The 56,052-nt window shown below is 67.8% G+C and carries 55 protein-coding genes and 2 pseudogenes (1 of these 57 only partly in view); 23 read left to right on the top strand and 34 right to left on the bottom strand.

Features of this window, described 5'->3' with window-relative positions; genetic code table 11:
- Positions 1–25, bottom strand: partial view of a TetR/AcrR family transcriptional regulator gene (locus A5624_RS06215; protein ID WP_232002213.1) — the start only. 653 nt of this gene lie to the left of the window's left edge; only the first 25 of its 678 coding nucleotides appear in the window; it begins with the start codon at positions 23–25; the stop codon falls past the left edge of the window.
- 106 nt (positions 26–131) lie between these two features.
- Positions 132–926 carry an enoyl-CoA hydratase/isomerase family protein gene (locus A5624_RS06210; RefSeq protein WP_197507942.1) on the bottom strand — a complete coding sequence of 265 codons (795 nt, stop codon included), beginning with the start codon at positions 924–926 and terminating at the stop codon, positions 132–134.
- Positions 927–970: 44 nt separating this feature from the next.
- Between A5624_RS06210 and A5624_RS06205 the strand changes: the two genes are divergently transcribed.
- Positions 971–2,122 carry an LLM class flavin-dependent oxidoreductase gene (locus A5624_RS06205; RefSeq protein ID WP_066863176.1) on the top strand — a complete coding sequence of 384 codons (1,152 nt, stop codon included), beginning with the start codon at positions 971–973 and terminating at the stop codon, positions 2,120–2,122.
- Here the strand turns inward: A5624_RS06205 and A5624_RS06200 are convergent.
- From A5624_RS06200 to A5624_RS06190, 3 genes are all read right to left on the bottom strand, one after another.
- Positions 2,119–2,790: a UbiX family flavin prenyltransferase gene (locus tag A5624_RS06200; protein WP_066863173.1), complete on the bottom strand. Its 672-nt coding sequence runs from the start codon at positions 2,788–2,790 to the stop codon at positions 2,119–2,121. The genes A5624_RS06205 and A5624_RS06200 overlap by 4 nt on opposite strands.
- Complete coding sequence (locus A5624_RS06195; protein WP_066863170.1) at positions 2,790–4,274, bottom strand: UbiD family decarboxylase; 1,485 nt, start codon at positions 4,272–4,274, stop codon at positions 2,790–2,792. Before A5624_RS06195 ends, A5624_RS06200 begins: the two co-directional genes overlap by 1 nt.
- A gap of 78 nt (positions 4,275–4,352) precedes the next feature.
- The gene (locus A5624_RS06190; RefSeq protein ID WP_156748864.1) at positions 4,353–5,051 is read right to left on the bottom strand and encodes a cutinase family protein; all 699 of its coding nucleotides are present in this window, start codon (positions 5,049–5,051) and stop codon (positions 4,353–4,355) included.
- 119 nt (positions 5,052–5,170) lie between these two features.
- Between A5624_RS06190 and A5624_RS06185 the strand changes: the two genes are divergently transcribed.
- The gene (locus tag A5624_RS06185) at positions 5,171–5,833 is read left to right on the top strand and encodes a class I SAM-dependent methyltransferase (RefSeq protein WP_066863167.1); all 663 of its coding nucleotides are present in this window, start codon (positions 5,171–5,173) and stop codon (positions 5,831–5,833) included.
- Between the two features lie 12 nt (positions 5,834–5,845).
- Here the strand turns inward: A5624_RS06185 and A5624_RS06180 are convergent, their stop codons facing one another.
- The 3 genes from A5624_RS06180 to A5624_RS06170 are packed head-to-tail and all read right to left on the bottom strand — an operon-like array spanning position 5,846 to position 8,911.
- Positions 5,846–6,922 (bottom strand): prenyltransferase, encoded by a 1,077-nt coding sequence (locus tag A5624_RS06180; protein ID WP_066863165.1) that lies wholly within the window; start codon positions 6,920–6,922, stop codon positions 5,846–5,848.
- Positions 6,909–7,667, bottom strand: a complete 759-nt coding sequence (locus A5624_RS06175) for a class I SAM-dependent methyltransferase (protein WP_066863162.1) — start codon at positions 7,665–7,667, stop codon at positions 6,909–6,911. The genes A5624_RS06180 and A5624_RS06175 overlap by 14 nt, the downstream gene beginning before the upstream one ends.
- On the bottom strand, positions 7,661–8,911 hold the full coding sequence (locus tag A5624_RS06170; protein ID WP_066863159.1) for a glycosyltransferase family 4 protein: 1,251 nt from the start codon (positions 8,909–8,911) through the stop codon (positions 7,661–7,663). Before A5624_RS06170 ends, A5624_RS06175 begins: the two co-directional genes overlap by 7 nt.
- A 321-nt stretch (positions 8,912–9,232) precedes the next feature.
- Here A5624_RS06170 and A5624_RS06165 point away from each other — a divergent pair, with 321 nt between their 5' ends.
- Positions 9,233–10,051: a DUF1906 domain-containing protein gene (locus A5624_RS06165; RefSeq protein WP_066863156.1), complete on the top strand. Its 819-nt coding sequence runs from the start codon at positions 9,233–9,235 to the stop codon at positions 10,049–10,051.
- A gap of 182 nt (positions 10,052–10,233) precedes the next feature.
- Here the strand turns inward: A5624_RS06165 and katG are convergent, their stop codons facing one another.
- The 3 genes from katG to A5624_RS06150 form a co-directional block, all read right to left on the bottom strand.
- Positions 10,234–12,474 (bottom strand): catalase/peroxidase HPI, encoded by a 2,241-nt coding sequence (gene katG / locus A5624_RS06160; RefSeq protein WP_066863153.1) that lies wholly within the window; start codon positions 12,472–12,474, stop codon positions 10,234–10,236.
- 50 nt (positions 12,475–12,524) lie between these two features.
- On the bottom strand, positions 12,525–12,965 hold the full coding sequence (locus A5624_RS06155; RefSeq protein WP_156748862.1) for a Fur family transcriptional regulator: 441 nt from the start codon (positions 12,963–12,965) through the stop codon (positions 12,525–12,527).
- Between the two features lie 95 nt (positions 12,966–13,060).
- Complete coding sequence (locus A5624_RS06150) at positions 13,061–14,347, bottom strand: Ig-like domain-containing protein (RefSeq protein WP_066863143.1); 1,287 nt, start codon at positions 14,345–14,347, stop codon at positions 13,061–13,063.
- 155 nt (positions 14,348–14,502) lie between these two features.
- On the opposite strand from A5624_RS06150, the gene A5624_RS06145 reads away from it, so the two are divergent.
- Both A5624_RS06145 and A5624_RS06140 read left to right on the top strand, forming a co-directional pair.
- Positions 14,503–15,312, top strand: a complete 810-nt coding sequence (locus A5624_RS06145; RefSeq protein WP_066863140.1) for a hypothetical protein — start codon at positions 14,503–14,505, stop codon at positions 15,310–15,312.
- A gap of 63 nt (positions 15,313–15,375) precedes the next feature.
- Positions 15,376–16,866 carry an FAD-dependent oxidoreductase gene (locus A5624_RS06140; RefSeq protein WP_066863137.1) on the top strand — a complete coding sequence of 497 codons (1,491 nt, stop codon included), beginning with the start codon at positions 15,376–15,378 and terminating at the stop codon, positions 16,864–16,866.
- Positions 16,867–16,879: 13 nt separating this feature from the next.
- On the opposite strand, the gene A5624_RS06135 is transcribed toward A5624_RS06140, so the two are convergent.
- Both A5624_RS06135 and A5624_RS06130 read right to left on the bottom strand, forming a co-directional pair.
- Complete coding sequence (locus A5624_RS06135) at positions 16,880–17,923, bottom strand: bifunctional 2-polyprenyl-6-hydroxyphenol methylase/3-demethylubiquinol 3-O-methyltransferase UbiG (protein ID WP_066863134.1); 1,044 nt, start codon at positions 17,921–17,923, stop codon at positions 16,880–16,882.
- Between the two features lie 59 nt (positions 17,924–17,982).
- Positions 17,983–19,149 (bottom strand): glycosyltransferase, encoded by a 1,167-nt coding sequence (locus A5624_RS06130; RefSeq protein ID WP_066863131.1) that lies wholly within the window; start codon positions 19,147–19,149, stop codon positions 17,983–17,985.
- Between the two features lie 458 nt (positions 19,150–19,607).
- Between A5624_RS06130 and A5624_RS06125 the strand changes: the two genes are divergently transcribed.
- From A5624_RS06125 to A5624_RS06115, 4 genes are all read left to right on the top strand, one after another.
- Positions 19,608–20,990, top strand: a complete 1,383-nt coding sequence (locus A5624_RS06125) for a PPE domain-containing protein (protein ID WP_066863350.1) — start codon at positions 19,608–19,610, stop codon at positions 20,988–20,990.
- A gap of 101 nt (positions 20,991–21,091) precedes the next feature.
- The gene (locus A5624_RS28930; protein ID WP_232002212.1) at positions 21,092–21,565 is read left to right on the top strand and encodes a hypothetical protein; all 474 of its coding nucleotides are present in this window, start codon (positions 21,092–21,094) and stop codon (positions 21,563–21,565) included.
- Positions 21,562–21,855, top strand: coding sequence for a papain-like cysteine protease family protein (locus tag A5624_RS28925; RefSeq protein WP_232002211.1), 294 nt, complete (start codon positions 21,562–21,564; stop codon positions 21,853–21,855). The genes A5624_RS28930 and A5624_RS28925 overlap by 4 nt, the downstream gene beginning before the upstream one ends.
- Before the next feature lie 60 nt (positions 21,856–21,915).
- On the top strand, positions 21,916–22,761 hold the full coding sequence (locus A5624_RS06115; protein WP_066863127.1) for an MOSC domain-containing protein: 846 nt from the start codon (positions 21,916–21,918) through the stop codon (positions 22,759–22,761).
- 36 nt (positions 22,762–22,797) lie between these two features.
- Here the strand turns inward: A5624_RS06115 and A5624_RS06110 are convergent, their stop codons facing one another.
- The 7 genes from A5624_RS06110 to A5624_RS06080 all read right to left on the bottom strand — a co-directional run bounded on the left by A5624_RS06110 (position 22,798) and on the right by A5624_RS06080 (position 26,460).
- A complete protein-coding gene (locus A5624_RS06110; RefSeq protein ID WP_066863124.1) occupies positions 22,798–23,049 on the bottom strand; it encodes a hypothetical protein in 252 nt (83 codons plus the stop codon).
- A complete protein-coding gene (locus A5624_RS06105; RefSeq protein ID WP_066863121.1) occupies positions 23,046–23,261 on the bottom strand; it encodes a DUF3072 domain-containing protein in 216 nt (71 codons plus the stop codon). The genes A5624_RS06110 and A5624_RS06105 overlap by 4 nt, the downstream gene beginning before the upstream one ends.
- A gap of 64 nt (positions 23,262–23,325) precedes the next feature.
- Positions 23,326–23,574: a DUF6480 family protein gene (locus A5624_RS06100; protein ID WP_066863117.1), complete on the bottom strand. Its 249-nt coding sequence runs from the start codon at positions 23,572–23,574 to the stop codon at positions 23,326–23,328.
- Positions 23,549–24,784, bottom strand: a complete 1,236-nt coding sequence (locus tag A5624_RS06095) for a zinc-dependent alcohol dehydrogenase (protein WP_066863114.1) — start codon at positions 24,782–24,784, stop codon at positions 23,549–23,551. Before A5624_RS06095 ends, A5624_RS06100 begins: the two co-directional genes overlap by 26 nt.
- Before the next feature lie 14 nt (positions 24,785–24,798).
- Positions 24,799–25,287 carry a hypothetical protein gene (locus A5624_RS06090; RefSeq protein WP_066863111.1) on the bottom strand — a complete coding sequence of 163 codons (489 nt, stop codon included), beginning with the start codon at positions 25,285–25,287 and terminating at the stop codon, positions 24,799–24,801.
- Between the two features lie 193 nt (positions 25,288–25,480).
- Positions 25,481–25,735: a hypothetical protein gene (locus tag A5624_RS06085; RefSeq protein ID WP_066863108.1), complete on the bottom strand. Its 255-nt coding sequence runs from the start codon at positions 25,733–25,735 to the stop codon at positions 25,481–25,483.
- 176 nt (positions 25,736–25,911) lie between these two features.
- On the bottom strand, positions 25,912–26,460 hold the full coding sequence (locus A5624_RS06080) for a thioredoxin family protein (RefSeq protein WP_066863105.1): 549 nt from the start codon (positions 26,458–26,460) through the stop codon (positions 25,912–25,914).
- Between the two features lie 218 nt (positions 26,461–26,678).
- On the opposite strand from A5624_RS06080, the gene A5624_RS06075 reads away from it, so the two are divergent.
- Positions 26,679–27,236 (top strand): CsbD family protein, encoded by a 558-nt coding sequence (locus A5624_RS06075; RefSeq protein ID WP_066863103.1) that lies wholly within the window; start codon positions 26,679–26,681, stop codon positions 27,234–27,236.
- 26 nt (positions 27,237–27,262) lie between these two features.
- Complete coding sequence (locus A5624_RS06070; protein ID WP_066863100.1) at positions 27,263–27,937, top strand: IF2 family translation initiation factor; 675 nt, start codon at positions 27,263–27,265, stop codon at positions 27,935–27,937.
- An 8-nt stretch (positions 27,938–27,945) separates the two neighbouring features.
- Here the strand turns inward: A5624_RS06070 and A5624_RS06065 are convergent, their stop codons facing one another.
- Positions 27,946–28,608 (bottom strand): cutinase family protein, encoded by a 663-nt coding sequence (locus tag A5624_RS06065; protein WP_066863095.1) that lies wholly within the window; start codon positions 28,606–28,608, stop codon positions 27,946–27,948.
- Positions 28,609–28,713: 105 nt separating this feature from the next.
- Positions 28,714–29,136: a DUF3253 domain-containing protein gene (locus A5624_RS06060; protein WP_369827444.1), complete on the bottom strand. Its 423-nt coding sequence runs from the start codon at positions 29,134–29,136 to the stop codon at positions 28,714–28,716.
- On the opposite strand from A5624_RS06060, the gene A5624_RS06055 reads away from it, so the two are divergent.
- Positions 29,135–30,247, top strand: coding sequence for a spore photoproduct lyase family protein (locus tag A5624_RS06055; protein WP_066863092.1), 1,113 nt, complete (start codon positions 29,135–29,137; stop codon positions 30,245–30,247). The genes A5624_RS06060 and A5624_RS06055 overlap by 2 nt on opposite strands.
- 3 nt (positions 30,248–30,250) lie before the next feature.
- Here A5624_RS06055 and A5624_RS06050 read toward each other — a convergent pair whose 3' ends face one another.
- The 3 genes from A5624_RS06050 to A5624_RS06040 form a co-directional block, all read right to left on the bottom strand.
- Complete coding sequence (locus A5624_RS06050) at positions 30,251–31,024, bottom strand: enoyl-CoA hydratase/isomerase family protein (protein WP_066863089.1); 774 nt, start codon at positions 31,022–31,024, stop codon at positions 30,251–30,253.
- A gap of 58 nt (positions 31,025–31,082) precedes the next feature.
- Entirely contained in the window at positions 31,083–32,105 is a 1,023-nt protein-coding gene (locus A5624_RS06045; protein WP_066863086.1) for a YihY/virulence factor BrkB family protein, read from the bottom strand.
- Between the two features lie 74 nt (positions 32,106–32,179).
- Entirely contained in the window at positions 32,180–33,163 is a 984-nt protein-coding gene (locus A5624_RS06040) for a GGDEF domain-containing protein (protein ID WP_066863083.1), read from the bottom strand.
- A 192-nt stretch (positions 33,164–33,355) separates the two neighbouring features.
- On the opposite strand from A5624_RS06040, the gene hrpA reads away from it, so the two are divergent.
- From hrpA to A5624_RS06025, 3 genes are all read left to right on the top strand, one after another.
- Complete coding sequence (hrpA, locus tag A5624_RS06035; RefSeq protein ID WP_066863080.1) at positions 33,356–37,315, top strand: ATP-dependent RNA helicase HrpA; 3,960 nt, start codon at positions 33,356–33,358, stop codon at positions 37,313–37,315.
- Positions 37,316–37,469: 154 nt separating this feature from the next.
- The gene (locus A5624_RS06030) at positions 37,470–38,945 is read left to right on the top strand and encodes an FAD-dependent monooxygenase (protein WP_066863078.1); all 1,476 of its coding nucleotides are present in this window, start codon (positions 37,470–37,472) and stop codon (positions 38,943–38,945) included.
- Between the two features lie 95 nt (positions 38,946–39,040).
- On the top strand, positions 39,041–40,018 hold the full coding sequence (locus A5624_RS06025; RefSeq protein ID WP_066863075.1) for a hypothetical protein: 978 nt from the start codon (positions 39,041–39,043) through the stop codon (positions 40,016–40,018).
- Between the two features lie 30 nt (positions 40,019–40,048).
- On the opposite strand, the gene A5624_RS28485 is transcribed toward A5624_RS06025, so the two are convergent.
- Positions 40,049–40,231, bottom strand: coding sequence for a hypothetical protein (locus A5624_RS28485; RefSeq protein ID WP_197497982.1), 183 nt, complete (start codon positions 40,229–40,231; stop codon positions 40,049–40,051).
- Between the two features lie 137 nt (positions 40,232–40,368).
- On the opposite strand from A5624_RS28485, the gene zwf reads away from it, so the two are divergent.
- On the top strand, positions 40,369–41,868 hold the full coding sequence (zwf, locus tag A5624_RS06020; protein ID WP_066863071.1) for a glucose-6-phosphate dehydrogenase: 1,500 nt from the start codon (positions 40,369–40,371) through the stop codon (positions 41,866–41,868).
- A gap of 32 nt (positions 41,869–41,900) precedes the next feature.
- Here the strand turns inward: zwf and A5624_RS06015 are convergent, their stop codons facing one another.
- Positions 41,901–42,824: a class I SAM-dependent methyltransferase gene (locus A5624_RS06015; RefSeq protein ID WP_066863067.1), complete on the bottom strand. Its 924-nt coding sequence runs from the start codon at positions 42,822–42,824 to the stop codon at positions 41,901–41,903.
- Between the two features lie 183 nt (positions 42,825–43,007).
- Between A5624_RS06015 and A5624_RS06010 the strand changes: the two genes are divergently transcribed.
- Positions 43,008–43,889, top strand: coding sequence for a CoA ester lyase (locus A5624_RS06010; protein WP_066863064.1), 882 nt, complete (start codon positions 43,008–43,010; stop codon positions 43,887–43,889).
- A gap of 116 nt (positions 43,890–44,005) precedes the next feature.
- Positions 44,006–45,238, top strand: coding sequence for an osmoprotectant NAGGN system M42 family peptidase (locus A5624_RS06005; RefSeq protein ID WP_066863061.1), 1,233 nt, complete (start codon positions 44,006–44,008; stop codon positions 45,236–45,238).
- 5 nt (positions 45,239–45,243) lie between these two features.
- Here the strand turns inward: A5624_RS06005 and A5624_RS06000 are convergent, their stop codons facing one another.
- The 3 genes from A5624_RS06000 to A5624_RS05990 all read right to left on the bottom strand — a co-directional run bounded on the left by A5624_RS06000 (position 45,244) and on the right by A5624_RS05990 (position 48,291).
- Positions 45,244–46,701 carry an aldehyde dehydrogenase gene (locus A5624_RS06000; RefSeq protein ID WP_066863057.1) on the bottom strand — a complete coding sequence of 486 codons (1,458 nt, stop codon included), beginning with the start codon at positions 46,699–46,701 and terminating at the stop codon, positions 45,244–45,246.
- 86 nt (positions 46,702–46,787) lie between these two features.
- Positions 46,788–47,555 (bottom strand): class I SAM-dependent methyltransferase, encoded by a 768-nt coding sequence (locus tag A5624_RS05995; RefSeq protein WP_066863054.1) that lies wholly within the window; start codon positions 47,553–47,555, stop codon positions 46,788–46,790.
- A gap of 52 nt (positions 47,556–47,607) precedes the next feature.
- Positions 47,608–48,291, bottom strand: coding sequence for a GAP family protein (locus tag A5624_RS05990; protein ID WP_066863051.1), 684 nt, complete (start codon positions 48,289–48,291; stop codon positions 47,608–47,610).
- 294 nt (positions 48,292–48,585) lie between these two features.
- Here A5624_RS05990 and A5624_RS05985 point away from each other — a divergent pair, with 294 nt between their 5' ends.
- Both A5624_RS05985 and A5624_RS05980 read left to right on the top strand, forming a co-directional pair.
- On the top strand, positions 48,586–49,347 hold the full coding sequence (locus A5624_RS05985; RefSeq protein WP_066863049.1) for an SDR family NAD(P)-dependent oxidoreductase: 762 nt from the start codon (positions 48,586–48,588) through the stop codon (positions 49,345–49,347).
- Between the two features lie 30 nt (positions 49,348–49,377).
- Complete coding sequence (locus A5624_RS05980) at positions 49,378–50,058, top strand: class I SAM-dependent methyltransferase (RefSeq protein WP_156748860.1); 681 nt, start codon at positions 49,378–49,380, stop codon at positions 50,056–50,058.
- 1 nt (position 50,059) lies between these two features.
- On the opposite strand, the gene A5624_RS05975 is transcribed toward A5624_RS05980, so the two are convergent.
- The gene (locus tag A5624_RS05975) at positions 50,060–50,713 is read right to left on the bottom strand and encodes a heme oxygenase (biliverdin-producing) (protein WP_066863042.1); all 654 of its coding nucleotides are present in this window, start codon (positions 50,711–50,713) and stop codon (positions 50,060–50,062) included.
- A 240-nt stretch (positions 50,714–50,953) separates the two neighbouring features.
- On the opposite strand from A5624_RS05975, the gene A5624_RS05970 reads away from it, so the two are divergent.
- The gene (locus A5624_RS05970; protein ID WP_082990502.1) at positions 50,954–53,251 is read left to right on the top strand and encodes a SpoIIE family protein phosphatase; all 2,298 of its coding nucleotides are present in this window, start codon (positions 50,954–50,956) and stop codon (positions 53,249–53,251) included.
- Between the two features lie 98 nt (positions 53,252–53,349).
- Complete coding sequence (locus A5624_RS05965; protein ID WP_066863039.1) at positions 53,350–53,793, top strand: nuclear transport factor 2 family protein; 444 nt, start codon at positions 53,350–53,352, stop codon at positions 53,791–53,793.
- A gap of 30 nt (positions 53,794–53,823) precedes the next feature.
- Here A5624_RS05965 and A5624_RS05960 read toward each other — a convergent pair whose 3' ends face one another.
- The 3 genes and pseudogenes from A5624_RS05960 to A5624_RS05950 all read right to left on the bottom strand — a co-directional run.
- Positions 53,824–54,366: an FKBP-type peptidyl-prolyl cis-trans isomerase gene (locus A5624_RS05960; RefSeq protein WP_369807001.1), complete on the bottom strand. Its 543-nt coding sequence runs from the start codon at positions 54,364–54,366 to the stop codon at positions 53,824–53,826.
- A 60-nt stretch (positions 54,367–54,426) separates the two neighbouring features.
- The gene (locus A5624_RS05955) at positions 54,427–54,780 is read right to left on the bottom strand and encodes a DUF732 domain-containing protein (RefSeq protein ID WP_066863034.1); all 354 of its coding nucleotides are present in this window, start codon (positions 54,778–54,780) and stop codon (positions 54,427–54,429) included.
- Between the two features lie 131 nt (positions 54,781–54,911).
- A pseudogene (locus A5624_RS05950) lies at positions 54,912–55,841 on the bottom strand (serine hydrolase domain-containing protein); the annotation flags it as partial.
- On the opposite strand from A5624_RS05950, the pseudogene A5624_RS28050 reads away from it, so the two are divergent.
- Positions 55,838–56,052, top strand: a pseudogene (locus tag A5624_RS28050) (hydrolase); the annotation flags it as partial. The pseudogenes A5624_RS05950 and A5624_RS28050 overlap by 4 nt on opposite strands.

Raw genomic sequence — 56,052 nt, 5'->3', positions numbered from 1 at the left:
TGGTGTGCGGGTGTCGCGTTGTCAAAATACGCCATCCGGGGGACTGACCTGAGGATTAACGCGCTTGTCAACGTGAACGTTGACGTTGACAATTCTCAGGGAGGGTCCTAGCGTCCCTATTGATGCAAGCCTCACGCGCGGCCCAACTTCGCCATCGCGGCGCGGAAGTCGTCATGCTCCATGGCGGCCGCCTCGAGCGCGAGGGAGAACGGCAGGACCGCGCCCGAGGCCATCGCGAGGAGCCGATTCACCGCGGCCTTGGTGCCCTGCACCGCCTGGGGGGCCAGCGTGGCGAGTCGTTGCGCCATCGCCAGCGCCGACGGCACCACATCGGCCGGCGGGACGACGCGGGTGACCAGCCCGAGGCGTTCGGCCTCCGCCGCGGTGAGGACCTCGCCGGTCATCAGCAAGTATTTGGCGCGGTTGAGCCCGACCAGCAGCGGCCAGATCACCGCGGCCCCGTTGCCCGCCGGCAGCGCGGCGTGCACATGCAGGTCACCGAGTTTCGCCCGCTCCGAGACGTAGGAGACGTCGGCCAGGGTGGCCAGCACCGCGCCCAGCCCGATGGCGTGGCCGTTGACGGCGGCGACGAGCGGCTTGGTCAGCCCGACGATGTCGTCGACGATGTGGCGCGCCTCCTCGATCGGGGTCCGTCCCGAACTGGACGCGTACTGCCGATCGCTGGACTCGTCGCCGCCGGCGGAGAAGGTCCGGCCCGCCCCGGTCAGCACGACGGCGCGCACCCGGACGTCGTCTTGGGCCGCCGCGAATACCCGCGACAGCTCCGAATGCATCACGTCGTCGACGGCGTTGGCCTTGTCCGGCCGGTTCAGCGTCAGCACGGCGACGGCGGTCGCGCCGTCCACGGCGACATCGATGGTGCGGTATGCGGCGGGATCGAGCATCGAGGCGCCCCTTGCTGTCATCAGTTGAACATGAACGTTGACGTAGATCATAGGAGCAGGACGGCATGTTGAGGTTCGGAACATTCATCGCGCCCTACCACCCGGTCCGCGAGAGCCCGTTGACCACCTACGAGCGGGACCTCGAGCTCATCGAATGGTGCGACCGGTGGGGCTTCGACGAGGCGTGGGTGGGCGAGCACCACTCGGCGGCATGGGAGAACATCGCCGATCCGGCGATGTTCCTGGCGGCCGCCGGGCAACGGACCCGGCGGATCAAGCTCGGCTCCGGCGTCGTCAGCCTGCCGTATCACCACCCGATGATGGTGGCCGACCGGTTCGTGCAGCTCGACTACCTGACCCACGGCCGGGCCATGTTGGGCGTGGGGCCCGGGGCGCTGATCTCCGACGCCACGATGATGGGCATCGATCCCAGCACGCAGCGCCCGCGGATGAACGAGGCCCTGGGCGTGATCATCCGGCTGCTCGCCGGTGAGGTCGTCACCCATCACAGCGACTGGTTCACCCTGAATGAGGCTCGGCTGCAGCTGCTTCCGGTCAACGGGTCGATGCCGATCGCCGTCGCGTCCAGCACCTCGCCGTCGGGCATGACGGCCGCGGGCACGCACGGCGTGGGGGTGTTATCGCTGGGCGCCGGCCTGATCGGCGGCAAGAAGGACCTGGCGGCGCACTGGGCGCTCGGCGAGAAGGCCGCCGCCGAAAGCGGCAAGCAGCTGCGCCGCGACGAATGGCGCCTGGTGATCCGGGCCCATCTCGCGCCCACCCGCGAACAGGCCAAGTCCGAGGTGATCGAGGGGCGCGAGGCCGAACGCGTCGGATACTTCAAACGGGTCGCCGGGCTGAAGAACGACTACACGCTCGAGCAGGAGATCGAGGAGGACGCCGCCATCGTGGGCACGCCCGACGACATGATCGAGGCGCTGCACCGGTTGCAGAACATCACCGGCGGGTTCGGGGGCTTTTTGGTGCTGGCCGGGGATTGGGCGGACCGCGAGGCCACGCTGCGCAGCTACGAATTGATGGGCCGCCACGTGATTCCCGAATTCCGCGGCCAGCTGGATTCGCTGCGCGCCAGCTACGACATGGTGGTCGCGAAGAAGCGCGACTACGGCGCGCCGGCGATGGCCGCGATCAAGAAGGCCTACGAGGACGCCGGCCAGCAGATGCCCGACGACCTCAACCCCACCAACCTGCGTTAGGCGTGGCCCGTCGGCACTTCCGGTGCTTCCTGCGCTTCCGGCACTTCCGGCGTTTCGTGTTGCATCTCGTGTTGCATCACGGTCCGGCGCAGGTCGTCGTCCCAGCGCGGGAAGACGTCGGTGTGGATGCCGAATTGGTCCAGGGCCCGGCCGACGGAGTGATCGACGATGTCCTCGAGGCTGGTAGGCCGGAAGTAGAAGGCCGGCACCGGCGGGAAGATGGTGCCGCCGGCTTCGCTGATCGTCGCCATGTTGCGCAGGTGGATCAGGTTCAGCGGCGCCTCGCGCACCATGAGCACCAGGCGGCGACGCTCCTTGAGGACGACGTCGGCGGCCCGGGACAGCAGTGAGCTGGACACGCCGTTGGCGATCTCGCCCACGCTGCGCATTGATGCGGGCGCGATCAGCATGCCCCGGGTGAGGAAGGAACCCGACGCCATGGGGGCGCCGACGTCGGTGACGCTGTACACGTGGTCGGCGCGGGCCTCGATCTGCTCCCGGGTGAGATCGGTTTCGTAGGCGCGGGTCAGGTGCCCGGCACGGGTGACGATGAGGTGGGTTTCGATGCCGACGCTGCGCAGCACATCGAGCGCCCGCACGCCGTAGACGATTCCGGTGGCTCCGGTGATGCCCACGATGACGCGGTCGGGTTGGTTCGGCTGGGTCATCACGGATACTCCAAGTCCAGATCGGGGGCATACGGGCGGGGGTCGACATCGCGGAAGTGCGCCCGTTCGAACTGGGCTTGCATGCGAAACGGTGCGGTGGCGTCGAAAATCGTTTTGCACGTGGTGCCCTTGGCCGGCAGCGTCGGGTCGTACTCGGGCTGCTGGGTCGGATCCAGAACATGACCGGCCACCCCGGGAATCGTGATGATGTCGCGGTTGCCCTGCATCCGGGTCTGCATCGCCCACAGCACGTCGTCGCTGTCGAAGATGTCGACGTCGCCGTCGACCAGGATGACGTTCTTCAGTTCCGAATAGACGCCCAACGCCACCAGCGCGGCTTGGCGCGCGCGGCCGTCATCGAAGGCCTTGGTCTTGTTGCACTTGAGGACGGCCAGGAACTTACCGCCGCCGGCGCTGTGGGAGTAGACGTCGGTGACGAAGCCGGGCATGGCGGCGTGCAGGGCGTGGAAAATGCTGGCCTCCGTGGGGATTCCGGCGAGGCTGACGTGCTCCTCGCCGGGGCCCACCAGGGTCTGCAGAATCGGATCGGTGCGGGTGGTCACCGCGGTCACCTTGATCACCGGCAAGGCCGGGTTGGCCGGGCCGTCATAGCCGGGGAACTCCGGCATGGCGTGGCCGGTGTGGGTGTTCTGGTCTTCGGCCTGCCGTTCGCCGGGGATGATGTAGCCCTCGATGACGACCTCGGCCGTGGCGATCGCCTTCTGGTCGACCGTGACGCCCTTGACCAGTTCGACGGGTTTGCCGCGCAAGCCGCCGGCGATGGCGAGCTCGTCGTAGCCGAGCGGGGTGGTGGGCGCCTCGAACGTGGCGCCCAGCGGGATCGCCGGGTCCAGGCCCATGTTGACCGTGATCTCGAACTTGCGTCCGTCGGCCTCGGCGCGTTGCCGGAAGGCGTCGATGTGGCGGCCGGGTGCGAAGAAGATCGTCATCTCGTCACGGCCCTGCACGCACAGCCGGTGGATGGTGACATCGGTGCCCAGTTCGGGGTCGCTGCCCAGCACCAAACCCAGGCAGAAGTACGGCCCCGCGTCCAGGTCGGTGTTGGTGGGCGCGGGCAGCAGGGTACGCAGATCGAAGTCCGGGTGATCGGCGCGATGGACCACCTCTTGGCAGGGCGCATTGTGGCCAGTGAAATCCGCTGGGCCCAAGGCGTTTTCGTAGGCATCGGCCATGCGTTGGGTGAGCCGGTCGGCCGGCGACTCGAGCAGGATGCCGACGCGTTTGCGGCTGGCCATCAACCCGACCAGCACCCGCCAGCCCGGAAAGCCGGTCACGTTGTTGAAGATCATGGCCGGTCCGATGCGCGTCGGTCGTTCGACGGTGCCGCCGGCGCCGATGCGGCGGTAGACGCCGGCGAGTTCGCCGATCGGGTCGATCGGATGGTCGGTCTCGATCAGCTGCTTGTCGTGGCGCGCCAGTCGCGCCAGCGCGGATCTGAGGTCGACGATCTGGTCATCCGGCAATGGCTAGTCCCTCCGCGCGCACCTGGAGTTCCTAATACCCGTCTGTGCCGGGCTAAACGCAAGCGGCGGCCGCCTGACTCAGAGCTTGCTGGCGACGAAGTCGGCGGCCTGATTGGCCATGCCCGCGTCGATGTAGGCCCCGGCGAGGTGCTGCGGCCAGTTTTCCTTCCACGTGTTCGGGTCGGCGGGATTGCAGATGGGATCGGCACCGTGGCACAACTCGATGGTCCGGTCGTTGTAGACGGGACTGAAGTTGGTGATCGGACCCACCCATTGGCTGCCATTGCCGAACAGGGCGACGGCGGCGACGTGCTGATCGATGCCCGGCGGCAGCGGGCTGTCGAAACCGAACGCGCCGATGGGCGCCGCCAGCACGACGTCGGTGACCGCCGCGCCCAGCGAATAGCCGCCCAGCACCAACCTGGTGTCTGGGCAGCTGTTGACCATGTCCTGGATGTGGTGGCTCATGTCGTTGGCGCCCTGGGCGACCTCGGTGTCGGCGGGATATTGCACGGCGTACACGCCCACGGTCCTGTTCACCTTGGACCGCAGGGCGCTGATGAACGCGTTGCCCAGCACACCCGGCCCCGGCGATTCGTTGCGCCCCCGGGCGAACACGACCTGTACCGGCGGGCAGTTCGCGGCCGCGGCCGGTGGCGCCGCCCCCGGGGCCCCGGGCGGCAGCACCGTGGCGGGCAGCAACGCGGCGGCCGCGGCCGTGACCGCGGCGAGTCCGACACCAGCAAATTTGCGGATAAGCAAGGCGCGCACGTCCATGATGGTAAGGCGAAGGCGCTCTGGCCGCCGCACACCCGGTGAACAGAGCTCCGGTGATCGCTGAGCGCGAACAGCGACCACGGTGTCGGCAGCGGCGATCGAGGCGATAGGTTCAGCTGATGAGTCACGTCGACGCGAGTGCGCCCGAGCGCTTGTTCGCGCTGGCCGAGCAGGTACAAGGTTTCATGCCGGCCGACGAGGGGCGCGCGTTGTACGACGCCGCGCTGCGGTATCTCGGCGGCGGTCTGGGCGTCGAGATCGGCACCTACTGCGGCAAATCCACCCTGCTGCTGGGTGCGGCCGCCCAACAAACCGGCAGCGTGCTCTACACGGTCGACCACCACCACGGGTCCGAGGAGCACCAGGCCGGGTGGGAGTATCACGACGCGTCGATGGTGGACGAGGTGACGGGCCTGTTCGACACGCTGCCGACGTTTCGCCGGGCGCTCGACACCGCCCGGTTGGACGATCACGTCGTCGCGATCGTCGGCAAGTCGCCGCTGGTGGCACGGGCGTGGCGGGCGCCGCTGCAGTTCCTGTTCATCGACGGCGGCCACAGCGAAGCCGCCGCGAACCAGGACTTCGACGGCTGGGCCAAGTGGGTCGCCCCCGGTGGGGCGCTGGTCATCCACGACGTATTTCCCGACCCGAAGGACGGCGGGCGCCCGCCCTACTACATCTACTGCCGCGCACTCGATTCCGGACAGTTCCGGGAGGTATCGGCCACCGGATCGTTGCGGCTGCTCGAACGAGTCAGCGGTCAGCCGGGGGAGCGGGTCTAGCCAGCCCGTGGCTTACCGGCCGGGGCCGGTGACCACGCATTCGCAGTCGAAGTCGGTCTGCAAACCCGGTGGCAGCTCGTCGCCGCGAAAGATGCCCGCACCGGCGGTGGTGTTCGACAGGGCGTCCGCCGCCAAGATCACGGCCGCGCCCGTCCAGGTGGTGCGCTCTTCCGGCCACCGTTTGCCGTCGGCGAAAACCAGTCCCGTCCAATAAGATCCGTCGTCCTCGCGCAGATGCTGCATCGCGGCGAACTGACGGTAGGCGTCGGAGTGCTGTCCGATCGCGTCCAGCGCCATCACCAGCTCGCATGTTTCGGCGCCCGTCACCCACGGGCGGTCGCCGACGCACCGGATGCCCAGGCCGTCGACCACGAAGGCATCCCAACGCTGCTTGATGCGCGCGGCCGCCGCCGGGCCACGCAAGGCGCTACCGAGGATGGGGTAGTACCAGTCCATCGAGTAGCGGTCCTTTTCGGTGAACGCCTCGGGATGCGCGGAGATAGCGTGCCCCAGACGGCCGAGCGCCAACTCCCACTCCGGCTGCGGGTCGCCGACCAACGCGGCCAGGGCAAGCGCACAGCGGATGCTGTGGTAGATGCTCGAGCACCCTGTCAGCAGGGCCTCCGGCAACACACCGGCTTCGCTTCGGGCCCAACCGATCTCGCCGTAACCGACCTGCATGTCGATGACGAAGTCGATCGCTTTGTGCACCACCGGCCACATTTCCGCCGCGAATGACTCGTCGCCGGTGACCAGCACGTGGTGCCACACCCCGGCGCCGATGTAGGCGCAGAAATTGCTGTCGCTGTTGGCGTCTTCGATGACCCCCGACCGGAATTGGATTGGCCAGGATCCATCCGAGCGCTGGGTGCGCCGGCTCCAGTCGAACGCGGCGCGCGCCGGCTCCAGCATTCCGGCGGTGGTCAGCGCCATCGCGCACTCGATGTGGTCCCACGGATCGGTGTGCCCGCCCTCGAACCAGGGGATGGCACCAGTCGATTCCTGTGCGGCGGCGATGGAAAGCGCGGTCTGGCGGCACTGCTCGGGAGTCAACACCCCCGCAACGGCTGGCACACTAGACCGATGCAACTGAATATCCCTCAGTCGCCTGGCTTTTCGCCTCCTGCGGCTTGACGAAGTACATCGCTACGCTTTTGCCCACCAGCGGGTTGAGCAGCGACTCCGCCAGCTGGGTGATCTTGGGCCGCTGCATCAGGTCCCAAACCAGGAGCTTGTGGTAGGCGGTCACCGCGGGGTGGTCGGTGTTCTCCACTCCCACAGCGCATTTGAGCCACCAGAAGGGGGAGTGCAGCGCATGGGCGTGATGGGTGTGGGTCAGTGCCATTCCGTCGCGGGCGATCTTGCCGCGCAGCTCGCTGGCCCGGTAGATGCGTACGTGGCCACCCTCGTTGGCGTGGTACTCGTCGGACAGCAACCAGCACAGGCGCTCGGGCAGCCACCGTGGGACGCTGACCGCCAGCGTGCCACCGGCTTTGAGCACTCTGATCAGCTCGGCGATCGCCACGTCGTCGTCGGGAATGTGCTCCAGGATCTCCGAAGCGATGACGCAGTCGAACGTCTCGTCGGCGTAGGGCAACTTCAGCGCATCACCGACGACCACCTTCGCCGAGGCACCGGCGGGCGCCTCGCCGGCTTCGGCCATCGCGCGCAAAATGGTGTCCACCGAACGCAATTCGGCCTCGTCGCGATCGAAGGCCACGACGTCGGCGCCGCGGCGATACGCTTCGAACGCGTGCCGGCCGGCTCCGCAACCCACGTCGATGACCTTGCTCGACGGTCCGATCCCCAGCCGGTCGAAATCGACTGTCAGCATGGCGCTTCGCTCTGCGCGTTGCGTGCGATCGCCCGCTCGTAGACCCGAACGGTTTGCGCGGCCACGGCTTCCCAGCTGAAGACGTTGACGGCGCGGGTTCGTCCCGCCTTCCCGAGGCTGCGGCGCTTTTCCGGTGAGTCCAGCAGTTCACCGAGCGCGTGGGTCAGCGCATCGACGTCGGCGGGCGGCACCAGTTCGGCGCAAGCACCGTCGGTCCCGAGGACTTCCGGCAGGGCACCGACCCGGCTGGCGACGATCGGGGTGCCGCTGGCCATGGCTTCCACGGCTGGGAGCGAAAAGCCTTCGTAGAGCGACGGAATGCAGGCGACCTCCGCGGAGGCGAACAGGGCTGCCAGCTCGGCGTCGGACAGCCCGCTGGTGATGTGCACGATGTCGGAGATCCCGAGTTCGGCGATGAGTTTGTGGGTCGGGCCGTTGGGTTCCACCTTGGCAACCAGCCGCAGCTCGAGATCACGCACGGTGCGCAGCCGGGCGACCGCTTGCAGCAGGGTGCGGACGCCCTTGAGCGGGGTATCGGCACTGGCGATCGCGATGATGCGGCCGGGCTCGCGGGGGCCCGATCCCGGTTTGAACAGTTCGGTGTTCACGCCCAGCGGCACCACGTGAAGTTGGTCGGGCGCGACGCCGAAGTCGGCGATGATGTCGGACGCGGACGACGAGGAGACCGTCAACAGGTCGGGGATGTGGCGGGCGACCTCCTGCTGCATGTCCAAGAACCCATACCAGCGGCGCACCAACGGTTTTCGCCACCATCGCGCTGCCGCCAGATCCAGCACCCGGTCGCGGGTGATCGGGTGGTGCACGGTGGCCACCACGGGAAGTCCCGCCTCGGCGATGCGCAGCAATCCGGTGCCCAGGCTCTGGTTGTCGTGGACGACGTCGAAATCGGCTGTGCGCTGGGCAAGTAACCGCGCGGCCCGCATCGTGAACGTCCGCGGTTCGGGAAAGCCCGCGGTCCACGTGGTGAGCAATTCCCGCAGGTCGATCGAGTCGCGAATCTCGCTGGGCCGCGGCACCCGGAACGGGTCGGGTTCCCGGTACAGGTCGAGGCTGGGCACTTCGGTGAGCCGGACCCGCGGGTCGAGCAGGTCGGGATACGGCTGGCCGGAGAACACCTCGACGTCGTGGCCGAGCTCCACCAGGCCGTGGCTGAGATGGCGCACGTAGACGCCCTGTCCGCCGCAATGTGTCTTACTACGGTAGGACAGCAGGGCAATTCGCATACTCAACTCTTCTTTGCTGGAAAATGACCGCGGAATGGCGCCGAATACATCGCGGTCAACGGACTCCCGAACTCCGCGACAGCAAACTGGACATGTGTCCAGACTATAGTTCGATCACCTAATCGTGCGCAACGAGCCGGAAACCCACCGTCCCTCGCGCAGGCGGCCCCCGGGATGTCCGACACGCAAAGATCATGCCACTGGCCGGTGTCCGCCCGCTTTCCGACCGGTCGGTTCCGCACGCGAGGCGCCTCGGCCCAGCGGCGCTGACCGGCGAAGATCGCTCTGAGGAAGGCCCGTGCCTTTTGTTACCATCGCGCGGTGCGGGATTCGGCCGGACCGGGTGGACGCGGCGATCGGTGGTCGCCGTCGAGGCGCGAGGTCCTCAAATACGCCGGCGCCTATGTCGTGGCGCCGGCCCTGCTCGGCCTGGGCGCGGTGGCGGCAAGCCCCGCCGCCCCGAAAGCCTCGGCGGCCGGCATGAGGCTGATCGATTTCGCCGAGCGCAGGATCGCACCGGAGGAGATCAAGTCGGCGGGCTATGACGGCGTGGTGAACTACGTGTCGCAGTCGCGGCCGGGCGCCAACTTCGAAGCCAAGCCGCTGACCCGGGAGTACGCCGATGCGCTGCGCGCGGCGGGCCTGCATATCGTCAGCAACTTCCAATACGGCAAGCCCGGTTGGCCGGACCCGTCGGATCTCACCCGCGGCTATGACGGCGGCGTCGCGGACGCCCACACGGCCATGCAGCTGCACTCGGCGGCCGGCGGCCCGAACTCGGCCCCGATCTTTTTCAGCGTCGACGATGACATCGACGCCAACACGTGGAATAGCGTTGCCGTCCAATGGTTTCGAGGTATCAACTCGGTGCTGGGTGTGGGTCGCACCGGCATCTACGGGCATGCCCGGGCGTGCGGGTGGGCCATCAGGGACGGGGTGATCGGGCCGTCCACCAGCGCCGGGCACCAGTGGGCGTGGCAGACCAGGTCGTGGTCGCACGGCGAGCGCGAACCCGCCGCTGTGCTCTACCAAACGGTTGTCAACAGCCCGGGAAATCCGGGCCCGCTGCTGGGCGGCATCAATGTCGACGTCGACGATGTCCTCGCCGCCGATTTCGGGCAGTGGGACCTGGATCGCTGACCTGGACATCCTTCTCCGCCATACGAGACATAAACCAGGGCGACCGATCGCGGTGTGTCGTGTGCGTGGTTTACGTGTCGCGAGATCGCGGGCGCATCGTCCATGAAAGAGGGCGGCATGAAGGAACGGCACCCCGCGAGCGCATGGCTCGCGGGGTGCCGTTTCTTGCCGGTGACCGGGTCTTACTTGAGGTCGAACCGGTCGTTGTTCATAACCTTCACCCACGCCGCGACGAAGTCCTCCACGAACTTGCCGTGGTTGTCGTCCTGGGCGTAAACCTCGGCCAGCGCGCGCAGCACCGAGTTCGAGCCGAACACAAGGTCATTCGGGGTCGCGGTCCACTTGAGCTCGCCGGAGGCCCGGTCGTGCCCTTCGTAGACGTTCTCCGCGGTCTCCGAGGCCTTCCACTCGGTGCCCATGTCGAGCAGGTTGACGAAGAAGTCGTTCGTCAACGCGCCCGGCCGGTCGGTGAACACACCGTGCTTGCTGCCGCCGTGGTTGGCGCCCAGCGCGCGCAGCCCGCCGACGAGCACCGTCAGCTCCGGACCGGTCACACCGAGCATGTAGGCCCGGTCCAACAAGAGCTGCTCGAGCGGGGCCTTCTCGCCGGGCCGCGCGTAGTTGCGGAACCCGTCGGCCCGCGGTTCGAGCACGGCGAACGACTCCACGTCGGTGCTCTCCTGCGAGGCGTCGGTGCGCCCGGGGGCGAAATGCACCGAGATCTCGTAGCCCGCGTCCTTGGCCGCCTTCTCGACCGCCGCGGAACCGGCCAGCACGATCAGGTCGGCGATCGAGATCTTCTTCCCGCCGGAGGCCGAGGCGTTGAAGTCCTGCTGGATCCGCTCCAGCACGGGCAACACCTTGTCGAGTTCGGAGGGCTCGTTGACCTCCCAGCTCCGCTGCGGCTCGAGTCGCAGCCGCCCGCCGTTCGGGCCACCGCGCTTGTCGGTGTTGCGGTAGCTGACCGCGGCCGACCAGGCGGTCTTGACCAGCTGCTGAACGGAGAGACCGGACGCCAGGACCTTGCTCTTCAGGTCCGCAACGTCCGTCTCGTCGACCAGCGCGTGGTCGACGGCCGGCACCGGGTCCTGCCACAGCTGCGGTTCGGGAATCCACGGCCCCAGGAAGCGGGTGACCGGTCCCATGTCGCGGTGCAGCAGCTTGTACCACGCCTTGGCGAAGGCGTCGGCCAGCTCCTCGGGGTGGTCCAGCCAGCGCCGCGTGATGTCGCGGTAGATCGGGCTTTCCCGCAACGAGATGTCGGTGACCAGCATTGTCGGGGCGCGCCCCGGCCCACCGAACGGATCCGGAATGGTCCCGGCGCCCGCGCCGTCCTTTGCGGTGAACTGCCAGGCCCCGGCGGGGCTCTTGGTGAGCTCCCACTCGTAGCCGTACAGCGTCTCCAGGAAGGAGTTGTCCCACTTGGTCGGCGTCGGCGTCCAGACCACCTCGAGGCCGCTGGTGATGGCGTCCTTGCCCACGCCGCTGCCGAACGAGCTCTTCCAGCCCAGCCCCTGCTGTTCGATCGGGGCTGCCTCAGGTTCCGGACCGACCAGGTCGGCGTCGCCGGCACCGTGCGTCTTGCCGAAGCTGTGGCCGCCGACGATCAGCGCGGCCGTCTCCTCGTCGTTCATCGCCATCCGGCCGAAGGTCTCGCGGATGTCGATCGCCGCCGCGACCGGGTCCGGCTTGCCTTCGGGGCCTTCCGGATTGACGTAGATCAGACCCATGGTGGTGGCACCGTAGGGCTGCGCGAGGTCGCGTTCACCCGAGTAGCGCTTGTCGGTTCCCAGCCACTCTTCCTCTTCACCGAAGAGAATCTCCTCGGGCTCCCAGACGTCTTCGCGGCCGAAGGCGAAGCCGAACGTCTTGAACCCCATGGATTCCAGGGCCGTGTTCCCGGCGAACAGCAGCAGGTCCGCCCAGGAGATCTTGTTGCCGTACTTCTTCTTCAGCGGCCACAGCAGCCTGCGCGCCTTGTCCAGGCTCGCGTTGTCCGGCCAGCTGTTGAGCGGAGCGAAGCGCTGCATGCCCTGGCCGCCGCCACCGCGGCCGTCATAGATGCGGTAGGTGCCGGCGGCGTGCCAGCTCATCCGGATGAACAGGCCACCGTAGTGGCCGTAGTCGGCGGGCCACCAGTCCTGCGAGGTGGTCAGCAGCTTGATCATGTCGGCCTTGAGCGCCTCGACATCAAGCTTGGCGAACTCCTCGGCGTAGTCGAAGTCCTCGCCGAGCGGGTCGGACTGGGGAGCATGCGGGTGCAGGCGCGATACATCGACCTGGTTGGGCCACCAGTCCTGGTTGGTCCGCGGGGCGCTCGACTTGGGCTGCGGTGAAGGGATTGCTGGGTTTTCGCTTTCGCTGTTGCTAGCCGACCCGGCGTCGGGTTGGGGAGGGCGGCTGGCGGATGTATCAGATGACACAGCATTCCTTTCGAGGGTGGGTGAATCGGGCTGCGATCACGGGCTGTGATCTAAGAACCTGTCGTCGAGCAATCGGCACACAGGCCCCAGTAGATGACTTCGGCCTCGTCGAGAATGAAGCCATCGAGAACGTTGTCGTCGTCCGAGGGCGTCAGGCAGGGAGCCTCACCGACGGCGCAGTCGATGTCGGCGATGATCCCGCAGGATCGGCACACGACGTGGTGGTGGTTGTCGCCGACGCGCGATTCGTAGCGCGCGACCATGCCCAGGGGCTGGATGCGCCGAACCAGACCGACGGTGGTCAGCGCATTGAGCACGTCGTACACGGCTTGACGCGAAACATCGGGCAGGCCAACCCGTACCGCCGAGAAGATCGTCTCGGTGTCGGCGTGCGGATTGGCGTCCACGGCTTCCAGCACGGCAACCCTGGGCCGGGTGACCCGCAGATCGGCCATCCGCAACCTGCCCGCGTAATCGGCCGTCGATGACACGCCACCAATATGACGCCTTAATTGGAACGAGTCAAGAGTTTATTGTGAAATGGGGCACAACACGAGGCGACGAATGAGGTGGATCACCTGCGGGCTCAGGTCGGTTTCAGGGCGCTGCCCTTGCGCCAGTCGTCCCAGCTGAGCGTCCAGTCGCCGTTTTGGGCCAGCGTCAGCGGTGGCCCGCCGCTGTTGCGGACCTCGACTACGTCGCCCGGTACCGAAAAGTCGAAGAACCATTTCGCGTTGTCGGCGTTGAGGTTCAAGCAGCCATGCGACGTGTCGCGGTGGCCCTGGGCCCATACCGTCGCGTCGAGTTCGTGCAGATATATGCCGTCGCTGCTGATCTTGGTCGCCCAGTTGATGGTTTCGCGGTATCCGAGCCGGGAGTTCTTGGGCAGGCCGAAGGTCGAGGAGTCCATGATGACGGGATTGCCCTTGTCCAGCACCGTGTAGACCCCGGAGGGGGTCCACAGCGAGATAGTCTTGCCGCCGACGTTTTCCGTGCCGCCCATTCCCATGCTGGTCGGCATCGTGCGCACCAGGTTTCCGTTGTCGAAGACGCTGACCTGGTGGGTGGCGTCATCGGCGATCGAGACGTGTGCGTCGCCGATCCGAAACGAGACCTTGGTGTCGTCCTGCCCGAACAGGCCGTCGCCCAACGCTATTCCGTAGATCTTCGCCTCCGCGGTGACGGTCGTGCCGGGCGCGTAGTAGTGCTCGGGCCGCCAATGAGCGTTCTGGTCGTCGACCCAGTACCAGGATCCCTCGACTTTCGGGTTTGTGGTCACCGACAGTTGTCGCTCGGCGGCGGCGCGATCCGCGATCTTCTCGTCGAAGTGCGCCACGATCACCGTTCCGACGCCGTAGGTGCCGCCGTCGTGCAGCGCGGCCTCCGACGTGGCGGTGAACGACACCTTGGTCTGATTGGACGGCTTCAGCGTGGAAAACGACGAAACCTGCTTGGCCGCAACACCACTGACGCCACTGCTGGTGACGGTCAGGGTGTAGGTGTGTCCGTAGCCCAGCGGGACCGTCGGCTTCCACACCGTGTTGTCGGGTGTCATGACGCCCTCGATCGGCTTGCCGCTCTCGTTGACCATCTCGACACCGGTCAGGGTTCCGTTCTCGGCTTTGACCGTGACCGGGGCGACCGGGTCGACGTCATGCGAGTCGGGGGCGGGAGTGATCGTTATCTGCGCCGGCCCAGCGGTTTTCGCGGGCGCGCCGCCCTGCCCGCAGTGACCGCCCAGACAATGTGTGATCGACACAACGTATATCGCGGCCACCGCGGCGACGATCACGCAGACCGCGAGCAAGAGTCGGCGAGGCCGGCTGACCCGCAGGATCCGGCCGACGAACTGATCGCTGTTCTTGGACATCATGAAGCTGCCGAATCCCTGCTTTCTGGTTCTCGCAGGCCTGAGAATTCTGCCCGGCGAAGTCGATGTTGTAGGTGAGGTATCCCGCGACATGCGGTTTTTAAACCGCCCGGGGTAACCGGGGCCTGCAACCGGCGTGCGCGCGAGATCATGGCGTCATGGCCGATGACGAACTCGACAGCCTCTATGAGGTGGCGCCGAAGGAGTTCACCGCGCAACGCGCCAAACTGGCCGCCGCCGCCAAACAGCGCGGCGATACCGCCGCGGCGAAACGGATTTCCGCCGCCAACAAACCGACGACGGCCGCCTGGGTCGTCAACCGGCTGGCGCTGCGGCACGCGGACACCCGGCGGCGACTCGCCGACCTCGGGGAGCGACTGCGCGCCGCGCATGCGGCGATGGATGGCGGACGGATCCGGGACCTGACGGCCGAGCAACGCAAACTCATCGACGAGCTCACCCGCAAGGCGCTCGAGGAGGCCGATCTCAAGCAACCGTCGGCGGCGGTGCGCGAAGACCTCACCAGCACGCTGCAGGCCGCCATCGCCGACCCGCAGATCGGGGACCGCCTGGGCCGGTTGACCCGGCCCGAGCAGTGGTCGGGTTTCGGTGGCTTCGGCGAGGCCGCGCCGGAACCGGCGGGGACTCCGAGCGAACCGGCGAAGCGCCCCGGCGCCCCGGCTCGGAAGCGGTCGGCGGACGCCAAGGCGCAAACCGAACGGCGCGAGAAACTGAGCGCGGCCGTCGACACCGCCGAACGCGTCAAGGCCGAGGCCGATGACGCGTTGTCGCTGCGACAAGCCGAACGAGATGGCGCCCGCCGGCGTCGTGACGATGCGGCGCGGGCGTTGCGGGCGGCCGAACGGGAACTCGACCGCGCCGAAACGGACTACGACGAGGCGCGGCAGGTGAGCCGAGCCGCCGCGGAGTCGGTGAAGGAGGCCAAAGCGCGGTTGAAGCGGGCGTGAGCCCGCCGGGTGCGTTTCCACGGGCCGGGCCGGGGTATCAGCAAAGCCGTGACCTCTTTGTGGATGACAGAACGAAGCGAACAGCCCTGGACCGCCAGCCCGCTTGACCAAGGTTCGGTGTCCGCCGATGTCATCGTGGTGGGCGCCGGCATCACCGGCCTGATGACGGCCGTCCTACTGGCCCGCGCCGGCAAGGACGTGCTGGTGCTGGAGGCGCGCACGGTGGGGGCGTGCGCGACCGGGAACACCACCGCCAAAATCAGCCTGCTGCAAGGCAGTCAGCTCTCCAAGGTGCTACCGCGGCATGGCCGGGACCTCGCGCGCGCGTACGTGGACGGCAACCGCGAAGGCCAGGAGTGGGTGCTGGCGCACTGCGAGGCCAACGGCGTCGCCGTGCAGCGCGAGGACGCTTACACCTACGCCCAGTCGGTGCGGGGCGTTCCGCGGGCGCGTGCCGAACTGACCGCGTGTCAGGCGGTGGGCCTGCCGGCGGTGTGGGACGACGACGCCGACGTGCCGTTCCCCTATCACGGCGGGGTGCGGCTGGCCGACCAGGCGCAGTTCGGCCCGATGCCCTTCCTCGACTCGCTGGCCGTCGAGCTGCTCGACCGCGGCGGACGGCTGGTCGAGCGCACCCGGGTGCGTCGGGTCTCCTGGCGCGGCAAGCAGGTCCGCGTGCAGGTCAACGACGCCGCCGAGCGGGACGTCGAACTGCAGGCTCGCCAGCTGGTGCTGGCCACCGGCATCCCGATCCTGGATCGCGGCGGTTATTTCGCTCGGGTGAAGCCCAGCCGGTCCTACTGCCTGGCCTTCAAGGTTCCGGGCAACATCACCCGCCCGATGATGATCTCCACCGACTCGCCGACCCGTTCGGTGCGGTACGCCCCGGTCGCGGACGGGGAGCGGCTGATCGTGGGCGGCGCCGGTCATACCGTGGGGCGCGAGAAGAGTCCGTCCCAGGCGCTCGACGAACTGTCGGCGTGGGCACGCAAGCACTACCCGGGCGCCGTGCAGACCCACTTCTGGTCGGCGCAGGACTATACCCCGATCGACCATCTACCCTATGTGGGTCCGATCCTGCCGAACAGCGAAACCATTTTTGTCGCAACGGGTTTCAACAAGTGGGGGATGACCAACGGGGCCGCCGCGGCGCTGGCACTGTCGAGCCGCATCCTGGGCGGGCGGATGGACTGGGCCCGCGCGTTCGCCAGCTGGAGTCCGCACGAGTTGACCGGGTTGACGACCGCCCTGCAGGCCAACCTCGAGGTCGGCTTCAACCTGACGAAGGGCTGGATCACCCCGTCGATACGGACTCACCGCCGCAGCCCCGTCAACGGGGAAGGCGGCGTGGTGAGCGGCCCGCCATGGCATTTGGAGGCGCGCTGCCGCGTCGACGGGACCGAGCATCGCGTCTCACCCGTGTGCACGCACCTCGGCGGGATCGTGAACTGGAACGACGCCGACAAGGCGTGGGAGTGCCCGCTGCACGGGTCGCGGTTCGCGCCCGACGGCACCTTGCTGGAAGGGCCGGCCACCCGCGATCTGACCGCGTAGACCGGCGCCCGACTCAGCCCGTCTTGCGAAAGACGAGCCAGCGCAATTCGATTGGGGAGTCACCACGCTCGACGTCGAACACGTCGAGGCCGCCGGCCCATCCCTCGAACCATCCCGTGGGCGGCCAGGCGTCCGAAGCCGACCGGGCCTTCTCGTACTCGTAGGCGGAGTCGTCGGCGATCGGTTCGAGGGGCAGGCCGGCCGCCGCGGCGGCCACCTCGTCGCGGGTGAAAATCATGCTGTTGCACTGCTGGCTGAATTGCACGGCGGCGTCGTCGGGGACATAGCCGTCGCGGGCCAGGAAGGTGTTGAACACCAGCCGGCCGCCTCGCGCCAGGCATTCGGTGGCGAGTTCGAACATGCCGCGCAACTCGCGCGTCGTGCGGAAGTCGGACACCACCTCCGAGAGCACCATGAGCTGATAGCGCTCGCGTACACCCTCCATCGCGGTGAAGACATCGCTTTGAATGACGTTCACGCTCAACGATTCGCCGGCGGCGTCGGCGACGATCACCTCCGCGAACTTGGCGGTCATCTCGACCGCATCGACCGGATGCCCGCGCCGGGCCAGGGCCAGCGCGTTGCGTCCGGTGCCCGCGCCGACGTCCAGCACCCGATAGGCCGAAGGGTCGGCCGCCTCGGCCGCCAGGGCGAGCACGCGTGCATCCGGCTCGGTGCCGAACAACGGCGGCGGGCGGACCTGCACCCACTGGTCGTAATCGGCCTCGACCGTGCGCCAGTCGGCTTGGACCCGGAAATTCACGTCCGTCCCGAACGGAGCCTGATACGAGATCAATACCTCCGAACGGGGGGAGGCCTTGAAGGCCTTCGCCAACTCGACTTCCAGCGCCGCCCGCAACCGAGCGGAGTTTTCCGCGGTGTACCAGACGCCCAGGGTGGCGCAGACGTTGCCGCACAGCGCGACGTACTCGTCGATGAGGGCCGGCACCGCAGGCACCCTGATGTGGCCCTCGGCCGACAAGCGCCGATACAGCCGCCGGATCATCGCTTCGCGCAGCATCAGCGGGTCGAACGACGCATTCGGCGGATCCTGCACCAGAACCTTCTACACGACCTTCCGGCTTTGCACCACCGCTGGGATGAACCGGCGCTCCGCTACGCCCGGCAGGCGGCGCCTTCGAGGAGGTCGGCCGCCGCCGCCACGCTTTCGGCGGGTTTGCTCAGCCGGGTGGCGACCTCCCTGGCGCGGCTGAGGTAGTGCGCAGAACGCACCGAGCGCAGGTCGGCGACCAACGAGTCCAGGGTGGAGGCCGAGAACGCCCGTCCCACGCCGACTTCCAGCTTGCCGATCGCGTCGGCCCAGATCGGTTGATCGAGCCACAGCCAGAGAATCAGCATGGGCACGCCCGCCCGCAGGGCCGCGGCGGTGGTGCCGGCACCGCCGTGGTGCACGATCGCACGGCAGGCCGGAAACACCGCGCCGTGGTTCACCGTCTCCACGATCTTCACGTGGTCGGCGGCCAGGATATGGGTGAAATCGTTTGGGCCGCTGCAGATCAACGCCCGCTCGCCGATCTGCGCGCAGGCCGCGCTGATCACGGCGACCGTCTCGGCGGGGGAGGTGACGGGCGTGCTGCCGAATCCGAAATAGATCGGCGGCGTCCCGTCGGCGATCCACGACAACACCTCGTCGTCGGCGTCGGTGGGCAGACCGAGGGTCAGCGACCCGACGAAGGGCCGCCGGTATCCCGGCCTGGCCCATTGTTTGGCCAGCTCGGGCGCCAGCAGCTCGTCGTATGTCTGGATCTCCAGCGGCGATTGCGCCGACGGGGTGCCGGGCAGTCCGAGCGCCCGCCGCTGCGCGCCCTCGGCGGCGCTGGTGACGTCCGACTGCAGCCGGCCCAGTTCCAACGTCTCGGCGGGAAAGAAGTGCAGCGCCGCCAGTGGGATGCCGAAATGTTCGGCGACGTTGGCGGCGAGCCGCTGTTCGTTCATCCCGGCCACCAGCAAGTCGGCACCGGCCGCCAACGAGGCCAGCGTCTCGCTCTTGCCGGTCCACACGGTGGTGACCCGCTCGATGACTTGCGGCAACGCGCTCATCGGGTTCTGCACGTTGCGGACGAAGGTGGTGGCCATGTTGATCTGCTCGCGGCTGTCGGGCCCGTAGGCGACCGCAGCAAGCCCCACCGACTCGGCCACGTCGAGCTTGTCGGGCGGGACCGCGATCACGACGTCGTGTCCTCGCCCACGCAGCTCGCGGGCGACGGCAACGCAGGGCTCGACGTCGCCGCGGCTGCCGTAGCCGGCCAGCACAATTTTCATCAACAGACCTCACTCGCGGGGATGGGATCAAATCCAAGCAGAAGGGAGGGCCGCCCGACTTGCTGGGCGCGCGCCTACCCCGCTGACCACGGATTTGTCGACGGGCAGGCTGCGGGCAACCGCGCGGGAGCGGCGAGCGCGGCCCGGGCAGATGCCGTTGAAAGCCCGCTGAGAGTGATTTGCGCAATACGAGCAGAACCCTTGTGAGTTTCCGCCGTCATGTGCAGGTAACCTATCGTTAACCCACGGCAACAGTTTCGCTGTAATCGTTGACGTGGGGGCACCTACAACGCGTAAGACCGGTCCGCTAGCGCTGGGGACGGTCTTATTCGGCCGTCTTCGCTCGCGGCACTGGCAGCACCGGAGGGAATGCGATTTGTTTGCTGCTCGGCTGGTTATCCCCATACGACGCGCATCGAGGTCGTCGCGGTCAGTGGATGCAATCGGAGGAGAACGACATGGACTTCGCGGTACTACCGCCGGAGGTTAACTCCGCGCGGATGTACGCCGGTCCGGGGTCGGGACCGATGCTGGCCGCCGCGATGGCCTGGGACGAACTGGCCGCCGCGCTGCAATCGACCGCGACCTCGTACGAGGCCGAGATCACGGCCCTGACGTCCGGCCCGTGGGTGGGCCCGTCGGCGGCGTCCATGGTCGCCGCGATCACCCCGTACCTGGACTGGATGCGGGCCACCGGCGCCCAGGCCGAAGAGGCCGCCAACCAGGCCAGAACCGCGGCGTTCGCCTACGAGACGGCGTTCGCCGAGACGGTGCCGCCCCCGGTGGTCACAGCCAACCGCACCCTGTTGGCGACGCTCGTCGCCACCAACGTTCTCGGGCAGAACACGCCCGCGATCGCCACGACCGAGGCGGAGTACGCCGAGATGTGGGCGCGCGACACCGCGGCCATGTTCGGCTACGCGGGTTCCGCGGCGGCGGCGACGCGGCTGACGCCGTTCACCCCACCCGACCAGACGACCAACTCCGACGCCGCGCAATCCGAGGCGGTAGCCCAGGCCACCGGCACCGCGGCCGGCAGCACCCGCAATGCGGTGGCCCAGCAGTCGTTCTCGGCGGTGCCCAACCTGCTGAGCAACTTTGCGGCCACGCCCAACGCCGTCGCCGCCGACCCCACGGCCCTGGATGGGCTGGACTTGGGAGCCGATCTCATCACCTATTTCCTCGACGGGCCGGCATCAGTGGTTGGGATCGGCGTCGATGCGCCCATGGCCACGGTCGCCCTTCCGTTCGACATCGCGGGCACCTTGACCGGTTTCCACACCGACGACATCGTCAGCGGCTGGGCCGGGGTCCAGTCCTTTCCGGGAGTGGGCCCGGTGCCGCCGTCGCCGTTTCCGGTCATCACGAACCCGGCGGGGGGCTTCGGAACGCTGGCGTCGGCGGGCCTGGGCCAGGCGAACACGGTCGGCGGCCTCTCGGTGCCGCCCGGCTGGACCGCGGCCGCCCCGGCAATTCGCCCGGCCGCCCTGGTGCTTCCGACCACCACCGCCGGTGCCGCCGCGGAGGCGGCCGCCGCGGCCGCGCCCAGCGGCGCCGGGAGCCTGTTCGGCGAGATGGCCGTGGCGAGCATGGCCGGGCGCGCAATGGCCGGCACCGGCGGTGCGCTGGGTCGCGAGCGGGCCCGGACCGCCGACGCCGGCAAGGCCAAGCGCGAGCCGAAGAAGGACCCGGCGAACGAGCCGGCCGCGCCGCAGGTTGTGGCCGGGGGTCCCATCACCAGCATCGCCGCCGAGTTGCGCGAACTCGCGTCGCTGCGTGACGCGGGGATTTTGACGCAGCAGGAATTCGAAGAGCAGAAAAAGCGCCTGCTGCCGAGCTGATCCGGGCACAACGGTTCACCGGTCAATCGGCCATGGCGGCGCGGTACGGTTGTTACCGTTTGCTGGCCATCCGACCGTCGACGGGATTTCTCCTAGCCCTCATGTTCACCTTCCGGCTCGCCCGAGTGGCGGTGGCGGGCGCGTGCATCGCCCTGACCGGTGCGCCGCTGGTGGCGTGCGGCTCCGCCCCGCCGGCGACCACGGCCGTTACCACCTCAGTGACGAAAGTCGTTGCGGCACAGAGCAGTACACCTCTCGCCCGTTCGGGCGGCCCTGCGCCGACGACGGCATCCGGCGTGTACGGCGACCCCGCCGCCGCGGCGAAGCACTGGGTGGCGCAGTCGCTCGAGGACAACTGCGGCCTCGTCTCGGTCGCCGACGTCGTGGGTGAACTCACCGGCAACGCGCCGACCGAGCGGCAGATGCTGGACCTGGCGGAGTCGACACCGTCGGGGGCCAATCCGGGGCCTATCTACGCGCCGCGCAACGACCCGAGCCACTCCGGACCGGACAGCGGGTCTCGATGGCCGACTTGGTCATCCTGCTCGACCACTTCGGTATCAAAGCGGAGATGACCGCGGAGTCCGACCGGGATCGCAACGGCCTGCCCCTGCTCGAGCAATATCTGGCGCAGGACCGCAAGATCATCGCGTTCGTCAACTCCTCGGTGATCTTGAACGCCGACGACCAGCGCACCAAGGCCGACCACTTCCTGGTCGTCACCGGCATCGACACGGGCAGAGATATCGTTCATCTCAACGACCCCGGCATCGACCACGCCAACGAACAGGTCAGCGTCACCGCGTTCATGGGCGCCTGGCAGACCAGTGATCAGTCGATCGTCGTCACGGCGGCACGCGGCTGATCACTGGTAACGCCAGGCGGTTTCGGGCACAGTGTGCAGTACTACCGAGCGAGGTACCTCATGGAGAAGTCGTCCGCCCTTAACGCTTCCGGGGCGGTGCCGATGCGGGTGCAGGCGTTGCTTCGGTATCCGGTCAAGTCGATGCTGGGCGAGACCCTCGATTGCCTGCCGGTCGACGAGCGTGGCGCCGACGGCGACCGGCGATTGGCACTGCTCGACGGCGAAACGGGGCACGTGGCCAGCGCCAAGAATCCCCGGCTATGGCGCGATCTCCTGACGTGCACCGCGCACGCGGACGCCCGGGGAGTGCGCATCAGGCTGCCCGATGGGACCGACGTGGCCGCCGACGATCCCGGCGTCGACGAGCTGATCTCCCGCTTGACGGGACGGCGGGTGCGGCTGATCGCCCAGCGCCCCGACGGTGCGACACTGGTGCGCCCCGATCCGGAGCAACTGCTCGAACTCGGTCTGGACGCCGAGGTCGGTGGCCGCATTCTGCGGATCGCCGCCACCACCCCGGGTGAATCGTTCACCGACGAGGCCCCGTTGCATGCGATCACGACGGCCACCCTTGAGCACATCGGTGTGGAGGCGCTGCGCTACCGCCCGAATGTGGTGATCGCGACACCGCCCGACTATCCGCCATACGCCGAAAACGAGTGGGTTGGCGGCGAAATGGCCGTGGGTGAGACGCGGTTGCGCGTCCTGACGGCCACGTCACGCTGCGTGGTGCCCACGCTCGAGCACGGCCCGTTACCCCGGGCTCCGCAGGCGCTTCGGATCCCCGCCGCCGAAAACCGTTTGGACACAGGCGGTCACGGCAAACAGGCGTGCGCGGGCGTTTACCTCGCCGTGGTGACCAACGGCATCATCCGCGTCGGTGACGCCGTCACTGTCGCGCCATAGACCGGCCGTCCGGATCGGCGCACCGCCTTCGTGGCGTCAGCCACCGAGATTGCGCACCGCCGTGTCGAGTTCTTCGGCCTGTTCGACCAACTCGCGGTCGGACAGCTCTGCGTGCCCGACTCGCTGCACCAGTTCCTCGCGCGTCGCGACCTGCAGGGCGCCCCGGTACTCGTCGGAGTTCAGATCCGCCGGCGCGACGACCGCGGCACGCCCCTCGACCACCACCAGCGCTGTGTCCGCGTCCTTGCTGGCGAGCAATCGCCGGACGTCGTCGGCACCGATGGTCATGAGCCACCCCGCCCGGTTCGTTGTTGCAGCTCGTCGATCAAGCGGGAGGCCTGAGCCTTGGTGAGATTCTCGGGGACCTGTTCGCCCGCTTCTTGCGCCAGCGTGTTCAAGTAGCTGCGCTGCGGGCCGGTCATGGGCTCGTCGCCGGTCACCCACTGCGACTGGTCCTTCTCCGGATTCTCCTGTGGCGCCTGCGCGGCATCGTCGGACATGCATTTGGCTATGCCCGCTACCCGGCCAACGTAATCAGGAGCCGGCGCGAAAGGTTTCGGCATGCTAGCCCGCCGCCCCGGTCATCTTCATCACCAGCAACACCGCCACCGCGATGAACACGAGGACGAAGACGCCGACGGCGACCACGGTCAGCACGAGACTGGGAGTGAATCGTCGGGTGTTCGGCGGCTGCGGCGCAGACACCCCCGAGGTCTGGGGCGCGGCCGGGGGGGTGGCGCCCGGTGCGGTGCCTCCTCCGGGCTCGAGGCCGGGGATCTGCGTCGGGTCAGGATCGGGAGGTTGCGCGGTCATGATCGGCTGCGGCCCTTTCGTCGCGGGCGGCGCTGGGGACATTCGGTCGCATCGCCACCCGAATGCAGTTGTCCTTCTTGTTCTTGAACAGCTCGTAGGCCCGCACTCCGTCCTCCAGCGACACGTCGTGGGTGATCAGCTTGGCGGGGTCGAGGTCGCCCTGCTCGACGTAATCGAACAGCCGGGTTATATAGCGTTGTCCGTGTTGTTGAGCGGTTTTCAGGGTGAGGCCCTTGTTGGTCAACACCCCAGTCGGGAACTTGTCGGTCAAGCCGTATACCCCGAGCACGGACACCACTCCACCTTTGCGGCAGGCCAGGATCGCCTGGCGAAGCGCGGAAGCGCGGTCGGTCTCCATGCGCAGCAGTTGCTTGGCCCGGTCGTAGAGCTGCTGCACCCCGGTGCCGTGGCCCTCCATGCCGACGGCGTCGATGCAGCCATCGGGTCCGCGGCCGCCGGTCATCTCCCTGAGCGTCTCGTGCACACTGTCGACCGCCTTGTAGTCGATGGTCTCCAGCCCGAACTCGTTGCGCGCCAGGGCCAACCGCTCCGGGATGCGGTCGATGACGATGGCCCGCTCGGCGCCCAACAGCAGGGCGCTCCTGGCGGCCATCAGGCCGACGCCGCCGGCACCCCAGACCGCGACGGTGTCGCCACCGGCGATGTCGCAGAAGTCGGCGCCCATGAAGCCGGTGGGCACCGCGTCGGATAAGAACAGCGCCTGCTCGTCGGTGATATCACCGGGAATCGCAAAGCAATTCGCGTCGGCGAAAGGCACCCGGACGTATTGGGCGTGCGAACCCGCGTAGCCACCGAACGGGTGCGTGTATCCGTAGATACCGCCGGACGGGTATCCCAACAACGGCTGTTGCAGTTCGGCATTGGGATTCGTTGTATCGCAACACGAATACATTTCGTGATCGCAATACCAGCACTGGTTGCATGCGATGAAGGACGGCACCACGACGCGGTCGCCGACTTTGGTGTCGCGCACCTGCGGACCCGTCTCCGCCACCACCCCCATGAATTCATGGCCGAACACGTCGCCGGCCCGCATGCCCGGCAGATACCCGTCGATGAAGTGCAAGTCCGACCCGCAGGTCGTGGTGAGCCGGACTTCGACGATCACGTCGTGCGGGTTCAGGATTTTCGGGTCATCGACCGTTTCCACGGACAGGTCATTGACGCCGTTCCAGCACAGTGCACGCATGTTGAGCCTTTCGCTTACCGCGCGGATTTCCGCGCGCTGGGGTTGGACCGGATGGTCGGCACCTCGCCCGTCTGCATCAACGCGCGCAGCCGGTACAGGATCTTGAAAGCCGCGGCGCCGGACAACAGCGCGGGCGCCGGGGCCTTGATCCGCAGCGTCACCTCGGTGCCGAGCTCGTGTGGGGCGGGCCGATACCGGACGGCGATCTCGTTGCCCTGGCCGACGAAGCGCACTGCGCCGGGCTCGGCTACCCGCGTGGACTTCCACTCAACGGGCGGTTCTGCCGACATCTTCCAGCGATAGCGATCCCGTTCGTCGACGTCGATCTCCGCGATGTCACCGAGCACCACCGACAACTGGTCGGGGTCGCGCCAGAACTGCTCGATGCGCTCGACGGGGCACGCGATGGTGACCGTTTGCGCCCTGCCCTGCCGGGACGGCAGGTCGATCACCTTGTTCACGGCGCCCAGTACTTGCTCCTTGGCGGACTCTAGATAGCTCACCGCGTGCTCCCTCCGTCGGGGCATGGCGGTACCCGCCCACGGGCCACCCAAACCGAGCGCGCTGCAGCGAGTTGGCCGAACCGATCGGCGCACGCGACGGTGTCAGTCCGCGCCGGCCCCCGCACGGTGCGCGTCGATTAGCGGAAAGTCCTGCCCGACAACAGGTTCGGGCACGCTTGTCGCGCTGGCGGCCTTAACTCTGCGAGTTCTGGGTGGGGCTCTGCGCGGACTCCCACTTGGCCTCGAGCGATCTCGTCACCCTGGTGCCGGCGGGCAGCTCGAGCTGAAATGTTTCACCGCCATCGGCCTCGAACGTGACGAGATATCCCGCGTCGCTGGAATCCTTGAAAACGACCTTGTAGGGCTGTTCACCCGAACCGCGGTCCACGGCGATGATGTCGCCAGGGGTGACGTCGTCGATCAGGTCGTTTCCGGAGACTTTGGACATAGGGTCGACGTTAGCCGAAGAGACGCGGCCGCTGCCCGGGCCGGCCGGGTCAGTGACCGACCTCACCTAGGGTTGCAGGAAGGTCTTGAATGGCGCGACGCTCGTCCATGGCGCGGTAGGCCTCGGCGACCCGCTCAAGGGCCCAGCTACCCGCAATCGCCGCTGTTAACCGCGCCTCAGCGCCATTTGATGCCGCATCCGATCGACGGACGCTGCTCGGGGCTCACCGGTCGCCCGGCCAGCACCGCGTCGACGGCGGCACGGACGTCCGCGGCGGTGACCGGCCGGCCGTTGCCGGGTCGCGAATCGTCGAGCTGGCCGCGATAGACCAGCCGGCGGTCGCCGTCGAACACGAACGTGTCGGGCGTGCACGCGGCCGAGAAGGCGCGGGCGACGTCTTGGGTTTCGTCGTACAGGTAGGGGAAGGTCCAGCCGTGGTGGCGGGCCTCCGCGACCATCTGCTCGGGGCCGTCCTGCGGGTAGGTGGCCACGTCATTGCTCGAAATGCCCACCATTGCAACGCCCTGCTCGGCGAGGTCACGCCCCAGCGCGGCAAGCCCGTCGGCGACGTGCTTCACATACGGGCAGTGGTTGCAGATGAAGGTGACGACCAGGGCCGGCCCCGACAGGTCGTCGCGGCGCAGCGTGCGGCCGGTGGCCGGCTCGGGCAGCGTGAAATCCGGCGCGACAGTGCCCAGGGCGAGCATGGTGGACTCGATGGCCATGCGGGCCAGGGTATCGCCCTTTTGTTGGGATCACGCACGACACCGGGCGATCCACACGAAACATCTAATGGCGCTTGGCAATTCATCACCAATACCCGCGCTCGGGCCGCTTGATTGCGCATGACCCCGGACACGCCGATGTTTGAGCGGCCCCGTCCGTGGAATCACACACCGTGGCACGAACGAACGTTCTTGGCCAACCCTCAAGGAGTATTTCGATGAGTGAGCACAATATGGCCGACGAAGCGCGCAGGGGCCTGATCGACTCGGTCAAAGGCAAGGCAAAAGAGGTCGTCGGCGCTGTTACGGGCAACGAATCGCTGACCGCCGAGGGCCAACTCGAGCAGACCCAGGCGCATGAGCGCAAGGAAGCGAACGCGGCGGAGGCCGTGGCAGAAGCCCAGGTCAAGCAGGCGCAGGAGGACGCGGCCGAGGCCAGGGTCGAAGGCGCCCAGCAACGCCTGGCGGCGAACGCCCAGGCCGTCGCCGCCGAGAACTCGATCGAGGCCCAGGAGGCCGCGCAGAAGCGCGCGGCCGACCGCGCGGCCCTTCAGCAGGCCACCGCCGCGAAGACCCAGGCCGAGGTGGACGCGCAGCGCGAGATCCAGCAAGCCAAGGCCGAAGAGCGCGCGGAAATCCGCGAAGCGTCCGAGGACATCGTCGACGCCGTCGCCGAGCATCAGACCTCGGTTCAGGTGGCCCGCAACGACGAGTCGGAAGCCGACCGTCTGCGACGCCATGCCCAGAACGTGACCGACGAAGCCGACCTGCCCTGACGGCGGGCCTTACCCAGGAGAAGTTGATGAAAATTTCCGAAGTCCCGTTGGCAGTTCTGCGGTTTCATTACCAGCTCGCCCGGTTCCCGCTGCAGTTGATCGAGGATCGGGTGGTCAACCGCATCCCGACGGAAGCTCCCGCGCGACTGCTCTACGAGCGCTCGCTGGGCATGCTCGACACCACGGTGGGCAACGCGCTCGGTGATCCGGCGATCGTCGAACGGGGGACCGCCCTGGTCGATCGCAGCGACGCGCTGGGCCGTGCGGCTCAATTGGATGCCAGGGCCGCCGCCCGGAAGGAACAGGCCGACGCGAAGCTCAAGGGCGCCCGCGACGAGGCGATCCGCGAGCGCGAGGAGGCGCAGCAGGCCACCAAGCAGGAGGTCAAAGAGGCACGCGTCAACGCCGAGCAGCGCAAGCGTGCGGCGGCGCAGTCGGCGCAGCAGCAGAGCGCCGCGGCCAAGCAGCGCGCCGACGAGGCGGCCGCCAAGCGCAAGCAGGGGGTCGAGTCAGCCAAGCGCCAGGTGGAAAGCCGGACTCAGGCCGCCGAGAAGGCCGCGGCCAAGGCCTCGGCCGCCAAGGTCGACGAAGCCGAGGACAAGCTCGGCGAGGCGGCCGCCACGCGCGCCGAGGCGGATCGGGTGGCCGAGTTGGCGGCCGCCGAGAAGCGGCAACGGCAAGAGGAGCGGGCGAAGGACTGAGGCCGCCTCTAGGTTTGCGGCGAGCCCTGGTTGATCCGGTCGGCCGCAAACGTGGCGGCCTGGGCCGTCATCCCGGCGTCGATGTAGGAAACGTGGGCCATGATGTTGCCGCCGCCGGAGCAGATCGGGTCGTCGGGCGCACACAAGCTGGTGACCTTGCCGCTATAGGCAGGATTGATTGTCGGTAGCGGCTGACCGCCCCACAGCATGCTGGAGAACTGGCTGGTGGGCTCGCCGAAGAGGGCGACGGCGGCGACGTGGTTTGCCGCCGCGGGTGGCAGCGCGTTGGTGGCCAGATCGATCACCGTCGAGCCCTGGGAGTAGCCGCCCAGCACGATGCGCGAGTTCGGGCAGCCGGCGATGACGTCCTGGATGTGTGTGCTTGCGTCGGCGGCGCCCGCGTTGGCGCTGTTGTGATAGTCGTCGTTGGCCGGGTAGTTGACCGCATAGACGTCGACGGACTTACCGCCGAGCTGCGAGGTGAGCGAGTCGACGAAGGCCTGTCCGATGTTGCCGAGGCCGGGCTCCTGATGGGTGCCCCGGGCGAAAACCACCGAGACATCCGAGCAGGGATCGGCGGCGGCTGTGGGGCCGCCGATGGGTGCACTCAGCAGCGCCCACATCATCAGAACCGGGATACCAACCAAGCGAGCAAGTCCGCGTGCACTCATGCCGAAATCCTGTCATATCGGCGGTTCCGGCGGTTCCGGCGGTTGGCGCTAGGCCGGCCGGACGCCGGTGGGAAGACGAAAGACGTTGCGCCCCAGTGCTAATTGCTAGGTCCCGGTGGTGCGGATGCGGATGGGTCCGGCCCAGTCGCCGTCGGGGTCGACGGCGTTGCCGCGCTGGGTGATCTCCACGTCACCCGATCTGGCGAGGCGCCGGGCGGCCAGGCGGGCGTCGTCCATCAACGCGCGCCAGTCGTCGCCGCCCACCGCGCGGGCGGCGTCCGACGGGCAGATGCTGCTGCGTGGCCCGCGATGCTCGGCCAACGCGCGGATCGACGCCTCCAGCCGCCGCCCGATCGGTCCGTCGCCGAGGGCGGTCTCGGCGTGGTCGGCGCCACGGCCGCCATCGCTGAGCACGCGAACCAGTTCGTCACGCAATCGCTGACCCATCCCACCAGTCAAGGCCACGGCGTCACCGGTTCGCCAGCGCCCGATGGAACCGCGCCCGGCGGGCGGGCGTTGGATAAACATGCCGCCCACGCTCGCCGAAGACACGAATGCGCACCGGGCGCCGGTCGACCTCACGGACCGCCTTCTCGACATCAAGCGGATCTACCACGAGCCCGACATCGACCGGTTCCCCCGCGCGCGCCAGGTGCTGGACCGATTTCCCGACGCCGAGCGCATCCAGGTCGCCTCGCACCAGGCGATTCCAGGCCTGTATGGCAACGAGGGCAACGTCGAGGACTGGGTCCGCATCAAACGAGAAGTGCTCGTCCTGGGCGAGAAGAAGAGCCTGTCGGCGCGCCGCAACGAGCGGTCCAGCGATTGGATCGCGCCCTCGACGGCCAATGGGTGCGCGATGGCGTGCTCGTATTGCTACGTCCCGCGCCGCAAGGGCTTCGCCAACCCGATCACCGTGTTTGCGAACATCGAGAAGATCACCGGTTACCTGGAACGCCACGCCGCCTGTCAGGGCGTCAAACCCGAGCCCAATCAATGCGATCCCGTCGACTGGGTCTACGACATCGGGGAGAACAGTGACTGCTCGGCCGATGCGATGGTGTCCGACAACGTGGCCGACCTGATCGAGCTGTTCGCCCGCCTGCCCAATGCCAAGGCCAGCTTCGCGACCAAGCTCGTCAACCGCGACCTGCTGAACCGTGACCCCAGGGGCGGCACCCGCGTGCGGTTCAGCCTGATGCCGGCGCAGGCATCGCGCCTGGTCGACATCCGCACCTCGAAGATCGCCGACCGCATCGCGGCCATCGACGACTTCGTCGAGGCGGGCTACGAGGTGCATCTGAATCTCAGCCCGGTCATCGTCTACGACGGCTGGCGCGACGACTGGGCCGAGCTGCTGCAACAGGTCGCCGACAACACCAGCGAGCGCACCAAGCGCCAGCTGGCGGCCGAGGTCATCTTCCTGACGCACAACCAGGAGCTGCACGACGTCAACCTCGGCTGGCATCCCAAGGGGGAGGAGCTGCTGTGGCGGCCGGACCTGCAACAGCTCAAGCGCAGCCAGAGCGGGCAGTGGAACGTCCGCTACAAGAGCCCTTGGAAGGGACGCTGGGTGCAGGACCTGACCGACCTGCTCGCGGTCACGCTGCCCGCGTGCCGAGTGCGGTACGCCTTCTGAGCGTCAACGCCCACGCCACTGCGGTTTGCGCTTCTCGGCCCAGGCCCGCAATCCCTCGGCGACGTCTTCGGTCGCACCGGCCACCTTGCGCATGGTCTCGCCGAAGCGCACCGATTCGATCCAGCCCATGTCCGCGGTCCGCCACGCCACTTCCTTGGTCGCCCGCTGGGCCAGCGGTGCGGCCTCGGTGAGCGTGCGGGCCCACGCCTGGGCTTCGGCCTGCAGCTGGTCGGGCTCGACCAGCTTCCACACCAGACCGACCTCCTTGGCCCGCTCGGCGCTCATGGGTTTTCCGGTCAACAGCAACTCCATCGCGTTGGCCCAGCCCACCCGTTGCGGGAGCCGGATGGCCCCGACGATGGTGGGCACCCCGATCGACACCTCGGGAAAGCAGAACGTGGCCTCGGTGCTGGCGATGACGAAGTCGCAGAACAACACCCCGGTCACCCCGTAGCCGATGCAGGGACCGTGCACGGCGGCGATGGTCGGCTTGAACAGTTCCATGCCGGATTCGAAGGAGTTGATGGTCGGCTTCTCCCAGAAGGTGCCACCGAAGGTCCCGACCGAGCCTTCCCCGTCCTTGAGGTCGCCGCCGGCGCAGAAGACGCCGCCGTTGGCCGTCAGGATCCCGACCCAGGCGTCCAGGTCGTCGCGGAAGCGATCCCAGGCGGCGTTGAGGTCCTGGCGGAGCGCGCCGTTGATGGCGTTGCGGGCCTCCGGGCGGTTCAGGGTGATGGTGGCAACGTGGTCGTGCAGCTCATAGGTGACCAGACTCATCACTGCAGACTATTGCGCCACGCCAACGCCCTCGCCACAACCGGGAAACAAGCCCGCATCATGGCGTGCGCGGGCGGCGAAAGTCATGGAACGCGCCAAGGCGCCCAACGGTTTTCGCGGGCAACCGCTTGATGTCGTCGAAATGAACATGCACCCGCTCGAAGGCTTTGACCCGTTCGGCTTTGACCTTCTTGGTGTAGGTCCGCCGATCCGCCATCGTCAGATCCGCGTCGTCGGTGAATGCGCCGAGCAGGGCGCGCGGGTACAGCCGCTCCACCAGGACGACGTTGATCTCGGCGCACATCACCAGCGCCACCGAGGTCAGGAACAGAAACGCCAACGCCCCCAACACCAGTGCGAACACGCTATTGGTGGCGCTGGCCCTTTTCACGGTGTGCGCCACGTAGCCGGCGCCGAACCACTGCAGCATCTGCCAAATGAACGCCGCGGCAACCGCTCCGGGCAACACCTGCCGGTAGGTCAGTGCGCGTGCGGTCGTCACGCGAAAGGCCACCAGGCAGATCATCGCGTTGATCGCCACGGCGGCCAGTGCGAGGCCGATCTTGCTGAAGACGCCGAGCGCGCTGGTGGCGTGGCCCGCCGCGGCCAACACCGTGGCCGCGATGGCGGCCGAGCCGAGCACCAACAGCAACAGCAGGCTACGCAGCCGGGACCGAATCGGGTTGGGGCGCTTGTGCTTCGGCACCGCCCACACCGTGTCCATCGCGTTTTGCAGCGCCTGTCCCACGCCCAGGCCGCCGTAGAGCGCGCCGAGCAACCCGACGGCCACGCCCACCGCTCCGCCGCTGAGCCCCTGGGGGTGGTGCAGCTGGTCGCCGAGTACCGGGAACTGGCTCAGGGTGCTGTGCAGCACCTGCGCCTGCAGATCGGGTCTGCCGGCCAGCACCACCCCGAGGCCGGTGGTCAACAGCAGCAGCAGCGGAAACAGCGACACCAGCCCGTAATAGGTGATCAGGGCGGCGAGGTAACCGCCCTGATCGTCGTTGTACTTGTAGACGACACCGACGATCACGCCGACGACTCGATTACGTCGCTGCAGCCTGTCCAGCCAACCGACCATCGCCGATCACTTCCCCCGCAAGCCGGCATCCAAATTCGATGCACTCGCCACCTGATACCCGGATTCAGCCGCCGTCAACCTCGCGACGGCCGCAGATCGGGGCCGCGTCTCTCACGCTTGACGTTGTACAGCTCCGCGTCGGCAGCCGCGTACATCGAGGTGATGTCCGCGCCCTCACCGCTGCGGGTTGCGGTGCCGACGCTGGTGCCTGGCGTGTGTTCGTGGACGCAAGCAATGAACCTCTCCGCTTCGGCACCCGTTGGACGACGGTCGGCGATGCACACCGCGAACTCATCGCCGCCAAACCTGGCCAGAACGGCATTGGCGGGCGCGACTTGTCGCCAAAAAGCCGCGCAGCTGATCAGATGCTGGTCGCCGGCTACGTGGCCCTGGGTGTCGTTGAGGCTTTTGAAGTTGTCGATGTCCATCGCGATCACGGTGACAGTGGTTGCGGCAGAACGAGATCGCGCCAACAGGTCCGCGGTGGCGATCTCCCACCCTGCGCGGTTGAGCAGGCCCGTGAGGGGATCGGTGCACGCCGCTGCGACGAGGGCGCGCGTCAGCAACCCGAATGATTCAGCCGCGCCGATGATCGCGACCACGAAAATGACGTAGTCGATCCACAACTTCGGCGTGGGCGCGACCGCGAGTGCCGCAACCGACAGCCCGGTCAGCACAGCCACCAGGGTCCCTCCGCGGCGTGGCGAGTAAAACGCGCGCAGGTACATCGCCAGGAACATCGGTCCGATCAGGCAGACGAACTCGGCAACGATCGCGCGGTGGAACGCCATCACGATGGGTGTGGCCACGATCGCCGCTACCGTCGCGGGCGCTGGTTTGTCGGGCCGGGCGGCCAGTAAGGCTAGCGCACCCACACCGAGCCCGACCGCAACGATTCCGCCTGTCGGATTGGACAGGGTGAGCCCCGAACGGATCGGGAACAAGGTGAACACCACCCCGTAGGCGTACAGGAATGTGGTGGCTCCCAAGAAGATTCGCAGCATCCGCGCCTGTTGTGTGCGGTAGAAGACCGTCCCCGCATCGGCGCGCAGGCGCAATCGATATCGGCGCGTATCCCGACCGCCGTACGGGCCACCGAAACTGTGACGCATTCCGTTAAGTCTCCTCGTCACCCCCGTGCTGGCGACGTGCGGCGAATGCTGCATAGCCATTCTGACACCACGTCGACCTCTGCAGCGTCGCTGACACCTCGTGGCCGGCGCCGCCGGATGACGCCTATCGTGGCAGCAGTGGCCGAACCGTCTGTAGCGCAGTTGCGCACACAGCTCGACGGTGTGACGCTGCGCGACGCGGCCCGCTTCGGCCGGCGCCTGAAGAATTTGCGCGGGGCCCCGCCCGAGAAGCTGCGCCGGCTGGCCGACCAGATCGCGGCCGCGCAGGCGGTCGTCGCCGCGCGCCACGCCGCGGTCCCCGCGATCGCCTACCCCGACCTGCCGGTCAGCGAGCGGCGGCAGGAGATCGCCGAGGCGATCCGGGCGAATCAGGTGGTGGTGATCGCGGGGGAGACCGGGTCGGGGAAGACCACCCAGCTGCCCAAGATCTGCCTCGAGGCCGGCCGCGGTGTCCGCGGAACCATCGGGCACACCCAGCCGCGCCGGCTGGCCGCCCGCACCGTCGCACAACGCATCGCTGACGAGCTGGGCAGCCCGCTCGGCGACGTCGTCGGCTACACGGTGCGGTTCACCGACCAGGTCAGCGACCGCACGCTGATCAAGCTGATGACCGACGGGATCCTGCTGGCCGAGATCCAGCGCGACCGCCGCCTGCTGCGCTACGACACCCTGATCCTCGACGAGGCCCACGAGCGCAGCCTCAACATCGATTTCCTGCTCGGTTACCTGCGCGAGTTGCTGCCGCGCCGACCCGACCTGAAGGTGATCGTCACCTCGGCGACCATCGAGCCGCAGCGCTTCGCCGCCCACTTCGGTGGAGCCGAACCTGGGCCCAGCGGCGGAGCCGAGCACGGGCTCAGCACCACCGCGCCCATCATCGAAGTGTCGGGACGCACGTATCCGGTGCAGATCCGCTACCGGCCGCTGGAGGTTGCCGTACCGGTCGACACGCAGGATGATCCCGACGACCCCGACCACGAGATTGTGCGCACCGAGACCCGCGACGAGGTCGAGGCGATCGTCGACGCCATCGCCGAGCTCGAGGCCGAGCCGCGGGGGGACATCCTCGTCTTTCTGTCGGGTGAGCGCGAAATCCGAGACACCGCAGAGGCTTTGGGCGGTGTCCTCAAACACACCGAGGTGCTTCCGTTGTACGCCCGGCTGCCCACCGCCGAGCAGCAGAAGGTGTTCGCGCCCCACACCGGGCGCCGGGTCGTGCTGGCGACCAACGTCGCCGAGACGTCGTTGACCGTGCCCGGGATCCGCTATGTGATCGACCCGGGCAACGCCCGCATCTCCCGTTACAGCCGGCGCCTGAAGGTGCAGCGGCTGCCGATCGAGCCCGTCTCGCAGGCGTCCGCCGCGCAGCGGGCCGGCCGGTGCGGCCGGGTGGCGCCCGGCGTGTGCATCCGGCTGTACTCCGAACAGGACTTCGCGACCAGGCCGCGCTACACCGATCCCGAGATACTGCGGACCAACCTGGCGGCCGTGCTGTTGCAGATGGCGGCGCTGCAGCTCGGCGACATCGACGAGTTTCCCTTCCTCGATCCGCCAGACCGGCGCAGCGTGCGCGACGGTGTGCAGCTGCTAGCCGAACTGGGCGCGTTCGACCAGCACGGCGCGATCACCGACCTCGGCCGCCGCCTCGCGCGGTTGCCCGTCGACCCGCGGCTGGGCCGGATGATCCTGCAGGCACAGACCGAGGGATGTGTGCGCGAAATGCTGGTGCTGGCCGCTGCGTTGACGATTCCCGACCCGCGGGAGCGGCCCAGCGACCGCGAGGAGGCGGCCCGTCAAAAGCATGCCCGCTTCGCCGACGAGCACTCCGACTTCATGTCCTATCTCAACCTGTGGCGCTATCTGCGCGAGCAGCGGAAGTCGTTATCCGGCAACGCGTTTCGGCGGATGTGCCGTTCGGACTTTCTGCACTACCTGCGCATCCGCGAGTGGCAGGACCTGGTCGGGCAGCTGCGCAGCATCGCCCGCGACCTGGGAATCGTGGAGGACGCCGCGTCCGACGAGCCGGCCGATCCGGCCCGGGTGCACGCGGCGCTGCTCGCCGGGCTGCTGTCGCATGTGGGTATGCGCCGCGAAGACACCCGCGAGTATCTGGGGGCGCGCAACTCGCATTTCGTGCTGGCGCCCGGCTCGGCGCTCACCAAGCGGCCCCCGCGCTGGGTCGTCGTGGCGGAGCTGGTCGAGACCAGCCGGCTGTACGGGCGCACCGCCGCCCGCATCCAGCCCGAGCTCGTGGAGCGGGCCGCCGGTGACCTGGTGCAGCGCACCTACAGCGAACCGCATTGGGACGCCAAGCGCGGCGAGGTGATGGCCTACGAACGGGTGGCGCTGTACGGGCTGCCGCTCGTCGCGCGCCGCCGGGTCGGATACGCACGCATCGAGCCGGTGCTGGCGCGGGAGCTGTTCGTTCGCCACGCGCTGGTCGAAGGCGACTGGCAGACCCGTCACCACTTCTTTCGCGACAACGCACGGCTGCGCGCGGAGCTCGAGGAGCTGGAGGAGCGCGCCCGGCGGCGCGACCTCCTGGTCGGCGACGACGAGATCTATGCGCTCTACGACGCCCGCATCCCCGCCGATGTCGTCTCGGCGCGGCACTTCGACGCCTGGTGGAAAAAGCAGCGCCACCAGACGCCGGACCTGCTCACCTTCGCCCGCGCCGACCTGCTGCGCACGAACGAGACGGCCGCCGCGGATCGGCCGAACACGTGGCGGACGGGCGATGTCGCGCTGCCATTGACCTACCGCTTCGAGCCGGGCGCCGCTGACGACGGCGTCACCGTGCACGTGCCGATCGACGTACTGGCCCGCCTGGGCGGCGACGAGTTCGCCTGGCAGGTGCCGGCGCTGCGCGAGGAGCTGGTGACCGCGCTCATCCGCTCACTGCCGAAAGACTTGCGCCGCAACTTCGTTCCCGCCCCCGACACCGCGCGCGCGGTGCTGGCGGCAATCGACCCGGGCGGTGAGCCGCTGCTGCCGGCGCTGCAACGCGAGTTACGCCGTCGCACCGGGGTATTGGTGCCCGTCGACGCCTTCGACCTGGACAAGCTGCCGTCGCATCTGCGGGTGACGTTCGCGGTCGAGTCCGGTGACGGCGCCGAGGTGGCGCGCGGCAAGGATCTGCGGGTGCTGCAGGAACGGCTCACGACGCCGGCCCAGCAGGCCGTCGCCCATGCGGTCGCGGGTGATCTGGAGCGGACCGGGTTGCGCGGCTGGCCCGAGGACCTCGACGAACTGCCGCGGGTCGCCGAACGCACTGTCGGCGGGCGCACCGTGCGGGGCTTTCCCGCATTCGTCGACGCGGGCGGCGGCGTGGACCTGCGCGTGTTCGCCACGTCGTTCGAGCAGGAGCAGGCGATGCGACCCGGGATCCGGCGGTTGATTCGCCTGAGCATCGCGTCGCCGACCAAAGCCATTGTGCGTCAACTTGATCCACGCACCCGGTTGGTTCTCGGCAGCAATCCGGACGGTGACCTGTCCGCGCTGCTGGACGACTGCGCCGACGCCGCGGCCGACGCGCTCGTGTCGGCGCCGGTGTGGACGCGCGCGGAGTTCGCCGCGCTGCAGCAGCGGGCGGCAAAGTCCTTGTCGCCCACCACCGTAGACATCGTGGGCCGGGTCGAGAAGGTGCTGACCGCCGCCCAGGAGGTGCAGCTCCAGGTGCCCGCGAATCCGCCGGCCGCACAGGTCGACGCGATTGCCGACGTCCGCGCGCAGCTGGATCGGCTGCTGCCGGCCGGTTTCGTCGCCGCTACCGGGGCCGCCCACCTCGCCGATCTCGCCCGCTACCTGCTCGCGATCCGCCGCCGCCTCGAAGGCCTGTCCCGTGCGGTCCAGGCCGATCGGGAGCGCATGCGCCGGGTGCACGCGGTGCAGGATGCCTACGCCGAGCTGGTGCGCGAGCTGCCGCAGGCGGCCAAGGCGGCCGCCGACGTCCGGGATGTCGCCCGGCAGATCGAGGAATTCCGGGTGAGCCTGTGGGCCCAGCAACTCGGCACGCCCCGCCCGGTCAGCGAGCAGCGGATTTACCGCGCGATCGACGCCCTGCGCGACCGCTGGTGATCGATGTTCCCCGCCACTTTCAACCTATAGCGCATCCGGGGGCTTGCCGCAAGACCCGGGTGCTGATGCAAAATCGCTGTCCTCAACCAGAATTCAATCGAATCGGGGTAGCGAAGTGGGCGTTTGGCGGTCAGCGGAGAACTCGCACGGCGACATGGAGCACGCGGTGCTCATTGTCGGGGGCGGCCCGACGGGGCTGATGCTGGCGGGCGAACTGGGTTTGGCGGGAATCGACGCCGCCATAATCGAGCGGCGCACCAGCCAGGACCTGGTCGGGACGCGGGCCGGCGGGCTGCATGCCCGCACGATCGAGGTTCTCGATCAGCGTGGCATCGCCGATCGGTTTCTGTCCCGGGGCCAGGTGGCTCAGGTCGCCGGCTTCTCCCAGATCCGGTTGGACATCAGTGACTTTCCCACCCGGCATCCCTACGGACTCGCGCTGTGGCAGAACGAGATCGAACGTATCTTGGCGGACTGGGTCGACGAGCTGGGCGTGCCGATCTATCGGGGCGAAGAGGTGGCGACCCTCGCGCAGGACGACGACGGCGCCGACGTCGGACTGTCCGATCACCGGATGCTGCGGGCGCAGTATGTCGTGGGGTGCGACGGCGGACGCAGCGTCGTCCGCAAGACGGCCGGCATCGAGTTTCCGGGCTGGGAGGCGACCACGAGCTATTTGCTCGCCGAAGCCGAAATGGACTCCGCGGCCGAGCAATCCTCGCAGTGGGGCATCCGCCACGACGCGCTCGGTGTCCATGCCCTCTCGGTTGCCGAGGAGGGGGGACCGGTTCGGATCATGGTCACCGAGCGGCGCCTCGGGCCGCCGTCCGAACCCACGCTGCGCGAGCTGAGTGAGGCACTCGTCGCCGTATACGGAACCGACTACGGGATCCATAGTCCCGCTTGGATTTCCCGGTTCACCGACGCGGCGCGACAGGCCGCGAACTATCGGCGCGGGCGGGTTCTGCTCGCCGGCGACGCCGCGCATATCCATCACCCGGTGGGTGGGCAGGGCCTGAACACCGGCGTGCAGGATGCGGTGAATCTGGGCTGGAAGCTGGGCCAGGTGGTCACCAAGACATCACCCGACAGTCTGCTGGACACCTATCACGCCGAACGGCATCCGGTCGCCCAGCGTGTGCTGCGCAACGCGTTGGCGCAGATGGCGCTCCTTCGCCCCGACGACCGCACCCAGGCGCTGCGCGACACCGTGACCGAGTTGCTCGACATGGACGAACCCCGCTCGCGTTTCGCGGCGATGATGTCGGGCTTGGACATCCGCTACCACCTGGGGGAGGGGCACCCGCTGGTGGGGCGCCGCATGCCCGACTTGGATCTACTCACCGCCGACGGTTCGTCGCGCGTGTTCGACCTGCTGCGAGACGCCCGTCCGGTGCTGGTTAATTTCGGCGACGCCGGCGGCATCGACATCGTGTCCTGGGCGGACCGGGTGCACCTGGTCGACGCGAAACATGTTGGCCCATGCGAACTTCCGGCGCTAGGGGCGGTCAGCGCGCCGCCGGCGGTGCTGATCCGACCGGACGGGCACGTCGCCTGGGTCGGCGCCCGCGCCGACACGGCGCTGCACCGGGCCCTCGGCACCTGGTTCGGCCCACCCGTCGCGACCTGAGGCCGACCGCGCCCACGCCGAAAAAGGTGACTTGTGTCGGCCCGCGCAGGGTGTAACGTGCGTGTTCGCTGTTCAAGAGCAGGAAAGCACTCATCGTGGACATGGCAACCGAGCAACCGCCGACGGCGCCGCAGGATTGGGCCGAGGCCCAACCCTTGCTCAGGCCGGTGCTGCGCCCGCAGAGCTACGTCAATCACTTGGTCAACACCGGCGCCCAGCCGTGGGTGCGCCCGGTGTTTCCCTTCATCAACGAGATGGTCGTGGTCGACCTGCCGACCGTGCGGGCCATGGTGACACCGGCGGAAACGGGTGCCTGGGGCATCACCGGCGATCAGGCCTTCGCGGTCGCCCGGGAGAACCTGTCGGCGCAGCAGCAGACCTTCGCGCCGGGTGAGAAGTTCCTGTTGAAGGACGCCGATGGCGGCACCTATATCGATTCGATGATCCTGGCCACCGGGTGGCTGGGTTCGCTGGCGGTGGCCGGCGGCCCCCGTCCGCTGGTGTTTTTCCCGGGCGACGGTGTCTTGCTGCTGGGCACCGACGCGCCCGACGACGCCGGCGACCTCGTCGAGGTCGCCGAGCAGATGTACCTCGATGCCGAGCAGCCGATCTCGCCGCAGGGCTACACCATCGAGGGCACCATTATCGCGCCGTTTGATCAGGCCGGGCCGCACCCGCTGCGCGAGCTGGCGCTGCGGGCCCGAACACTCTTGGCCACAAAGGAATACCGCCACCAGACCGAATTCTTGCGGGAGCACTATGAGCGCGAATTGTTCCCGCAATACGTCGGCGACGCACAGATGATCGAAACGGCCTGGGGCCGGCGCAGCACCGCGGCGTGGGGTCAGGGCATCCCGTGGGAGCTGCCGCAGACCGATTACGTGACTTTTCTGGTCGGCGATCCGTCGAACGTGTCCGACAAGTTCACCGTGCCATTCGCGACGGTCGTCGACGTGGTGGGCATCCTGCCCGTTGCCGGAATCAGTCCGGTCCGCTACCGGGCCAACGAATGGCCCGCGCCCGAGCTGCTGACGACGCTGAAGGCGCACGCCATCGACCTCCCGAGCGAATGAGCGTGCTCGGCGAGCCGGGCCGGCGGCCGATCAGTCCGGCGGCTCGTTGGTGGCACCTCGGACGGCCGCTTGCTCCCGGTCGCTGCGGTTGCCGGGAACGCCTTCGGCTTCGCTTTCCTCGGTAACCTTCTCCTCGAGCTGGTCGACGATGTTTTCCAGCTCCTGCGCGCGGCTCAGCGGGTCTTTGTCGGGTTTGGTCATATCGCTTTCCAACTGGCGTGGGTGGGGAGACGGGCCCCGGCGCCGGGAACCCGCCGCTATTCCATACCCGATCGGGTGATTGCTAACCAGAATCGGGCGGCCGTGAGACGGACGAGACACAGCGCCGCGACGGTGGAAGTATCGCAAGAGTGGCTACCGAGAAACCTCAGACCATCGCTTACCCAGCTGCCGACGCCCGCCCGCGTCGCCACCACGCCGATGCGCTCGACCCGCATGTCATCGTCCTTTTCGGTGCGACGGGCGATCTGGCGAAACGAAAGCTGATCCCCGGCCTGGCCTACCTGGACCAGTCGGAATTAGCGCCCAATATTCAAATCGTCGCCACGTCGTTGGAGGACCTGAGTCAGGAGGAATTCCGCGAGATCGCCAAGGAGGCGATCGATTCCTTCGGCTCGCACAAGCTGACGGACGAGCAGTGGGCCAATTTCGCCGGCATCATCAGCTACGTCCCGCAGGGCGCCGGACCCGAGGCACTGGCCGAGGCGGTGGCCCAGGCCGAGGAGAATCTGGGGGCTAACGTTCGGCGCCTGCATTATCTGTCGGTTCCACCCAAGGCGGCGCGCGCCGTGATCACCATGCTGCGCGACGCCAAGCTGGTCGAACGGTCGCGGGTGGTGATGGAAAAACCGTTCGGCACCGATCTGGCCAGCGCCGTGGCGCTGAACGACTTCGTGCACGAAACCTTCGAGGAATCACAGATTTTCCGCATCGACCACTTCTTGGGCAAGGAAGCCGCGCAGAACATCTTGGCGTTTCGGTTCGCCAACGGCCTCTTCGAGCCGATCTGGAACCGCAACTTCATCGATCACATTCAAATCGACATCCCCGAGGACAAGGGCTTGGAGCAGCGGGCGAACTTCTACGAAGAGACCGGGGCCTACAAGGACATGGTGGTGACCCACCTGTTCCAGGTGATGGCGTTCGTGGTGATGGAGCCGCCGACGGCGCTCGAGCCGTTTGCCATCAGCGAGGAAAAGAACAAGGTGTTCCGGTCGATGCTGCCGGTCAAGCCGGCCAACGTGGTTCGGGGTCAGTACAACGGATATCGCGACGAGGACGGCGTGGCGAAGGATTCCGACACCGAAACCTTCATCGCCCTCAAGGTCGGCATCGACAATTGGCGGTGGGCGGGGGTGCCCATCTACCTGCGCACCGGCAAGAAGATGGCCGAGGGCATCCGCATCATCTCGATCGCGTTCAAAGAGGCGCCGCGGACCATGTTTCCGCCCGGATCGGGTGTGGGCACGCAGGGCCCCGATCACCTCACGTTCGACCTTGCCGACAACTCGAAGGTTTCGTTGTCGTTCTATGGCAAGCGGCCCGGCCCGGGCATGAAGCTGGACAAGCTGTCCATGCAGTTTTCCTCCCAGGAGATCGACACCGTCGTGGACGTGCTCGAGGCCTACGAACGGCTGATCCTCGATGCGATGCGGGGCGACCACACGCTGTTCAACACCGCGGAGGGCATCGAATCATTATGGGAGCGTTCCGAAGATCTGCTCAGCGACCCGCCGCCCGCCAAGCTGTATCAGCCAGGCACATGGGGGCCCAACGCGATTCACCAACTCATCGCGCCCAACGCATGGCGGCTGCCGTTCGAGCGGGGGTGGCGCGAAGCCAAGTCCTAGCGGACGTGGATTACCACCGAAACCGCTGGGACTCAGCCCAATTCGGCACTGAGGTAACTGATCGAGTGACGGAACTCCTTGAGGATTTCGTTGTCCGGCAGCACGAATCCGTACTCGGCATAGACCTGTTCGGTCGGGTGGCGGGTGACGTTCCAACCGGTGTCGGCCAGGTGCTCGCCGGCCGGGCGGCGCTCGCCAAGCCAGACGAGCTCGGCGACGTCGATGTCGAGCCCGTGCTGACGCCAGGTGTTGCGCATCGCCCGAGCGCGTTCGTCGGTGAACACGCTCATGTCGGTGATGTTTTCCGTGGCCAGCCGGCTGCCCGGCGCGCTGAGCGCGGTGATGTTGTCCAGCAGCCGGTCCTGGGCGTCGGGCGGTAGGTAGGGCAGTAGACCCTCGGCGATCCAGGCGGTTGGCGAGTCGGCGTCAAAGCCGCTGTCCCGCAGCGCCGTTGGCCAGTCGTCGCGCAGGTCGATTGCGACGGTGCGGCGCTCGGCGGTCGGTTCGGCACCGATCCGGGCGAGCGTGTTCGTCTTGAAGGCGATCACCTCGGGCTGGTCGACCTCGAAAACCACGGTGCCCGAGGGCCACGCCAACCGATAGGCCCGCGCGTCGAGCCCGGCGGCCAAGATGACGGCCTGCCGTATGCCCGCCGCGGTGGCGGCGCCGAAGAAGTCGTCGAAATACCGGGTCCGCACGGTCATCTGCTCGCGCCGCTGCTGCAGGGTCATCGGCATGTCGTCGGTCTCGAGCGGGATTTCGTTGTCCAGCATGCGGGTGAAGAAGGGGTGCCCGACCGCCCGCACCAACGGCTCGGCGAATCGGTCGTCCAGCAACGGGTCCGGCTCACGGGACGCCAGCGCTCGGGAGGCCGCCACCATCGTGGCGGTCGCCCCCACGCTGGACGCCAGGTCCCAGCTGTCGCCCTCGCTGCGCGCCGAGCCTAATGATGACATTCGTTTTCCCCTTCCGCCGATCCACTCGCGGCGTCGGCCATTTCGCCTGCCGACCGCTGACCACCGGCGCACGGCTCCACCGGTACCGAAGGGTACTTTCTGCCTAGGCCGCGCGCACCCCACACCCGTCGCGCACGCTCGTGACTCTCCCGCTCCAACGACGACAGGAAGTGAATCGCTTTCATGGCACCGACCCTGCGCCCGCGCCGATCCGCCCTGTACCTCCCCGGCAACAAGCCGCGCGCGCTGGAGAAGGGTAAGACGCTGCCGGCGGACGTGCTGATCTTCGACCTCGAGGATGCCGTGGGTCCCAACGCGAAAGCCGATTCGAGGATGACGGTGTGTGACGCGATCTCGTCAGAGAGCTACCGGCCCCGCGAGGTCGTGGTGCGCATCAACGGCTTGGACACCGACTGGCACGACGACGACCTGGCGGCGGTGGCCGGTTCCGCCGCCGACGGCGTGCTGGTGCCGAAAGTCGAGACGGGTCAACAGGTTCGAGCGCTGGCCGACGCGCTGGACGCATTGGGAGCGCCGAAGTCGTTGCAGCTGTGGGTGATGATCGAAACGCCCCGGGCCTTTCTGCGGGCCGAGGAGGTCGCGTCGGCCAGCGATCGCCTGGCCGGTTTGGTGGTGGGTACCAACGACCTGGTCAACGAGCTGCACGGCCTGCACGTGCCCGGGCGCGCACCCGCGGTGCCCGCCCTCGGCTTGGCCTTGCTGGGAGCCCGGGCGGCCGGAAAGGTCATCTTGGACGGCGTGTTCAACGACATCACCGACGACGGCGCATTCCGGGCCGAGGCTCGGCAAGGCCGCGAGATGGGCTTCGACGGCAAGACCCTGATCCACCCGTCGCAGATCGCCCCCGCCAACGAGCTGTTCGGTCCCTCACACAAGGAAGTGGAGGACGCCCGCAAGATCGTCTCGGCCTACGAGCAGGCGCAGGCGTCCGGCACCAGCGTCATCACCGTCGACGGCCGCATGATCGAGAGCCTGCATGTGCGCGACGCCCAGCGCATCCTCACCCTCGCGGATCTGATCGCCGAGATGGAATCCGCTTCTTAGGGGCAGCGGACATATCGAACGCCCGCAGCCGTGGTGCGGCGCCCGCCGCGACGGGCGTTCGGTGCCGCTCACACGGTAGGTTGAACGCGTTCGGAGGCGACTCGAGAGGAGATAACGTGGGCCAGATCGCGGCCATGGCCGAGGCCGACCGCACCTGGATGATCGACACCCTGCTGGCGCTGCTGCAGACCCCGAGCCCGTCGGGACGCACGGATGCGGTGATGCAGGTGATCGGCGACATCTTCGACCACTTCGGGGTGCCGTTCACGCTGACCCGGCGCGGCGCGCTGACCGCCGAACTGCCGGGTGAGTCCGCGACCATCGACCGCGCCATAGTGGTTCACTCCGACACCATCGGCTGCATGGTCAGCGACCTGAAGGACAACGGCCGCCTTCAACTGGTCCCGGTCGGCACCTTTTCGGCGCGGTTCGCCGCGGGCGCCCGGGTGCGCATTTTTATCGACGACCCCGATGAGTTCATCACCGGCACGGTCATGCCGCTCAAGGCCAGCGGGCACGCATTCGGCGATGAGATCGACACACAACCCACCAACTGGGAGCACGTCGAGGTCCGCATCGACCGCAAAGTGTCCTCGCGCGAGGACCTGGTTCGGCTCGGCCTGCAGGTCGGTGACTTCGTGGCGTTGATCACCAGCCCCGAGCTCACCGCCGACGGCTTCATCGTCTCACGCCATCTGGACGGCAAGGCGGGCGTCGCGATAGCGCTCGCGCTGGCCAAGAACTTCTCCGAGAACAAGGTGGTGCTGCCGCACCGCACCACGATCATGGTCACCATCACCGAGGAGGTCGGCCACGGGGCCAGTCACGGCTTGCCCGCCGACGTCGCCGAGCTGGTCTCGGTGGACAACGCGGTGTGCGCGCCCGGCCAGCATTCCCTCGAGGACGGCGTGACGATCCCGATGGCCGACATGCATGGCCCGTTCGACTACCACCTCACCCGCAAACTCTGCCGGCTGGCCCGCGAGCAGGGAATCCCATTCGCCCGCGACGTTTTTCGCTACTACCGGTCCGATGCCGCGGCGGCGATCGAAGCGGGTGCCAACACCCGCGCCGCGCTGGTCGGCTTCGGCCTCGACGGCAGCCATGGCTGGGAGCGCACTCACATCGATTCGCTCGAGTCGGCCTACAACCTGCTGCACGCCTGGCTGCAGACGCCGCTGACGTTCGCCAAGTGGGACGCCAAGCCGACCGGCAGTCTGCGCGACTTCCCGTCGTCGGAGCAGCCCGCACCGAGCGAGCGGTGGGTGCCGCTGTCTCGCGGCGATTTCGAGAGCCCCGGCGAGGCGTCGCCCGGGACGGTCTGGCCGCCGGAGGGGCCGCAGGCGTGAGGCCGCTACATCTGTGCCCAGACGATCTTGGTCTGTAGGTAGGTCTCGATGCCGGCCTTGCCTGACTCGTGGCCCCAGCCGGACTGCTTGTAGCCGCCGAAGGGCATCGAGTGGTCGTAGGGAAAAGCGCAGTTGAGCCCGACGGTTCCGGCCGCCAGCCGCTTGGCCAGTCGATGGGAGCGGGCGAGGTCCTTGGTCCACACCGTGGCGGCCAGCCCGTAGGTGCTGTTGTTGGCCAACGCGACGGCCTCGTCCTCGTCGTCGAAGGGCAGGACCGTGACGACGGGCCCGAAGATCTCTTCCTGGAACAGCCGGCTGGTGTCGGGATCGACGTTGGTGACGACCGTCGGGTGCACGAAGTAGCCCTTGCGATCGAGGCGGTGGCCGCCGGTGACGATTTCCGCGCCGTCGGACCTGCCCTGCTCCAGGTAGCCCAGCACCCGGTCGAGCTGCTTCTGGCTGATCAGCGGTCCGCTCATGGTCCCCTCTTCGTTGGGGCCGCCCATCTTCATCGCATTCGCCACCATCGCCATGCCCTCGACGACCTGGTCGTACACGCCACGCTGCACCAGAATGCGGGAGCCGCACACGCAGGCCTGCCCCGAGTGGACGAACGTGCCGAACGCCGACATCGGGACGGCCTTCTTCAGTTTCGCGTCGTCGAAAATCAGCACCGGTGACTTGCCGCCGAGCTCGAGGGTGACCTTGTTGAGGTTGCTGTCGGCCGCGGCGTGCACGATCGCGCGGCCCACCTCTGTCGAGCCGGTGAAGGCGACCTTCTCCACGTCGGGGTGCGCGGTGATCGCCGCGCCGACGGTGTGTCCGTATCCGTTGACCAGGTTGGCCACCCCGTCCGGGATTCCGGCCTCGGCCAGCAGGCGCATCAGCACGTGCGCCGAAAGTGGCGTCTCCTCAGCGGGTTTCACCACACTGTTGCACCCGGCCGCCAGCGACGGCGCAAGCTTGGCGCAGAAATTGAACACGGGGCCGTTCCACGGGAAAATCAGCCCGACCACGCCGTAGGGCTCGCGCACCGTATAGGTGTGCATGTGCGAATCGACGCCGGTCAGGCCGCCGGTGTTCACATCGCGCGCAATGCCGTCGATCTTGGTACACCAGCCGGCGTAATAGCGGAACCACTCGGCGCCGATTTTCACCTGCATCTGCGCTTGAGCCGGGTACATTCCGGCGTTGAGCATTTCGAGCGCGGCGAGCAGCTCGGCGTTCTCGTCGATCAGGTCGGCGACCCGCCACAGGACCTTGGCTCGCTCGTAATCGGGCTTCCCGGACCATATTTCGGACTCGGCGCTCGCTTTCGCGCGCGCGACCGCCTCGTTGACGGCTTCGGTACCGCCGTCGGTGAACTGGCTGATCTGTTCCTCGGTGGAGGGATCGAAGATCGGGATCACGTCACCGGTACCGGGGAGTTCTCGGACCTCGGCCAATACGGATTGCACCGTCATTGCGTCTCCTAAGTGAATGCGGCAGAAGTTACGCGCTTAACCCCCCGCTGTCTACGACATCGGCAAAAGGTACGTCCAAGCGGCGCTTAGCGGCCGCGGGCGATCCGATCGGCGCGCCAGCACCGGGACTGCATGGGGACGTCGATCACGTCGGCGCCGGGGAAACGCTCGGTCAAGATGGCTCGGGCGTTGTCGAGCCGCTGCGCGCGGTCGTCGGGGGAGGCGATGATCACCCGGCTGTAGGTGGCGAGCATCGCGACGATGTCGTCGACCGTCATCGTGCGCACGAAATCGAACGTCTCGCGCGCGACGTTGTGGAATATCTGCGGATCCGGCAGTACGACGTTCTCGTGGCGCCGGCGGAAGCGGTCGGGCGCATCCAGTTCGGACGTGTCGTCCTTGGGCAGCACCTCGAGGTCGCGGACCCAGTCCACGTCGCGATCGCGACTGGTCCAGATCAGCCCGAACCGACCGCGGTCGCGCAGCACGCGGCCGATCTCCGGGACGGCCCGGTCGGGATCCATCCAGTGCCACGCCGAGGAGACGAAGACCGCGTCGGCGGAGTTGTCCGGGAGGGGAATCGACTCACCGGTGCCCGCCACGGCGCGAACTCCGGGGGACCGCTCGGCCAGCACCGCTCGCATCCGCGCATCGGGCTCGACGGCGACGACTTGCGCCGCCCGGTCGACGAGCGTGCGGGTGAACAGGCCGGTGCCCGCACCGACGTCGACGGCCAGCTCGCAGTCCGACGGCAGCAGCCAGTCCACCGCCTGCTGCGGAGGCTGCGGCCGCAGCCCGTCGTAGTCCTCGGCGATCGAGCCGAAGGACATTGCGCGTTCGTGGCGATCGGTCACACGCGACAAGGTAATCCAGCTCGCTGTGCATCAGATGAGAAGTCGTACCACCTCACCACAGCGCGCTGTGGTTGACGATTGCGTCGGCGATGAGCCCGGTTCCGAAAACCAGGAACAACAGCCGCACCGACATCGGCCCGTAGCGAGTGAGGGCGCGCACGATCGCGCGCTGAATGCGCTTGGCCCGCATAGTTTTTCTCATCGAGAGGGCAAGGATCAGCAGCGGCGGCGACAGGGCGATGGCCCAGTAGACGAGGATGACCAACGGCCAGAGCGGCGGTCGCGGGTGCACCGCGGCGAGCATCGCCAAGCCGGTGAGATAGGGCACGGCGGTAGGGGCCTGGCCACTGCCCACCGCCAGCCCCAGAAATCCGAGCAGCCAGGGCCGTTGCCGCATCGCCGCCAGCGCCCAGCCGGGTGCCGAGGACTGCGCGGTCAACGGAAAGAAGGCCAAGCAGATCAACGCGATGCCCAGCAGCAGTTCGCCCCGGAAACGAATGGCCGGTGTCAGGTGAAAGTCGAGGACCTCGGTGATGAAGCCGATGCCCAGCACGGTGCACACGCCGAATGTGGTCGTCACCGCGAACACGCCCGCGACGTAACTCAAGGCGCCGGGAAGCGGAGACCGGCGCCCCAGCCGGCTGTCGAAGATGACGGCCGAAACCACTCCCACGTTGAGCACGTTGAGCGAGTCGAGAAACGCCAGACCGGCAAGCGCCAGTGCCAGAGCCGCCACGCGTCCGCACCGGGCCTAGCGCGCGGATTTGCCGGCCGCCCGCAGCGGGCTGCGCGCTGACCTCGGCGTCAGGATCAAGGCGGCGATCATGCTGCAGAGAATACGAGTTCGGATGAGAACGTGTCGGGTGAGGTTTCGGGGTTCACGATCGGTGATCCCGTGCTCGACGGGCAGGACGCACGGGGGCGATGGTGTCGGCGCAGGTCATCCACGGCATCATCGAGGCGGCGGCGCGCGCGAGTTCGCGGCCGCGGTTTCAACGGTGACGGCACGCCGACTCGAGGAGAGAACCGAATGGGATTGCTCGACCACAAGACCGCTGTCATCACGGGCGCCAACTCCGGGATCGGGTTGGCCACCGCCGAACGATTTCTTGCCGAGGGTGCCGCCCGGGTGTTCATCACGGGTCGGCGCCAGCCTGAACTCGATGCTGCGGCAAGCACATTGGGCCCTCGCGTGACTGCCGTGCGCGGAGATGTCGGAACGCCGGAGGATCTGGACCGGCTCTACGCCGAGGTCGCGGCAGCGGGTACCGGCCTCGACATCGTGATGGCCAACGCCGGATCGACGAGGGTGGCGCGGCTGGGGGAAATCACCGATGACGACCTCGACGCGCTGCTGACCACCAACGTCAAGGGCGTCGTCTACACCGTGCAAAAGGCGCTGCCGCTGCTCAATGACGGCGCCTCCGTCATTCTGACGGGCTCCACCACCGCGGACCGCGGCCGCCCCGGGCTGAGCATCTACGCCGCCTCCAAGGCCGCCGTCCGATCCCTGGCCCGCGCCTGGGCCAACGAACTCGCCGGCCGCAACATCCGGGTCAACGTCATCGTGGCCGGGTCCACGGCCACCCCCGGCAGCGACGCGCTGGCCGCGCAGACCGATCCCGACGCTTCCATCGAGGAGTTCCGCGCCGGCCGCATCGGCACCATCCCGCTGGGCCGCTTCGCCGAGCCCACCGAGATCGCCAATGCCGCAGTGTTTTTGGCCAGCGATCTGTCCAGCTTCACCACCGGATCCACCGTCACCGCCGATGGCGGATTCAACCAGGTCTGATCCGTTCGAAGAGTCAGCGCGCGTAAATGGGTGGCCAGCGGTGGTGGCGTCGATAAGACTGACGATATGTCGCGAACATCCCCGGCCTTTGCCCGAGACCCTGACACCGCAGCCTATTACGATCGGCGCGCCGCCGAATACGACGAATGGTATTTAGGACAAGGACATTTCGCCCAGCGTGACCGGCCAGGGTGGAGCGCCGAGGTCGATCGGGTGGTCAGCTTGGTTGCCGACCTACCGGCCGCGCGCACGCTGGACGTTGCTTGCGGTAGCGGTTTTTTGACCCGCCATCTGCGTGGCCTCGTGGTGGGAGCGGACCAAAGCCCTGCGATGGTCGAGTTGACCCAATCGCGGTTGCCGCACGGCGTGGCGATCGTCGCTGACGCGTTGTCGTTGCCGTTCGCGGGCAATGCCTTCGACCGCGTTTTGACCGGCCACTTCTACGGGCACCTGCCGGCCGATGAACGCCAAGCCTTTCTGACTGAGGTACGCCGGGTGGCGGGGGAGCTGATCGTCATCGACTCAGCGCTTCGCGCCGGCGTGGAACCCGAGCAATGGCAAGAGCGGACCTTGAATGACGGATCGCGTCACCGCGTCTACAAGCGCTACCTCGGCGGCCGGCAACTGGCCGACGAACTCGGGGGAGAGGCGCTCTTCGACGGCACCTGGTTCGTTGCCGCACGGGTTCGCTGGGGTTCCGCCCAAGTGTGATTCAGCGCCGACGGTCCGGCGCGCTGTCGGACAGTTCATCGAAGAGGGCCTGGTTCAGGCCGAAGGCGTATTTCACCTCGCCGACTATGCGATCGATTTCGTCGGCGTCGGGACAAAGCGCGTCGAGGCGGGCACGATAGGCGTCCTTATACGGTTTGGGCCGCACCGGGAATTCATAGAATGCAAGCCCGGCGCCCCGAAGATCGAAGGTGCGATCGAGGATTTTGCCGATGCCCCGGCCTCCGGAGAGGTCCCCGAGATAGCGCGTGTAGTGGTGGGCCACCAGGGCGCCACCCCACGTGAGGGCGCCGAGCCGCTCGGCGTAGGCCGCCGCCGCGGGGGAGTCGACCTCGCGTGCGGCACCCGGGGTCAGCCAGTGATCGAGGTCGGCGTCGATAGCAGTCAGGCGCTCCAGCGCGGGGTCGTACACCGCGGCAACCATGGAATCGTCACGGCGGGCCCGCACGGCGTCCTCCAGGGCTGCGTACACCACACGCAACCGAAGCAAGTACTCGCAGTAGCCCGGTGCGCCGATCCGGCCGGCGAGCAGTTCGGACATGAATGGGCTCTGCTCGGCGGCCTCGTGTTCGGCCGCCGAGCCCTGCTTCATCGCGACCGATAGACGGCGGGTTGTTGGGACGGCGACCGAGCACATGACCTGCTCAGATTACCTTGGTGAGCGCGGCGGGAGCGGTCACCGCGGCGAGGCCGACCGGGGTCGACGGCGCGTACCGCCGTCGAAGGGGGAAAATTTCTTGGGCGCGTGGGGAAGTCACTGCCGGGCGAATCTGCCAGGCCGCGCGTATCGCGGCTTACCTAGTCGGCGAACGGCGACGCACATTGATAGCTTGGAGGTCTGGCTGCTACCCCTCACCACTCCAACGAAGCGGCTCGCGTGACCGGCGACGAGCGGCACGTCCCGCCGTCGGCGTCCGCGGATCAGCCGATCGACGATCTCGTACCGGTCGGCACTCCCATCGACCTGGACAACTGTGCGCGCGAGCCGATCCACATCCCCGGCAGCATTCAGCCGCGCGGGGTGCTCGCGGTGGTACACGAACCCGCGTTCGAAGTGCGTCAGGTCAGCGCCAACGTCGCCGATCTGCTCGACCGTCCCGTCGAAGCCGTGCTCGGCCGGCACCTGTCCGCGCTGCTCGGTTCCGAACAAGCCACCCGCATCGAGCGCGCGGCGGAGACTTTCGGCAGTCTGCGCCAGAACAACCCGCTCGAGCTCACCATCGAGGTCGGCGGCGAGTCGCGGGCCTTCGACGCGATCCTGCACCGCGAGCCGGGCGGCGTGTTGTTGGTTGAGCTCGAAATCGCTTACGGCGAGCGGCCGTTCTCCTTCCCGAACACCTACCAGGCGGTCCGCGGCGCGGTCGAGGAATTGAACCGGGCCGCCACGCTGACCGAGCTGTACGCCATCGCGGCGCGCGCCGTCCGAGACCTGACCGGCTTCGACCGGGTCATGGTGTATCGCTACGACGAGGAGTACAACGGCGAAGTCGTGGCCGAGTCCAAGCGCGACGACCTCAACTCCTTCCTGGGCCTGCACTACCCCTCGACCGATATCCCGGCGCAGGCGCGCGCACTGTACGAGAAGAACTGGATCCGACTGATTTCCGACGTCGACTACGCGCCGGCGCCGCTGGTGCCGAGCATCGACCCGGTGAGCAGTACGCCGCTGGACCTCACGTATGCCACCCTGCGCAGCGTTTCGCCCATCCATATCGAGTATCTGCAGAACATGGGTGTGCACGCATCGATGTCGATCTCGCTGCTGCGGCAGGGCCGGCTGTGGGGGCTGATCGCCTGCCACCACTACACCGGACCGCACCTGCCGCCGTTCGGCACCCGGGCGGCGGCCGAGTTCCTCGGCTCGACTCTGTCGCTGCGACTCGTCGACCGGTTCGAGGATGAACAACTGCACAAGCGCCTGGCCTCGCAGGCCATCTTGGCCAAGCTCACCGCCGCCACGCTGGACGACGGCGAGCCGCTATCGGCGGCGTTGCTCGGGGCGCCGGACCTGCTCGATTTGGTGCCCGCCGACGGCGTGGTCATCCACATCGGGGGCGACTTCCGCATGCGCGGCTCGGTTCCGCCGCCCGAAGTCGTGTCCGCCGTCGCCGCCTGGGCGCGCGAGGTGGACGACGAGATCGCGAGCAGCGAGTGCCTGTCCCGGGCGTTGCCGGAGCTCGAGCTGGATCCGCAGGTGGCCGCCGGGGCGCTGGCGCTCAATCTGCCCGACGGGCAATACGCGATCTGGTTCCGCCGAGAGGTGCTGCGCTCGGTGGACTGGGGCGGCGACCCCTACAACAAGTCGATCGCGATCAGCGAGGGCGACCAGTATCGGCTCAGCCCGCGCAAATCGTTCGACCGATGGCGCGAGATCGTGCATGGGCGCAGCGAACCCTGGTCGCTGAGCGAGACCGACTCCGCCGGATCCCTGCGACTCCAGCTGGTCGAGTCGCTGTATCGCCGCACGCGCGGAGCGCTGCGCCTGGCGGAGACGCTGCAGCGCAGCCTGCTACCCGAATCCATCCCCGCCCTCGACAACTGGCGCCTGTCCGCGCATTACGAACCGGCGGCGGGGGACAACGTCGGCGGCGATTGGTACGACGCGTTCGAGCTTCGCGACGGCCGGCTGATCGCGCTGATCGGCGACGTGGCCGGGCACGGCATCGCCGCGGCCGGCACCATGGCCGCGCTGCGCAACGCGCTGCGCGCCCAGCTGTTCACCGGCGCCACACCGGCCGAGGCGCTCGAACAGCTCAACGAGTTCTGCCTGCACATGCTGCCCGGCGCATTCGCCACGGTCATCGCCGCGCGGGTCGATCTCGATTCGGGCCGGGTGGAGGCCGCCTCGGCCGGCCACTTGCTGCCGTATGTGACGGACCTGACCGGCAACGTTGTCGGCGAGGCGGTCTCGGCGCCCATCAAGCTCTCCCCACCGATCGGCGTCAAGGGTGTCAGCTATGCCCCCAGCACGTTCAGCGTTGAACCCGGACACGGCTTGGTCCTGTTCTCCGACGGCCTCGTGGAGCGTCGCGGCGAGTCGATCGACGACGGGCTCGATCTCTTGGCGGCGACCCTCGGCCGGGCGGGCGATGCGACGGCGTCCCGGATCTGGACCGCGATGGCGTCGAGGCATACCGACGACGACGTCACCATCATCACGCTGCTTCGGCCCTGAGGCCGCGTTAAGCGATTCGTATATCACCGCCTTTTCGAGCGACTGCCATCTACAGTTCGACGAATAGCGAACAGTAACCGCCCCTGAAGGACAATGAGATGGCGAAAAGCGTTGCGACCAAAAACGACAACGAAAGAATCGTGGTCGATTTCATACACGCCGCTTACGGCAAGAGCATGGACGTCGACGCGATGACCGCACTCATGGCCGACGACTTCGTGTGGCAGCTGCACGTGCCGCTGTCACCGGTGGTGCGGGGACGTGACGCGGCGCGCGCGGAACTCGAGAAGCACAACACCCTGGCGACGGGCATGATCGAGGGGAGCGAGATCCGCACGATCGTGTCCGACGACGACACCGTCGTCGTCGAACGAGTCGACGTGAACGCCATGAACGGCGTGGCCGTCACCTTCCACGTCACCGCGCTTTTCGAGGTTCGCGACGGCGCGATCACGCACTGGCGTGAGTACTGGGACACCACTCACGTCGCTGGACAACTCGGCATCGATCCCGCGCTCATGTTCGCGCCGCTAGGTGATTAACCTGCCGCACAGGGGATTTGGCGGCCCGAGCTAGCCGGTGGCGCTGAGGATCTTGATCGCGAAGACAAGCGAGTCGCCGGGCTGGATGCCGGCGCTGGGCTGACCCTCGGGGTAGCCATCGGCGGGGACCATCGCGACGGCGACCGTCGACCCGACCTTCTGTCCCGCGATGGCCTTCTGAAAGCCCGGCACGACGCCAGTAAGCGGGAAGTCGACGGGGGCGCCGCGCTGGTAGCTGCTGTCGAAGACGGACCCGTCACGCCCGTTGACGCCCATGTAGCAGACGGAGACGCGGGCGGTGTTGGAGACGACCGGTCCGTCTCCGGCCTGCAGCGTGTGCACCTGGGTCTGGCCCACGCTGAACGGTGTGGTGACCTTCACCAGCGGAGCGGTGGTGTCCGTGGATCCGGTGACCGCGACGCTGCCCGTGGTACCGCTCAACGTCCAGTCGGGCGTTGCACCGTTTTGCGGTGCCGCGGTCGGACATGAGCCGGCCGCGGTGGCCGTGCCCGCTCCGGCGAGCGTCAGAGCGGTTGCTGCGACCGAAGCCGCGAGCGCGACGGAGGAGTACATCCGGGAGGACTTCACGGCCGTCACGCTACAGCCAGTTACTGCGTCGCTCGGCGGGGGTCCTCAGGTGCAAAGGCTGGGGGCGTCGCACACATTGCCGGGGCAATAGATCGAGTGGGCGGCGTTGACCAGGCTCCCGACGTCCAGCAGCGTCACGCCCTTGGTGTCCAACCGGGCGTGCAGATCGTCGGCGATCTGTTGCGGCGTCCAACCCCAGGTCAGGTCGTAACACACGTCGTGCGCCTCGGCGATCAGGGCCTCGTCCGTTTTCGGCGGCCAAGTCAGGCCGACGGCACGCAGTTGCGCGAGGTACGCGTCATCTTGGGGGGTCGCGGCCGCGACGCCGGCGGTGCTGAGCAGTGCCGCGGCGGCCAGTAGGGAAACGGCGAGTGCGGCCGGCCAACGGGGTGAGGGCATTCGATTCCCTTCCGATCCTGATGGCGCGATCGAGGCCGCCAAAAGTGCGCTGCTCCAAAGCAAGACAGACATGCAGAATATCCGGAGTTCGGCCAAACGGCTCGCCGAGATATCCGACTGACTGCGGTCGACTAGCCGGGGAGTCCAGCCAATTCGCGTGCCGCCGCGTCGAAGGCGCGCAGGGCGTCGGACATGTGCGGCTCATGAGTCTTCAGTTGCGTGGATAACTTGGCGGCGACCACCTCCGCGGCGCGGTTGACATAGATCATCTGACCGCACATGCCTTGGCACAACACGACATTGCTGCCCGGGTAGGGGAACCACATCTGGTTGCGGTACATGCCGCCGGGCATCTCGTTGTCGTCGGGGCTGGCGGCGAACGCCTGACGCGAGTCGGGTCCGCCGTCGAGGGTGTCGGCGATCCACGCCGACGGCACCACTTGCCGGCCGGTCAGCGAGACGCCGTCGCGCAAGAACAGCGACCCGAACCGGATCATGTCGGTGAGGCAGGCGCTGATGCCACCGTCGAAAAACCCGGTGCCGTCGGCGTCGACGCCGATGGTGGCGTCGCATTGTGCGCCGATGCGGCTCCACAGCAACTCCGACATCAGCTCCGGCATCCGTTGAGCGCCGGCGACCTCGCAGATCCAGCCCAGCACATCGGTTTCACAGGAACGGTATTCGAACGGGCCGCCGTGAGCGCGCTGCTGGCGCAAGCTCAGCAAGAACTCCTGCAACGTGGCAGGAGCGTCCGGAGTTCTCCTGGGTGCCCACCCCATTGCCTGGTCGAGAAGGTGTATCTGCGCGGCCGGGTCGTCGTAGTTCTCCGAGAACGCGATACCCGACCTCATGTCCAGCAAGTGACGCACCGTCGCACCGGCATAGCCGCAATTATGAAGGGCGGGAACGTATTTCGTCACCGGCGCGTCGAGCTCGATCACACCGGCCCCATGCAACACACCCACCACCGCGCCCACCAGCGACTTGCTCACCGAAAACAACAGGTGTGGCGTCCGAGCGCCCAGGCCGTCGAGATATTCCTCGGCCGCGATCGCACCGCGGCACCGGGCCGGTCGCGGCGTTGCCCGCGGCTACTGCCGATCTGTCGACGATTCCGGTGACGGGCACGGACGGCACGGCCACCACCGTCGGCGCGGTATTGGCCGGTTCGGGCACCGACGGCTGGGCCGTCGCCTGCCGCGGTGCGATCGCGGCCGAGGAATATCTCGACGGCCTGGGCGCTCGGACGCCACACCTGTTGTTTTCGGTGAG

The organism is Mycobacterium sp. 1482292.6 (assembly GCF_001672995.1).
In the GTDB taxonomy this organism is placed as follows: domain Bacteria; phylum Actinomycetota; class Actinomycetes; order Mycobacteriales; family Mycobacteriaceae; genus Mycobacterium; species Mycobacterium europaeum_A.
This window is presented reverse-complemented; position numbering and strand designations above follow the sequence as displayed.

What these genes read in the sequence shown, in the direction of transcription:
- A5624_RS06210 (WP_197507942.1), bottom strand. Translation starts at nt 926, where the DNA reads ATGACAGCAAGGGGCGCCTCGATGCTCGATCCCGCCGCATACCGCACC.
- A5624_RS06205 (WP_066863176.1), top strand. Translation starts at nt 971, where the DNA reads ATGTTGAGGTTCGGAACATTCATCGCGCCCTACCACCCGGTCCGCGAG.
- A5624_RS06200 (WP_066863173.1), bottom strand. Translation starts at nt 2,790, where the DNA reads ATGACCCAGCCGAACCAACCCGACCGCGTCATCGTGGGCATCACCGGA.
- A5624_RS06190 (WP_156748864.1), bottom strand. Translation starts at nt 5,051, where the DNA reads ATGGACGTGCGCGCCTTGCTTATCCGCAAATTTGCTGGTGTCGGACTC.
- A5624_RS06185 (WP_066863167.1), top strand. Translation starts at nt 5,171, where the DNA reads ATGAGTCACGTCGACGCGAGTGCGCCCGAGCGCTTGTTCGCGCTGGCC.
- A5624_RS06175 (WP_066863162.1), bottom strand. Translation starts at nt 7,667, where the DNA reads ATGCTGACAGTCGATTTCGACCGGCTGGGGATCGGACCGTCGAGCAAG.
- A5624_RS06170 (WP_066863159.1), bottom strand. Translation starts at nt 8,911, where the DNA reads ATGCGAATTGCCCTGCTGTCCTACCGTAGTAAGACACATTGCGGCGGA.
- A5624_RS06150 (WP_066863143.1), bottom strand. Translation starts at nt 14,347, where the DNA reads ATGATGTCCAAGAACAGCGATCAGTTCGTCGGCCGGATCCTGCGGGTC.
- A5624_RS06145 (WP_066863140.1), top strand. Translation starts at nt 14,503, where the DNA reads ATGGCCGATGACGAACTCGACAGCCTCTATGAGGTGGCGCCGAAGGAG.
- A5624_RS06140 (WP_066863137.1), top strand. Translation starts at nt 15,376, where the DNA reads ATGACAGAACGAAGCGAACAGCCCTGGACCGCCAGCCCGCTTGACCAA.
- A5624_RS06130 (WP_066863131.1), bottom strand. Translation starts at nt 19,149, where the DNA reads ATGAAAATTGTGCTGGCCGGCTACGGCAGCCGCGGCGACGTCGAGCCC.
- A5624_RS06125 (WP_066863350.1), top strand. Translation starts at nt 19,608, where the DNA reads ATGGACTTCGCGGTACTACCGCCGGAGGTTAACTCCGCGCGGATGTAC.
- A5624_RS28930 (WP_232002212.1), top strand. Translation starts at nt 21,092, where the DNA reads ATGTTCACCTTCCGGCTCGCCCGAGTGGCGGTGGCGGGCGCGTGCATC.
- A5624_RS28925 (WP_232002211.1), top strand. Translation starts at nt 21,562, where the DNA reads ATGACCGCGGAGTCCGACCGGGATCGCAACGGCCTGCCCCTGCTCGAG.
- A5624_RS06115 (WP_066863127.1), top strand. Translation starts at nt 21,916, where the DNA reads ATGGAGAAGTCGTCCGCCCTTAACGCTTCCGGGGCGGTGCCGATGCGG.
- A5624_RS06110 (WP_066863124.1), bottom strand. Translation starts at nt 23,049, where the DNA reads ATGACCATCGGTGCCGACGACGTCCGGCGATTGCTCGCCAGCAAGGAC.
- A5624_RS06105 (WP_066863121.1), bottom strand. Translation starts at nt 23,261, where the DNA reads ATGTCCGACGATGCCGCGCAGGCGCCACAGGAGAATCCGGAGAAGGAC.
- A5624_RS06100 (WP_066863117.1), bottom strand. Translation starts at nt 23,574, where the DNA reads ATGACCGCGCAACCTCCCGATCCTGACCCGACGCAGATCCCCGGCCTC.
- A5624_RS06095 (WP_066863114.1), bottom strand. Translation starts at nt 24,784, where the DNA reads ATGCGTGCACTGTGCTGGAACGGCGTCAATGACCTGTCCGTGGAAACG.
- A5624_RS06085 (WP_066863108.1), bottom strand. Translation starts at nt 25,735, where the DNA reads ATGTCCAAAGTCTCCGGAAACGACCTGATCGACGACGTCACCCCTGGC.
- A5624_RS06080 (WP_066863105.1), bottom strand. Translation starts at nt 26,460, where the DNA reads ATGGCCATCGAGTCCACCATGCTCGCCCTGGGCACTGTCGCGCCGGAT.
- A5624_RS06075 (WP_066863103.1), top strand. Translation starts at nt 26,679, where the DNA reads ATGAGTGAGCACAATATGGCCGACGAAGCGCGCAGGGGCCTGATCGAC.
- A5624_RS06070 (WP_066863100.1), top strand. Translation starts at nt 27,263, where the DNA reads ATGAAAATTTCCGAAGTCCCGTTGGCAGTTCTGCGGTTTCATTACCAG.
- A5624_RS06065 (WP_066863095.1), bottom strand. Translation starts at nt 28,608, where the DNA reads ATGAGTGCACGCGGACTTGCTCGCTTGGTTGGTATCCCGGTTCTGATG.
- A5624_RS06055 (WP_066863092.1), top strand. Translation starts at nt 29,135, where the DNA reads ATGCCGCCCACGCTCGCCGAAGACACGAATGCGCACCGGGCGCCGGTC.
- A5624_RS06060 (WP_369827444.1), bottom strand. Translation starts at nt 29,136, where the DNA reads ATGTTTATCCAACGCCCGCCCGCCGGGCGCGGTTCCATCGGGCGCTGG.
- A5624_RS06050 (WP_066863089.1), bottom strand. Translation starts at nt 31,024, where the DNA reads ATGAGTCTGGTCACCTATGAGCTGCACGACCACGTTGCCACCATCACC.
- A5624_RS06045 (WP_066863086.1), bottom strand. Translation starts at nt 32,105, where the DNA reads ATGGTCGGTTGGCTGGACAGGCTGCAGCGACGTAATCGAGTCGTCGGC.
- A5624_RS06030 (WP_066863078.1), top strand. Translation starts at nt 37,470, where the DNA reads ATGGAGCACGCGGTGCTCATTGTCGGGGGCGGCCCGACGGGGCTGATG.
- A5624_RS06015 (WP_066863067.1), bottom strand. Translation starts at nt 42,824, where the DNA reads ATGTCATCATTAGGCTCGGCGCGCAGCGAGGGCGACAGCTGGGACCTG.
- A5624_RS06010 (WP_066863064.1), top strand. Translation starts at nt 43,008, where the DNA reads ATGGCACCGACCCTGCGCCCGCGCCGATCCGCCCTGTACCTCCCCGGC.
- A5624_RS06000 (WP_066863057.1), bottom strand. Translation starts at nt 46,701, where the DNA reads ATGACGGTGCAATCCGTATTGGCCGAGGTCCGAGAACTCCCCGGTACC.
- A5624_RS05985 (WP_066863049.1), top strand. Translation starts at nt 48,586, where the DNA reads ATGGGATTGCTCGACCACAAGACCGCTGTCATCACGGGCGCCAACTCC.
- A5624_RS05975 (WP_066863042.1), bottom strand. Translation starts at nt 50,713, where the DNA reads ATGTGCTCGGTCGCCGTCCCAACAACCCGCCGTCTATCGGTCGCGATG.
- A5624_RS05965 (WP_066863039.1), top strand. Translation starts at nt 53,350, where the DNA reads ATGGCGAAAAGCGTTGCGACCAAAAACGACAACGAAAGAATCGTGGTC.
- A5624_RS05960 (WP_369807001.1), bottom strand. Translation starts at nt 54,366, where the DNA reads ATGTACTCCTCCGTCGCGCTCGCGGCTTCGGTCGCAGCAACCGCTCTG.
- A5624_RS05955 (WP_066863034.1), bottom strand. Translation starts at nt 54,780, where the DNA reads ATGCCCTCACCCCGTTGGCCGGCCGCACTCGCCGTTTCCCTACTGGCC.